We start from the raw sequence: 57671 nt of genomic DNA on the forward strand, positions 1-57671 counted from the left end.
GACAGCCGCCCTGTAATTTTAATCCGTCAGACATCGCGCAACATCTCCTCCACCCATTCGGGCACCAGCGTCCCGGCCTTGCCCATCCGGCTTTCGTGAAAATGAAAACTGCCCTCCGACGGGTCCAGATTCATCTCCAGCGTCTGCGCGCCATAGTGGCGGGCGGTCTGGACAAAACCAGCCGCCGGATAGACCGCGCCCGATGTGCCGATCGACAGGAACAAATCACATTGGGTCAGCGCCAGATCGATACGGTCCATCTGATAGGGCATTTCCCCGAACCAGACGATATCGGGACGCAATTGGCCGGACTGACCACATAGCGGACAGGCCGGGCCAGCGGCCATCACCCCGTCAAACGGAGAACGACCATCACAGGCGCGACACCATCCGCTGTTCAGCTCGCCATGCATATGCAGCAGGTTTTTCGAGCCCGCCCGGTCGTGCAGATCGTCGACATTTTGCGTCACCAGCAGCAGGTCGCCCGGCCATTGCGCGTCCAGCTTCGCCAGCGCCTTATGCGCCGCATTGGGGTGAACGGTCTTCAGCTTCGCGCGGCGCTCGTCATAGAAATTCTGCACCAGATCAGGATCACGGGCAAAGGCTTCTGGCGTCGCGACATCCTCCACCCGATGCCCTTCCCACAGGCCATCCGGTCCGCGAAAAGTGGCAACCCCGCTCTCGGCGCTGATACCCGCGCCGGTCAGGATGACAATATTCTGTATGTCGCCTTGCATCTCGCCGTTGAACATCCTGCTTTGCACCCCATCCAAAAACCGTTAGGACTGGGCCTGTCGAAGTCCGGATGTTCTAGTCGGAGCAGCGTCCTTCGACAAGCTCAGGACGAACGGGATTATATCGCATGACAGCCATCGGAATTATCGGCAGCAAAGGCCGCATGGGACAGGCGCTGGTCGCGGCCATCAAGGAAGCGGGCCATGCCCACGCCGGTGGCGCGGATCAGGGCGATGATATCGCGGCGCTGATTGCAGCCAGCGATGTGCTGGTCGACTTCTCCTCCCCCGCCGCGCTGCAGGCGACGCTGGATGCCTGTGTCGCAGCGAACAAACCCCTCGTCATCGGCACCACCGGACTGGAAGACGCGCATCATGCCGCCATCGATCAGGCCGCCACCAAAATCCCGGTTCTGCAAACCGGCAACACCTCGCTCGGCGTCAATATGCTGGCGGCGCTGGTCGAGCAGGCGGCAAGCAAGCTGGGCGATGACTGGGATATCGAGATTGTCGAAATGCATCATCGCCATAAAGTCGATGCCCCAAGCGGCACCGCAAAACTACTCGGCGAAGCAGCGGCGCAAGGACGCAGCATCGACCTCGCGAGCAACAGCGAAAGCGGCCGCGACGGCATCACCGGTGCCCGCGCAAAGGGCGCGATCGGCTTTGCCGCCCTGCGCGGCGGCTCAGTCGCCGGCGATCACACGGTCATCCTGGCGAGTGACGAGGAACGGATCGAATTAACCCACCGCGCGGAAAACCGGATGATCTTCGCGCGCGGCGCGGTGAAGGCGGCGGGTTGGCTGGTCGGTCAGAGCGCCGGAAGATACGGGATGGATGGAGTTTTGGGGTAGGTGCCTTAGGGGCATATCGCTGGTCATTTCCGGACTTCTTCATGTATAATACAGACTTTCCTACACACAACCGAATAGATTATGCCTCTGGTATGTTGGCATTACCGTGCGTTGCAAGCCAACGCGCAACCAGTGTCACTCCGACATATGCACCACATATTGGGTTCATCTATACCTATCTACGCAATATAATGTGGGGCCTTGGTCATGCAATTAAACTATCGCTTGAATTAAGTTATCAAACATGCGAATCATAAATTTGAGTTAGGAGCTGAGCAAAAATTCAATGACAGAACTGCCCCAAGTTCGCCCGAACTTTGCTAATCCACCGTTGATCGAACAGGCAATTGTCGTCGCCTTTGATCCGATAGATGGATTTGACATTAATCATTACGGGCTTTTTTCCGAACAAATTGCGCCCGCGTTTTCTAGTAACGGCAGTACTCCAAGAATGGAAAACCCCGTTGAACATTTTGACGAAATGATGGCGACGGCACCGACGCTCAAAATCAATGCCTTTGAATTACCACGCGCATTATACGGTAATGAAACTGGAGAAACCATCCAAATACAGGACAATCGGTTTGGATTTAACTGGTCGAAAATAACGGAAGAGCCATATCCAAGGTTTGAAACAACTTATAATAGATTCAAAGAATTATATCGCATTTTTGAGGAATTCTGTTCTAAGAATGGATTGAAAGTACCAAATATCAAGCAATGTGAATTAACCAATTTGAACATCATTGCAGTTTCTGAATTTGGACAAGACTTTAGTGATATGGGAAATGCTTTTGCCATTGATCCTTTAACACTGAATGACCAGCTATTAATTCCTGAGACGTATGTTAGAACGCGTCAACACCGGATTATAGACGCTACTGCCGATCCAATCGGTCGACTGCATACGGTTATTCAACCCGTGATAAAAAATGAAGATCATTCCAAGGCATTTAGGTTTGAATTAACCGCTCGTAGCGCTCCCGATTTAAGCGGGTTAAGCGAAGCGAAAGCCTTTTTTGATATAGCTAGAAGCGCAATTAACGCGGCCTTTATAGGTACAACAACCGACGCCATGAGATTAAAATGGGGAGAGAAAAAATGACAAATGCTGCAAGAATTGACGAAGGATACGCATTCCCGACATCTAATGCAATTTCCCAAGCTTATCTCGATACAGATAAAAAAATCCGGAGCGTGTCTTCAACCTCTGGGCGTAGTTTTGGGAAATCCGAGCCAGTCGATGTCGGGTTAAAATCCGGAATAAAGATTGCCTGGACCATGGGTGGAGGAGAATTCCCAGAACCTGTTCAAAAAATTATTGATACACTTAGAAGCTACGAAACGTTGTCTGAAAACTGGGATAGTCACGGGTCGAAAATTCATGATGCGCGATCCCAACTCTCTACGATGGAGCTAGTTATGGCCGGATACGCTAGGTGCCAGCTTCCTGCATTAATTCCACTGCCAGACGGCGGTGTGGGATTGCGGTGGGACGCAAACCAAGTTGAGTTGGAAGTTGATGTACTGCCTGATGGTCAATGTATAGCGCTATTCAGTGATGATCAAATTGATGAGGTGGTGGATATCTCACAACCATGCAGTGTGCGAGAAGTCACCCGGTTGGTTGAACGGTTTTGCAAAAAAAATTGAGACACTTCCCCGATGGTCAGCCTCCCCGGTCATTTATCCGATGATATTACCATCGGAGGTGGCCGGTGGCTTCTAAGAAGAGTCTACCCGGACTGGGTTCATGGGGAAAAACCTGATAGTTCTAACTTCAGGCATCCAGATGACCAGCAGTCAGGCTGGTCATCTACTCTTTTCGAAACCGAAGCAGATATCGAGGATATCTTGCGGGATCACGAGAATTTCGGAGTAATTCGCATTCAAGCCCAAGCTCTTCGTAACGAGAACCTCGCCATCGTTCGCGTCCCGTTGGACGGGAATTCTAATCATTGCGAAGTCTATGGAGAATTGGGACCAAGCAAGAAAAGGGTTCACAAAAGACTTAAGGCTCACGCACTTTGGGTCAGATATCCAGATACCGTGCCGACAAATCTTCGCAATCCCATCATGCCGATTGAGTAGGTTTCGAGCCATCTGGTTACTGCTTCATCGAACCTAATTTTCCGGTGCCGGCTGACCGCACGGATTACCATGGCAGCGGCAATACTTTTCCCCTCACCCTATATTGTCAGCGTTATTAGACTATGAGGCCACAGCAACCCACCAGCGGGCACCCTCCGCCAACCGCGCCAAGCCGCCAGCTTTGACGCTTCGTGGCACGGCTGGGCATCCCTCCCATTGAGGGAGAAGGTTTGCATGACGGTGTGATTGGTGCGGAGAAAACTGCACCGGGATGGCAGATTTCCCACCGGCCAAATTTCCCTAAACACCGCTCGCCCGCATCCCCGCCATCCCGGGCGCGTCGCTTACAGCGCCGACATCGATGGGGGCATAGTCGTCCCGCTGCGGCTCTGCATAGTCCAGCCCTTGGTCATCATAGCCCCTATCCACACCGAAGCTCTGTTCGGTCCAGGCCTGCAATCTCTCCAGCCGGAGCCGGTCGATCTTGCGGGCCGGTTCGGCGGGCGGGGAGGCAGAAAGACGGGAGTGCATGGATTGTTGGGTCACGTGGCCCAGCGCCAGTCCCGCCGTCAGGGCCAGCGACAACCCGATCGTCAGCGATGCAAAAATCTCTTTCGGCGTTTTCGGTCGATTGCCCATGGACAAAATACGCACGGCCCGGCGATCGGTTCCGGTTCGGCTGCGGCCATGTAGCGCTGGCTATCGCTTTGCCATATTATCGGGCAACAGTCCGGATCGCACAGCCCGCTTGCCAAATTTCCGCGCAGTCCATAAGCCCGTCCGATGGATTTTGATGATCAGCTGCAGCGCTATTTCGGTACCGCCGATCTGTCCGCCATTCAGCCCGAAGCGCTGAAGGCCGGCGTGGAACATATGCGCGTCGACTTTGGGTTGGAGAAGGATCGCGGGCGGCGCTTTGCGCTATGGGCGGTGCTCTATATGCTCGGCACGCATCTCGATCTGGACAAGGCGTTTAAGGACGAGGCCGACCGCAATTCCGCACGGGATTTCATGGATTTGATGGACCGGATTCCGGGCGACTGATCCCCGCGCTAGTCGCGCGTGGACATTCCCGGACCGATGTGAAAGGGGTGGCACCCATAGAGAGATCAGCAAAAGACAAACAGGAGAACGGGCGTGACGATGACAAATCTATTTGATGTGCAGGGCAAAGTGGCCGTGGTGACCGGCGGGTCCAGCGGCATTGGCGCGATGATGGCGCAGGGCCTGATCGAAAATGGCGCGAAAGTCTATATCACCGCCCGCAAGGAAGAACGGCTGATGGCGAAAGCCGCGGAGCTTTCCGAACTGGGCGAATGTATTGCGATCCCGGCCGACCTGTCCCGGGTCGAAGGCATTGAAGCGCTGGTCGCGGCGGTCAGCGAACGCGAAGCAAAAATCGACATATTGATCAACAATGCCGGCGCCAACTGGAGCGCCCCGGTCGAGGATTTTCCCGAAGCGGGCTGGGACAAGGTGATGGACATCAACATCAAGTCGATCTTCTTCGCCACCCAGAAATTCCTGCCGCTGCTAAAGGCCTCCGGCAATGCCGACGATCCGGCGCGGGTCATCAATATCGCGTCGATCAACGGCATCCGCAATTCGGGCATGCCGACCTATGCCTATACCGCCAGCAAGTCCGGCGTGATCAATCTGACCGAACATCTGGCCACCGATCTTGCGTCCCATAATATCAACGTCAACGCGATCGCGCCCGGCTTCTTCCCGAGCAATATGACCAAGCAGATTGTCGAGAATGACGGCATGACCAAGATGGCAATCTCGCAGATCCCGCGCGACCGGATGGGCGCACCGGAAGATATCGCCGGCACCGCCCTATTCCTCTGCTCGCGCGCATCCGCCTGGATGATCGGGCAGGCGCTGGTGCTCGACGGCGGGATGATTTCGCGACCCTGATCCGGGACAAGGCAGCTGCGCGCTTATCGTTCAGTTTACCGCAAGAAACATATGATTATGCGTAAGGGAATCGGGGGATTGTGATAGCCGTCTGCAGGCGGAAGAGTGAAAAGGTCGAAATCATGTCCCTCAGGAATCTTGCCGCCACAGCCACGCTTTCCATGGGTCTGGCTTTTGGGTCTCCCGCCGCGGCCACCGAGCCCGACACGCCCGAACGCATCAATATATTGATCACCTATGGTGACGATGAATGTCCGGAAGCACAAGGCGATGAGATTGTCGTCTGCGCGCAACGCCCCGAGTCCGAACGCTATCGCATCCCCAAAGAATTGCGGGAAAGCGAGGAAGAGCAATCCGGCGAACAAAGCTGGTCATCGGTGGTCGCCTCGCATGAAGAAGCGGCGCGACCGGGGCGTCCGGGCAGCTGCTCGGTCAACGGGACATTCGGCTTTACCGGCTGTCAGGCAGCGATGATGCGACAATGGTTTGACGAACGCCGGACGAAGCAATGACCGCCTGAACTGGCTAGGGGATCTGGCCACTGGACGACGCACGCCCAAACCCATGTCCCGGAGATTGTATTTTCATCACTGAACGGCCATGACGGGTGCATGAAAAAAGACGATATTTTTGAATTTTATGCCCGCCTCGCCGACGACAATCCGTCGCCGGAGACCGAACTCAACTATGACAACACCTATCAGTTGGTGGTCGCGGTAGCCCTGTCGGCGCAATCAACCGATATTGGTGTCAACAAAGCGACGCGGCGACTGTTTGCAGAGGTTACAACGCCTCAGCAAATGGTCGATCTAGGCCTCGATGGCCTGAAAGAGCATATCAAGACCATCGGGCTTTTTAACACCAAGGCGAAAAATGTGATCGCGCTGTCGGAGATGTTGATTGGCGATTTTGGTGGCGAAGTTCCGGCCGACCGCGACGAGCTGGTCAAGCTGCCCGGGGTCGGGCGCAAGACCGCCAATGTGGTCATGAACTGTGCTTTTGGCGCGGAGACGTTCGCGGTCGACACGCATATTTTCCGGGTTGGCAACCGCACCGGCCTTGCGCCAGGAAAAACGGTGCTGGCGGTGGAGAAAAAGCTGGAGAAGCAGACCCCTGCCCCATTCCGCGTCCACGCCCATCACTGGCTGATCCTGCATGGCCGCTATATCTGCAAGGCACGCAAGCCGGAATGCTGGCGCTGCCCCGTGCCCGATCTCTGCCGCTTCAAGAAAAAGACGCCGGCACCGGCATAAGCGGGTCGCGGGGATTTTCGGCGCGCCGGCCATTCAGCTTCATGAAATGTGACCAGATGTAAATCCGGCAATGCTAGAAGATATCGACAGGAGAAAATCATGCGCTTTCAAACCACGATCATCATTGCATCCGCGCTTGCCGCGGGCAGCGTTGCCTTTGCCGGCGAACGGAAATCCAAAGATGACAAATATATCATCGAGACCGTTGGCGAAGCCCAAAGCTGCATCAACCGATCGCGCATCCGGTCCACCGATGTGATCGACGACCAGACCATCGATTTCAAAATGATCAATGGCGATATCTATCGCAACAATCTGCCCAATAAATGCGGAGGCCTCGGCTTTGAAGAAGCCTTCTCCTACAAAACGTCGACCAACCGGCTGTGCAATGTCGACATCATCCGTGTGCTCAGCCAAACCGGCGGCCAGATAGAAACCCGTGGCGCTTGCGGTCTGGGTGATTTTCAACAAATTACGAAGACCAAGAAGCCCAAAACCGAAAGTTAGGGCCGCCGCTCGCGATGATTGCCAGAGCGAGAATAATCTATTGGCAAAGCGGCAAATCCGCTGCTACATGCGCATCCGGCGGAACACCGCCCCGGCACCCGTAGCTCAGCTGGATAGAGCGCTGCCCTCCGAAGGCAGAGGTCATAGGTTCGAATCCTATCGGGTGCACCATTTCCAGGATTGGTTTGTGTCGCGCTATCCAGCCGCTCAGGGTGCCTTGACCTCCAGCAGCAATTTGCCGAAATTGCCGCCGGTGTAGAGGTCTTTGACCGTGGTGACGGCATTTTCGATGCCGGGGCGAATGTCTTCGCGTGTCTTGATCTTGCCTTCGGCAGCCCATTGGGCGATCTGCATGCTGGCTTTGCCAAAATCGCGCGCATAATCGCTGACGATGAAGCCCTGGACCTTGATACGGCGCATCAGAATCAGCGGCCATGATTTGGGACCGGGCTGATCCTCGCTGTCATTATAGGTCGAAATCATCCCGCACAGCGGCATGCGACTGAAATCATTCATCCGGCTCATCACGGCCTCCATAATATCGCCGCCGACATTTTCAAAATTGATGTCGATGCCGTCCGGGCACAGCGCGTCGAGCCGGCTGCCGACATCTTCATTCTTATAGTCGATGCAGGCATCAAAACCGAGTTCGTCGACCACATAGGCGCATTTATCCGGCCCGCCTGCAATCCCGATCACGCGACTGCCCTTGATCTTGCCAATCTGTCCGACGACAGAGCCCACCGCTCCGGCCGCCGCAGAGACCACGAGCGTTTCGCCGGGCTGCGGATCGCAAATATCCAGAAGCCCGAAATAGGCCGTCAATGCGGTCCCGCCGAGCGACCCGAATATTTTTGCCAGCGATATACCGGGGACATCGGGAATGGGCTGGATAGTGGCAGCATCGGCGACAAAATGCGTCGCCCATCCGCCCAAACCGCCCACAGTCATGCCGGGCGTGTATTTTGCGTGTTTTGACTCCAGAACCGTGCCGGCGATGCCCGCCCGCATGATATCACCTAGGGCCACGGGCGGCATGTATTGGTCCATGTCCGACATCCATATCCGGTTCGTCGGATCGAGCGACACATAGTTGACTTCCACCAGAACCTGACCATCCGATAGCGACGGAATCGGTTCGGTCACCAGCTCCAGATCGCCATCAGCAATGTCGCCATCGGGGCGGGAGCGCAGTCGCCAGGCTTGCATCATATCGGTCATTTCAATCTCCATTTGATGTCGTAAAACGGCTAGTGGCCCTCAAATCCCGAGGCCGCCGATCAGCATATATTTGATTTCAAGATAATCTTCGATTCCATATCGGGATCCTTCCCGGCCGATACCGCTCTCTTTAATGCCGCCGAAAGGCGCGACTTCGGTCGAGATAATCCCTTCGTTTATGCCGACTATTCCATATTCCAGCGCTTCCGCGACGCGCCAGCATCGCCCCAGATCATTGGTATAGAAATAAGCGGAAAGCCCGAATTCGGTATCATTGGCAAGGCGCACGGCCTCTTCCTCCGTCTGGAACCGGAACACCGCGGCCAGCGGCCCGAACGTCTCTTCACGCGCCACTTTCATCTCCGCGGTCGCTTCGGAAATCACCGTCGGCTGGAAGAACAACGCGCCTTTGTCCGAAGCATCACCGCCGGTAATGATAGTCGCGCCCTTGGCCTTGGCATCATCCAGATGGTCCTGAGCCTTGGCCACCGCGTCGGGATCGATCAAGGGGCCAATGTCGGTGCCGTCTGCTGCTCCATTGCCGATCGTCAACGCCGCCGTTGCCGCAGCCAGCTTCTCGACAAATTGATCGTAGATTCCGTCCTGTACCAGAAAGCGGTTGGTGCAAACGCATGTCTGTCCGGCATTCCGGAATTTGGCGGCGATCGCACCGGATATAGCGGCGTCGATATCCGCATCGTCAAACACCAGAAACGGGGCATTGCCGCCCAGTTCCAGCGAAACTTTTTTCACATTGTCTGCGCATTGCCGCATCAACAGCTTTCCGACCTCTGTCGAGCCGGTGAATGACAATTTGCGGACCACCGGGTTCGACGTCAATTCCCCGCCAATGGTCGCGGCATCACCCGTCACGCAGGATAATATCCCGGCCGGAATACCGGCTTCCTCCGCGAGCACACACAAAGCCAGCGCGGATAAAGGCGTATGCTCGGCAGGCTTGACCACGATGGCGCAGCCAGCCGCCAGAGCCGGGCCGATTTTGCGGGTGATCATCGCGGCCGGAAAATTCCACGGCGTGATCGCGGCGCACACGCCAATCGGCTGTTTCAAAACAACGATACGCTTGCCTACGGCATGGGTCGGAATGACATCGCCATAGACGCGCTTGCCCTCTTCCGCGAACCACTCGATGAAATTGGCGGCATAGACAATTTCGCCCCGGCTTTCGGTGAGCGGCTTGCCCTGCTCTGCCGTCATCAGCTGCGCCAGATCTTCCTGATGGTCCATCATCAGGGTGAAAAAGCGGCGCAATATTGCGGCCCGTTCCTTGGCGGTTTTCGCGGCCCAGCCCGGTTGCGCCTTTTCCGCCGCATCGATCGCTCTTCTGGTTTCGCTTGCTCCGGCATCCGGCACCTGGCCAATAGGATCGCCGGTCGCTGGATTGGTGACGGCGAAGCTTTCGCCAGTATCGGCATCCACCCATTGTCCATCAATATAGCATTGGCTTCGTAGAAGATCGGCGCGGGCAAGGGATAGGTGGGACATGGAATAAGCGGTCCTGATTGCTGAACATAAGGATGGGAAAATCTATATCGTCTCGGGGCGAGGGGCAGGAACATAACCGTTCTTCTGCCTTGCATGGGTCATGCGATCATCCCTCTGACGATTTCATTGAATAATTTGGCACTCCGTCAAAGCCTATGGGCTAGGCTTCGGTGCTTATATCGCAAACTGTCAATTTTATTGATTATCTGGGACGCAATAGGACAGGCCGCCTAACCCCTATTCAAAGGGCAGCGCGCGCCAGTTGATTGCAAGCGCTTCTCGGAACGACTTGAATCTGGTTTTCCCCAATTTCTCTTCCAGAATATTCTCGAGGTCACCCAGAATTTCGATCGTATCATGGTGCATGGGTTCCATTTCCTTTGTCAGGCAAATGATTTTCGCGCGCCGGTCATTCGGATCATCGGTCAGCACCACAATCCCGCGATCAACCATCTCCGACAAGGCCTGACTCATGGCCTGCCGGCTGATGCCCAGTTTCGACGCAATGGCGGATGGTCGCACCTCGCCGTCGGCGATATTCGCCAGGATCATCGACTGCCGGGGGCTCACGGCTTTCCAGCCCTTGACCCGGAGACGCTGCTGCAAGGCTTTGTCAAACCAGTAAAGCGCTTCAACAAGCTGAACTACTAAGACGTCGTTTTTCATGCTGGTTCCTAACCACAAATTCCAGCGTCGGGCAAATAGGTCTTTTGCGCTGAGCCACAATTCCGATCAGAGAACGGCATCATCACAATTGATAATAGTAAATAATCTTTACATTATTCATAAACTTCAACTGTAAGATTGCTCGGTTCATTGACCTACGAATTCATGTTGGAGAGATTTTTTGACAAGCCCATTTTTTGATCACCCCTATCTTTCAGGCCATCACGAACCGAACAGATTTGAAGCGGATGCGCCGGATTTGATCATCAAGGGCGAGCTGCCGGACGATCTGGAAGGGGTGTTTTATCGCAATGGTGCAGAGCCGCTATATCCCCCGCTAGAGGGTGACTATCACTGGTTCGACGGCGATGGCATGATCTATGGTTTTTTTATCGCCAACGGCAAGGTGGGGATGCGCAATCGCTGGGTCCGCACCGACAAGTTCAATCTGGAACTGGATGCTGGCAAAAGACTATTCGGGCTATTCGGCAATCCAATGACCAGCGACCCGGCCTCGGAAGGGACCCGATATAATACTGCGAACACCAATATCATTTTGCATGGCGGCAAATTGCTCGCGCTGATGGAAGGCGCGCCGGCCGTCGAAATGGACCCGAGAAGTCTGGAGACGATTGGCGAGGATAGCTATGGCGGCGCGATAACCACGACCTTCTCCGCCCACCCCAAAATCGATCACTTCAACGGCGAGATGGTGAACCTGGGCGCGATGATCAATGGCGCGATGGGCAAGCCGGAAATCCGCTATGATGTCATTTCAAAATCCGGCGAAATAACCAAGACGGAATTTTTCGACGTGCCGCATATGGCGCCGATGCATACTTTTCTGCTGAGCGAAAATTGGGTGGTCTTTCCGGTCACGCCAATTGATGTCAGCGTAGAGCGTGCGCAAGCCGGCGGCCCGATGACCGCATGGATGCCCAACCGCTCGGTCAAGCTTGGCATCATGCCCCGCAACGGCACGCCCGACCAGATGCGCTGGCTCGAAATGGAGCCGCGCCACATGTATCATGAACTCAATGTCTGGGAAGAAGGCGACACATTATTTGCCGATGTCGCCACAGCCAACGGCACTCCCTTGTTCCCGGATGAAGATGGCAATCGTTTGACCCATGAAGAGGCCGCACAAAGCCTGCGGCGCTGGGAAATCGATCTGTCGGGCAAAAGCGATAGCGTGAAGGAAACGGTATTGAATGATCGGGACATCCAATTTCCGCGCCCTGATGATCGTTTCATGACCCGCAAAACCAGCCAGTCTTTTGCCAATATCAATCTCAATTCAAAAGATGGCCGGGTTGATGGCATGGATGCCGTTCTGCGTTTCGATACCGCGACCGGGAAAGAAGATATCTATCATTTCGGCAACGGAACCGCCGCTGGCGAACTGATTTTTGCGCCCAGAAAAGGAGCAGCAGACGAGGCCGATGGTTACGCGATGACGCTGATCCATCCCGCCAATAGCCCGACCAGCGAGCTGGTTGTTTTTGCCGCTAATGATATTGCTGGCGGACCGATTGCCCGGGTCATCATACCGTTCCGGATTTCAAGTGGTTTCCACTGTAATTATTACTCTGCCGACAGCGATCTATATACGTCCGCTTTTGATTGATCGGGCGACAGGAGGGAGGCCAAATTCAAAAAGCGATATGCCCTCCCAACCTCGGCTCTTTAAGCGCCCATAAAAATCCATCTGACGGCATCAGAAAAGCTCAACGTGTGCCGCCACCAGAAATCCATCTATCATATTGATTTATAAATTTATTTTATGACCTGTGGGAGATGATTTTTGGCTCCCAAAACCGAGCCCTGATTATAGGGCTGCAGAAAGTAGTAAATGTAACTGACATTAACACAATTGATAATAGTAAATAAACTTTACATTCATAAGATATCCGTTGGTTAGATAACAAAGAAAAACTTCGGGAGAGGCTGTCGGATGAAGAATTTTTACAATGCGAAGACGTGCGCGATGAAATCGGGATTGATGTGCGCTTCGGCACTCGCGGGTCTCGCTTTTGCAGCCCCTTCCTTCGCCCAACAAGTCGGTGCTGGCGACGATGTGCAAACGGAGACAGCCGACCCCAATATTATCATTGTGAGCGCGCGCAAACGCGAAGAGTCGCTGCAAGAAGTCCCGCTTGCGGTCACCGCGATTGGCAAAGATGCAATTGAAAATTCTTTTGCTCAAACGGTTGCCGATCTGGAACGCTTTGCGCCCAATGTTGATCTTGCAGACAATTCTTACGGCGCAAAGCAGCTCAACGCCACGATCCGCGGCGTCGGATTTGCTGATGTTGAAAAAAGCTTTGAACCCGCAATCGGTTTCTCGATCGATGGCGTCTTTCTCGGCACCAGTGGCGGTGCCGCTGTCGATGTTTTTGATCTGGAATCGGTTGAGATTTTGCGCGGCCCTCAGGGCACGCTTTACGGTCGAAACACTGTCGGCGGCGTCATCAACTTGCGCCGGACGAGACCCACCGAAGATCTGGGTGCTCGCGCAACGGTTCGCCTGGGCAATAATGGCAGACAAGAATATCTGGCCGTTGCCAACACCGGCCGTATCGGCGACTTCGCGCTGAAAGGTTATTTCTTCAAAACATTGTCGGACACCTATTCGAGAAACCTCGTAACCGGCGAAAAAGACCGGCAAAAAGACAGTATTTCCTTTGGTGGCGCGCTCTCATTTGAACCAAGCGAAGATTTTAGCGCTCTGCTTTCGGTCGACATTTTTGACGATAATTCCGGTCAGAGCCCGGCCTATAACCTTTCAACACCGGGCGCCCTATTCTGCGATCTGACGCTGATCCCCGCTGCCTTTGGCGGCCCGGTTGCCGACAGCTCTGCGGGTGCAGGTTGTATTGACCAATCCTATACGCTTGCCGAAAATTCGAACTTCACAACCCATATCCAAGCCATCCCGGTCGTCAACGAAACCGATGGTTTTTCCATTACCGGCAATATTGATTGGGACGTCAGCGACACGCTGACCTTAAGTTCCGTCACCGGGTATCGGGAATCAGAAGAATTGCTGCGCACGGACAATTTGGGCGCGCCTTTGGTAACGCTCTCAGCAGCACCGGTGCAGGTCCCGCTATTCTTCGCAACCCGGGCGGTCGAGCAGGAACAGTTTAGTCAGGAATTGCGACTGGGCGGTACGATTGGTTCCTCTTTCGATTTCGTGACCGGCCTATATTATCTGAACAGCACCTATAATCTTGTCGGTGGCCCTGGTCCCTTTGGCCAAGGATTTGGTACGGTGTTTATTTTCGGTGGACAGGCGGGCGATTTTACGGCTGGGCAAAAAACAGAAGCTTATGCCGCCTTTGCAGACGGCTCCTATGAAATCACCGACAAGCTGACGGTGTCGGCCGGTGTCCGGTACAGCTATGAAGAAAAGGACTTTGATTTAGCCTTTTTTGCTGGCGCTGCCGCTGGTCAGGCGACCTCGCTCAATGCTGATTTCGACGCGCTGACGGGCAGAGTGATCCTGCAATATCAACTCACCGATGACATCATGGCCTTTGGCGGCTGGTCGCGAGGCTTCCGCAGCGGCGGGTTTAACGGTCGTGCTGCCAGCATTGCGGTCGCCGGTCCATACGACCCTGAAACGGTCGATAGTTTCGAGGGCGGTCTACGGATGGAACTTCTCGACCGGCGGCTGCGGTTTAACCCCACAGCATTTTATGCCAATTATCGGAACAAGCAGGAAGAAGTCTCCCAGCCTTCACCGGGCGGCATCCCTGAAACGGTCGTGCAAAATGCCGGTACCGCCAAAATATGGGGCCTCGAACTTGAAACCCAGGCGGTCGTCACGGATGAATTGAACCTGAGAGGGTCGGTCGGCTATCTCAATGCCAAATACGGCGAATTCCTCATTCCAGATCTCGCCAATCCGGGAGGCCCGGACCTCGATGTCGCGAGTGAGCGGCAGCTGCGGAGAGCACCGGACTGGACATTTGCTTTGGGCGCGACTTACACCGCACCATTGACGGATAATATCAACTTTATAGCGACGACCGATTTCAGCTTCATGGATTCCTCTGCGGCCAATCTCGTTCGCGACACCAGCGGGCTGAACCGTGATATTATCGATTCTGTCGCCAGTCTTGATTATACAATCGGGTTGAAAAGCGACAATCCAAGTGGCGTGAACTGGAGTTTGACCGCCTATATGATCGACGCGACGGATGGACGGAACGGGCGCCTTGCGAGCACCCTGGATGTCGGCGTGTTCTACTTTGCAACCGGCGCTCCAACGACACGCTATGGTCTGGAATTCGGCATCGAATTCTGATCGACCATCATAGTCTAGGCATCGCCAACCAGCGATGAGCAAAGGATGAGCGAATGACGACCTCCGAAACGACTGAAAATGCCAAACCATTCTGGCTTAGCGGGAATTTTGCACCCGTTTTTTCAGAAACCACCGCGCATGAATTGTCGGTCACGGGAACCATCCCGGCGGAGTTGAAAGGGCGCTATTTCCGCAATGGGGCCAATCCCCCCTCGGGGAAAAGCGAAGACTGGTTCCTGGCATGTGGCATGATCCATGGTGTCGAATTCGATCGGGGCAATGCCACATGGTACCGCAATCGCTATGTCCAGACCCCTTTGCTCGACGAGGAAACGCCGAGCCAAGAGTCGCGGATGAAGTTGGAAAATTCGATCGCCAACACGCATATCGTTGGCCATGCCGGAAAAATACTGGCGCTCGCGGAACTCAGCCTGCCAATCGAGCTTTCGAAAGAGCTTGATACGGTCGGCCCCTATACGTTCGACGACAAGCTAAAAGCCAATATGACGGCGCATCCGAAAATATGCCCGGTCACCGGTGAGATGTTGTTCTTTGGCTATAGCTTCATGCCACCGTTCCTGACCTACCATCGTGCGTCCGCCTCCGGAGAGCTGATCCAGACGGAGATTATTGATGTGAAGGGCGGCACCATGGCCCATGATTTCAATGTCACGGAAAACTATGTGATATTCATGGATCTACCGATCGTCTTCGACATGAAGCTGCGAATGGAAGGCGGCCTCGGCATCCGGTTTGACGAGGAATATGGCGCGCGTCTCGGCATCATGCCGCGCAATGGCAGCAGCAAGGACGTGATCTGGTTCGAAATCGACCCCTGCTACATCTATCACACAATGAACGCTTATGAAGACGGTGACGAGGTGGTGCTCGATGGCTGTCGCCTGGTCGGATATATGACCAAAGATATGGTCAAACCGCCGCTGCCCAAACTATATCAATGGCGTATGAATCTGAAAACCGGGGCAGTGCGGGAACGACAGATAGACAATTTGGGCGTCGACTTTCCAAGAGTACCGGACAGTAAGGTCGGTCAACCCTACCGCTATGGATATGCCGCCGAATTCGGCAAGGATGACCCAACGGTCGTCGCCTTTCACAAATATGATATGCCGACCGGAAGCAAAAGCTCACATCATTTGAAAGATGGACGCACGGGAAGCGAAGCGGTTTTTGTGCCTGCCGCCAATGGCGCGTCGGAAGATGACGGCTATTTGATGAGCTTTGTCCATGACCCGGCCACGGACAAAAGCGATCTGATCATCCTGGACGCGAAAAATATGGAAAATGAACCGGTTGCGATCGTCCATTTGCCAGCGCGCGTCCCCGCAGGCTTCCACGGCAGCTGGATCGCCGACCTAGATTAGCGCAACTATTTGATATTTCCGCTGGCCCCTTGGGCATGTGATCATCCGAAAAGCACTCACCAAGCCGCAAAGCTGGTAATGGCGTTCGCGGTATCCTTGACCAAGGCCTGACGGTCCAGATCTGGTTCGTCAAACGCTAGCTCAATCATCGCATAGCCGATATCGATGGCCAGCCGGGTTTGACGATAGATCACATCGTAAACCAGTTCGGGAAATAGCGTGACCACATCATCAGCCAGCAAGCTCGCCATCTTGTCATGCGATTCCAGCCTGACCTTGTCCAGCGCCGGCACCGCCCGCAGCGACCGCATCACCCACGGCCCCCCGGTAAATGCCTCTGTCACCTTTATCGTGCGAAATATCAGATATTCGATCTGCTCGGTTGAAAAGTTCGGAGGCGCGGCTTGCCTTTCCCCTGCAACCATATCGACAATGATCTGGTTTTGCTCGTCCATCAATCTGCGCGTCAAAGCCTCTAGAATATCATATTTACTCGAGAAATAGCGGTAGAAAGCAAGCGGCGTCAGCTCCGCATGTTTGACAATCGCATTGGTAGAGATTTTTTCAATACCATCCCGCGCCAGCAATAGGCCGGTGGAACGCATCAGCTTTTCATAGGTCAGTTTGGAACGGCCCTGCTGGGGTGCGTTCGTCGTGGCTGTTTCTATATCCATGACAAACCTCTCAGGCACTGGCGGGGAAGACAGGCCAGCGATCAACAATCGCTCCGTTGTCATAAACCGCAATATCGCCAAATTGCAGGAACACCGCCTCGCTCTGGGTCGGGCGCAGGAAGACAAAGTCATCCGGTGCAACGGCAATCTCGCTGCCACCATTGAGCATTTCCTGATTGCTCGAACGCCCGAAGGTGCTGTTATAGCTCAGGCCCGGCGGGTCCACCGGATGGGCGAGCCAATGGCCGCCATAGATAAAAATTGTTTTCTCGAGATTGCCGTCGAGCATCTTGCGTGCGCCGTCGGCAAATTCCAGTCCCGGCATGCGGGTCTGGTCCAGCGCCTTGATCACCGGCGTCGCGATAAACGAAGCGGGCTGGAAGGCGGAAAGCAGTTCGGTGTCGAAATCCATCGGCTTGACCAGCGCGGAACCCACCGAAATTTCATTGGCAATATCGGTGTTTTTATACAGTCGATAGGTCGGACTGCCGGCGGCATTACGGGTGACTGCCTGCATGGTCGGTTCATCGAAAATGCCATGGGCCGATTGAAGCGCAGCACCATAGATATCCCAAGCACCATTTTTGGCGCGGTCGCGCCAGCCAAGCGCAGTGGGCAGCGCGGACAGATGTGGCTCATAGCCCATGAAGCCTGCAAAGCTCAGCCGGTTGGATTTGCGCAGCTGATCGAGCATTCCGGTCAAAGCATCGCCTGGCTCCATACCGCCGCGATGCAGTCCCACATCCAGTTCGATATTCACCGCCATATCAACGCCAGCGGCATCGGCAATCGCAGCATATTCCTGCAAACGCTGCGGTGTATCGACCAGCCACTGAATATTGCGCGCCGCATCAACCTGTTCGACCGGCATCTGTTCAAAATAATTTTTGGCGGCCTGCGCAGGCAATGGCTTGCCGATCAATTGATTTGCCTCCGGCATCGCTTGGGACAGCGCCAGCAACATCGGCAGGTTGAACGTCATCAGCCGGTCGGTGCCGCTGCGGGCCCGCACATGGCCAATGAGATCAAGCGAGGGCAGCGATTTGGCGACAATCCGGTAGCCCATGCCGTCGGGCAGATCCTGCATCAATTGATCGATATTGGCGTTGAGCCGATTGCGATCCACGACCAAGGTCGGGGTAGCGATACCGGCTGCTTTCAACGCCTTCTGCATATCCAGGAAATATTCGCCACGCGGCCCGCTCTTATCTGATGATCTGCTCAATGCTATCGCTCCTCCCGCTACGACCGCTCCGCCTATCAGCATCGTTCGTCGTGATAATTTAGCCATCATGTTTCGCCCCAGATTTTGGCCATATAGCGGCTGACAAATTTGCCCGTCGGATCTAGCTGCTTGCGCAGCGCGTTAAACGCGTCAAACTGAGGGTAGAGTTCGGACAGTTGCTCCGCCTCTAAGCTATGGAATTTCCCCCAATGCGGCCTTCCGCCGTTGCGCAGGAACAGAGGTTCAAATTCACTGAAAAAAAAGTCAAATTCTTCGCTGGCCTCGGCATGTATGGCTATCGACATTCTATGGCCGTCGTTGAACGGGCTCAGCCAGGCATCATCCGGTGCCGTCACACGCGCTTCTATCGGGAAATAGGCTGATTTTCTCGCCTCCATCATCGCGATGACTTCGCGCAGCGTATCAATGCCCTTGTCCAGCGCCATATGATATTCCATCTCGTTAAATTTGGTTGGTCGGCTGGTCGCGAGCAGCTTCCACGCTTCGTCGGTGGTATCTTCGACCGGACCCTCGGCGATCTCTCCGGCCGCTACCTTTTCGCGCAGCCAAGGCCACCAACCAAAGACATCCCGCAAATCACGGAGACCTGCGACAAAATCTTCATCGCCGCTGGGTTCCTGCCCCTTTACCGGACCGTCGTGAAGATCATGGGCAAAGGCAGCGGCAAAACCGGTTCCGGGGAAATAGAGTATTTCAAAATTGCGGTGTTTTTTGGATAGCGCGTGATAACGATCCAGCAGGCTGTCTATTTTTTCCAGCCAGACCTGCCGCCGCAGAGCAAAGGCTTTGTCGAGTTTCAGATCATAGCGGGTAATGACCCCCAAAGACCCGAGCGACACTTTGCCCGCCTGAAACAGTTCCGGATTTTTGTCCGCGCTCACATCCAGAATCTCGCCGGACGCGGTCACAAGCTCAAAGCCCCGCACATAGTCATGAATGGCCGTCAGATTACGCCCGGTGCCATGGGTGCCGGTGGAAAAGCCGCCGGCCAGCGTCTGGACATCAATGTCAGGCAGATTGGGAAAGGCCAGACCTTGCTCGCTCAACAAGCGCGCGGCTTGCTGCAATCTGGTGCCCGCGCCCAGACGTGCGGTCTGTGCTTCTGTATCATGGCTGGTCAGTCCGGCCAGCGCGCCAACATCGATGATCGTGCCGTCTGCGGGAACCAGTGCGGTAAAACTATGGCTACTCCCGACCGGCCGGATTGGCGCTGGCGACGTTTTAATCAAGTCGGCGACCAGATCACTGCTCGTCGGAGCGGCTATCTGTTGCGGCGTTGCCTTTTGATAGCCCGTCCAATTCATCCAGGCCCGCCTCCCCGGCGGAACCTCCGGTAGATCAGGAGAAAAGCCTTCCCGTGTGAAATCCTGCGAGGACCACCAAATCTGGCGGCCCGCCGGTATAGCGACCGCAACGGCGGCGCCTCCCAGCAACAATGCTCTGCGGGAAATGGCCATTAGTCACTTCTCCCCGCCATAAAGTCTATCAACGCCGTGAATTCCGCATCACTGCAATCATTGCACAGCCCCATGGGCGGCATCGCGTTGAGCCCATCTTTGGTGGACAGCAGCAGATCATCCATAGATTTTTCCGCATAACGGACTTGCCAAGCGGCTTCATGTTTTGTGAGCGGGGCCATGGCGTCGACCATCGAATGACAGGTTCGGCAGGAACGATCATATTTCGCGGCAATTGCCGCATCGGCGGGCATGCTGTCCTGCGCGATTTTTATATCAGCGGTAGATGGCGTGATATCCTGCGCGAACGATTGCGATGACCCTCCGGCCTCTTCCGTATCCTGCTGACCACATGCCGCCGTCATCAGAACCAGCCCACATATTAATATGTTACGCAAGATCACGCCCCCCAATCCATCACAATAGTAATAACTACTGTTACACATTGGAGAATGATCCGCAATGGCCAACCTTGGGTGTCGGAGCATGGCTGGGCACCCGAAGCCAATCTGCCCGAAACTAATCGGAGCGCCCGCGACAAGTTTTCAAACGCCCACGCCCCTTGACTTCCCTGCTCCACCCGTTAATGGCTCCCCTACAAATTGCGGTTCGGTCAAACGAATCACAATTTCCGTCCGAGACAGCGGGTGAGAGCAATTTGGCTCTCTTAATTTCCAGCCTAGACGGGGATCAGTTTTTTCGTGTGGAGACACACGGGCACGCAGCCAGCGTTCCAGAACGCGGCAGAGCGACCAAAACCCCCCCTTCGGATTATATGGTGCGGCACATTGCCAAACCTTTCGCTCGTCATGCTGAACCCGTTTCAGGATGACGGTAACTAGAATTGGATATGGGCTTCGGCGCATATCCACGTGAAGGAGCAAAATATGGATCGTGGTCAAAAGACCGAAGCGATTGCCGCTCTGAACGCAGCTTTCAAAGAGGCTGGGGTCGTCGTGGTAACACGCAACCTGGGTCTGACTGTGGCTCAATCTACCGAGCTGCGGACGAAGATGCGGAACGAAGGCGCAAGCTTTAAAGTCTCTAAAAACCGCCTTGCCAAGCTGGCTCTGGAAGGAACCGACTATACCCCGATAGCAGATATGCTGTCTGGTCCGGTCGCGCTCGCAACATCGGATGATCCGGTGGCGGCTGCAAAAGTGGCAGTCGCATTTGCAAAAACCAACGATCGTTTGGAAATCGTTGGCGGCGCAATGGGTGACACCCTTCTTGACGAAGCAGGCGTAAAATCTCTGGCCTCCATGCCATCTCTTGATGAACTGCGCGGAACGATTGTTGGATTGCTTGTTGCACCACAAACGAAAATCGCTCGGGTTGTTAAAGAACCTGCTGGAGCCCTTGCCCGTGTAGTTGGCGCTTATGCCGCTTCGGGTGAATGAATTTAACTTTTAGAATATTTAGAAAATTGGAGCGTATTTAAAATGGCTGATATTGCAAAACTAGTTGAAGAACTTTCGAAACTCACCGTCATGGAAGCGGCTGAACTGTCCAAAGCACTGGAAGAAGAGTGGGGCGTTTCCGCTGCTGCTGCTGTTGCTGTTGCTGGACCTGCTGCTGCAGGCGGCGAAGCGGCTGCTGAAGAGAAAGACGAATTTGACGTCATTCTGACCGGCGACGGCGGCAAGAAAATCCAGGTGATTAAAGAAGTCCGTGCGATCACGGCTCTGGGCCTCACCGATGCCAAAGCTCTTGTTGAAGGCGCACCGAAGCCAATCAAAGAAGGCGTCAACAAAGCAGAAGCAGAAGAAATCAAAGGCAAAATCGAAGCTGCTGGCGGTACCGTCGAGCTCAAATAAGCTTTTCGACTTTGAATTTTTAAAGGGCGGTTTCCGGTTTGGAAGCCGCCCTTTTTCTATGCTGTCTTCCAGGCCCCGCAATCGGGTGACTTTTCCGACCGGAATGATTGACAGGGTGCCGCCGCTGCGCAACTAAGACGTTTCTTATTTCCGGGAGACAATATGAGCGACAATCAAGACCTGATCGATCTCGTCCGGACCATCCCCGACTATCCCAAGCCCGGCATCCAGTTCCGCGATGTGTCCACCCTGCTGCTCGACGGCCCCGCTTTTCGTCAGACCATCGACCGGATGATCGCGCTGGTCGATCCCGGCAGTTTCGACCTGATCGCTGGTATAGAGGCCCGCGGTTTCATCGTTTCAGCAGCCATGTCCTATGCACTGGAAAAGGGCAAAGTCATGCTACGCAAGCCCGGAAAACTACCGGGAGAAGCCGTCAGTATCGACTATGCGCTGGAATATGGCACCGACCGGATCGAAATGCATGTCGACGCCATTCAACCGGGGCAGCGTGTGCTATTGGTCGATGATCTGATCGCCACGGGCGGAACGGCCATGGCCGGCGTGGAATTGTTGCGGGGTCAGGGCGCGATTGTCGATTCTGCTCTGTTCATCGTTGACCTGCCCGATTTGGGCGGCGCGCGGAAACTATCCGCAGCCGGCGTGAACCCGATGGCACTAATGGCCTTTGCCGGTGACTGAACATATCACAATCATCACCGGTGTGCAGGACGAAGCGGACGCGTTCCTGCGCGATCACCCGGTAATGCGGATAGACAGTCCGTTGGGCGAAGTGCGCCAGCTCGACCACGGGGGAAAGACGGTCAGCATTTTATGCTCCGGCATCGGCAAGGTACATGCCGGTGCGGCTGCTCTTTATATGCACAGTCACTTCAACCCCGATCTCTTTCTCGTGATCGGAACTGCCGGTCATATCAGCGGCAAACAGGGCGATTGTTTCTATCTCAGCGAGACCTTGCAAGCTGACTATGGCACATTGGAAAGATCCGGCGCGCATGATGGCTTTACCCATTATAATGCCGGGGCGTGGCCCATTGGTCCTGCCGACTGGAAGCCCTTTGAGGCCCATCCAATGCCAGCAGCACTTGCCCTGCCCCAAGCACGGATTGCGACGGCGGACTGTTTTGTGAAATGCCCCGATCGCTCTGCCTATCTACGCGACACACTCCAATCTGATCTCGTTGATATGGAAACAGCAGCGGTGGCTCAAATCGCTGCGCTACTCGATATCCCTTGGGTGGGGATCAAGGCCGTGACCGATGGCGCCAACAGCGACAGTTCCGGCGATTTTCACGCCAATCTGGAAAGAGCGGCCAACCGCGCCGCTCATGAAGCAGCGCGGTTTATCGAATTGCTTTAACTCGCCACCCAATTGCCGTGGAATCCTGGCGGGATACGGTGAGGCAGGTGGATCACCGCCTGCGGCTCGCCAAGGAAATCATCCGCGTTCAAAATCTGTAGCTCGGTGGTTTCATTGCTCATATCGATCACCAGACCGATCAACCATCCCTCATCTTCACCGGCATCATCGCTGCGAGGAACGAAGACAAATTCTCCCGGATGGCGGTCTTCGCCAAAATTCCGCACCGCAGTTTCGCCGGTTGTGAGATCATGTTTGAACAATTCCGTCCCTGCCATATCGAGTTCGTCCGGGCGCCCTGCCAATGCAATGCTATAGATATAGCGATAATCCTGCGTGGTCTTCCGCTCGTCATAGCGCGGAAATTCCTGAGCCCGATCGCTCAGCGTTTTGCGCGCGACCTTTTGCGTGACCGGGTCGACCGTCCACCGTTCAAGCCTTGACCATGCCCCGCCCGGTCCGAAGGTCGTCCGCGCATAGGTGCTTTCATGCACGACAACATCGACGATCACCTTGCCGTCTTTGGTCTCGAAGGCATTGGCGGGGTGATAGACATAGCAGGGATCAACCGCGCACCAGATCGTGTCTCTACCCGAACCATCGCGGGGGCATAGGCCAACCCGGGCGGGATGATCGGGGTTCCAGTCATAAGGAAAAGTGAAGCCGGCCAGCATGCGCTTCATCGAAAAAGTTGCCGGCAGGTCAAAGACCAGCACATAATTGTCGGTGATCTGGCAATCGTGGATCGATGGACCATCTTTCACCGCAATCGGTTCTTGCCGCTTCACCAGTCCATCGGTGCCAAGCACCGTGTGCCAGACCTTGTCGGCGACCGGCGCGTCATAAACGATCGCATGGGTTTCGCCGGTCTTGGGGTCGATATGAGGATGAGCAGAAAATCCGTGCTCCAATGTGCCGTCAAATGGATTATGTGCAATCGTATCCAGTTCGTCGGTCAACTCCACCGGAAATCCGCCTGCCTCGACAATAGCGAAGGTCCGGCCGTTGATACCAACAACATTGGTGTTGGCATTATCCGTCCGCGGCCTGCGGGTCCCAGGCTTGCGTTCCTCACCCAAGGCATCGCTGACGGCATTGGAACGCACCCAGCGGTTGCGATACCATAGAGCCTTGCCATCGACGATGCGGACACCGTGGGTCATGCCATCGCCGACAAACCAGTGATAGCTGGCCTCGTCCGGCGTGGTCACCGGATTGGGACCAATGCGCAAATAGCGGCCATCAAGTGTTTTCGGAATTTCGCCATCCACCTTCATATCGGCAAGCGTGATCTCTTCGGTCATCGGCTTATGAATGCCGGTCAGATAAGGATGCCCGCCTTCGGGTGCCTTCATCCGTTTACGGTTGAGGCCAGCCACGCCAGTCAGAACCGGTGTAACGGCTGCGCGAATGGTTTTTTCAATTACGGAAGCCATAGAAAATTCCTTCTAGTTAAACCTGATGTCGGCGATTGTGGCGATTGCCATTGCCAGCAATATGAGGCCGCCAAGATGGGGGCGACGGAGCGCAGCAAGATTGCCGATTCCGGACAGCGCGAAAATAATGGCTGCAGTGATCGGCAACAGATCATCGCCGGATTGCAAGCGGTTGAACAATACGGCGATGCCAAGTCCCGCCCAAGCCAGTGACGGGATGTGAAAGACCACCCGGATGATATCGCGCATCGTCCGCACGGCAAGCATTCCGCCCATGCGCTCGCGATAGAGTGGGCCGAGAATGATCCGTTCGCTAATCACCGAATGCGCGATCGCGACGATCAATCCAAGTCCGGCGACAATGAACGCGTAAATCAACATTGATGATGTCTCCTTCTATCTTGGCAAATCGAATCGGTATGTTTATGGTGTTAACATGACGATCAATGATAACAGTGTCAACATAAGTCTTCTAAATGGTGAAACATGCCTCCATCTCTTCCAATGAACGCGTCCTATCATCACGGCGACCTGCGCTCTGCGACCCTGCAACTGGGCATGGAGCGGCTGGAGAGTCAGGAGCAACCGGAACTCGGCTTGCGCGCCCTGGCCCGTGACCTTGGCGTTTCGGCAACAGCGCTATATCGTCATTTCCCCAATAAGGATGCGCTGCTCGATGCGCTTGCGCTAGAGGGGCTCAACCGCCTCGGCAGAAACCAGGCAGAAGCAGGAGCAGCAGCAGGCGGCGGCCGGGCCGGCTTTGCCGAGGTCGGGGCGACCTATGTTGATTGGGCGGTCGAACACCCTGCCCTGCTTCGCCTGATCTACACGCGGGTCGGCAAGGTCGATGTTGATATCGATGATCCGTCCGCCATGGGCGAAGCCTTCCATCAACTGCGCAAAGGCATCGCGGCGGCGATGCCCGAAGGCCTGACTCCAGAGGACCGTACTGTTGCAACGCTGCGGGCATGGTCTCTGGTTCACGGTCTCGCGATGTTGATTCTCGATGGCCAAGTCGACTATGATCCAGCGATGGTCAGGAATATCGTTCGGACCAGCGTCGTCACACCGGCCAAGGCCCCTTGACCCAAATCCAACATTTCCCTATATCCCGCGCTCACCACAGATTTCGAGACAGGGCGTGCAGTCGCGCGGTACGCCAAAAGAAATGAAATTTGCACGGTTTTCAGGACGCTAAAAAGCTGCAGTTTCCCACCTTGGGGGACGTGCGGCTTTTCTTGTCTTGAAGCGCCTCCACATTTTGATTTTCCGCCGGTTTTCCGGCGATGGCGAGAAGGCAAAACTATATGGCTACCCAAGCAGCTTCGGTCAAAACGACAGCTCCGAAACCGACCCGCAAGAAACGCATTCGCAAAATCTTCGGCGATATTCACGAAGTCATTGAGATGCCGAATCTCATCGAAGTTCAGCGCGAATCATATGAACAGTTTCTGCGTTCTGATGCCTCGATCGGATATGTATCCGGCCTCGAAAAAACGCTGCGCAGCGTTTTCCCGATCCGCGATTTTGCTGGCACTGCCGAAATGGACTTCGTCAACTATCAGCTCGAAGATCCCAAATATAATGTAGAAGAATGTCGTCAGCGCGGCATCACCTATGCAGCACCGATGAAAGTCACGCTGCGCCTGATCGTCTTTGAAGTCGATCCAGAAACCGAAGCGCGCTCCGTTCTCGATATTAAAGAACAAGACGTTTATATGGGCGACATGCCTTTGATGACCAAGAACGGCACGTTCGTCATCAACGGTACAGAGCGTGTTATCGTCAGCCAGATGCACCGTTCGCCCGGTGTCCTGTTTGACCATGACCGCGGCAAGACCCACTCGTCTGGCAAATTCCTGTTCGCTGCCCGCGTCATTCCTTACCGTGGCAGCTGGCTCGACTTTGAATTTGACGCAAAAGACATCGTCAACGTCCGTATTGACCGTAAGCGTAAGCTTCCCGTGACCGCATTGCTGCGTTCGCTGGGTGATGCGATCCTTGAAGTCAAAGAGAAGAAGCCTGATTTCAAAGCGGGTGAAATGGTCCGTGTCGGCGGCATGAAGCAGCCTGCTGAAATTCTCGAAATCGACGGCAATTTGATCACCATCCGCGAACCAATGGGCGCGATTGAATTTAACGGTGGCAAGATTGAAGATGAAGGCCGCACCAAGAGCGCCGAAATCGTCAAGATCGTCAAACAGGGCTATTCGGAAGAAGATATCCTGAACCTGTTCTACGACCGCATCGTTTACAAGCGTGCGAAAGATGGCTGGACCATTCCTTTCGTGACCGAACAATGGCGCGGACTGAAGCCGACCTTTGACATTGTCGACGCCAAAAGCGGCGAAATCGTCTTTGAAGCCGGTGCCAAGATCACACCGCGCGCAGCGAAAAAAGCTGAATCCGATGGCATGAAGGATATTGTCATCCCGACCGAGGAAATCTTCGGCCGCTACAGTGCTTTTGACCTGATCAACGAAAAAACCGGCGAGATTTATATCGAAGCTGGTGACGAAGTGACCGCAGAAAATCTCGAGAAGATTGACAATGCTGGCATCGACGCACTCGAATTGCTGGACATTGACCATGTCACGACCGGCCCTTGGATCCGCAACACGTTGAAAGTCGACAAGGCGGAAGACCGTGACGGTGCGCTTTCCGACATTTATCGTGTCATGCGTCCTGGCGAGCCACCAACGCGCGAAACCGCAGAAGCTCTGTTCGAAGGCCTGTTCTTCGATCCAGAACGCTATGACCTCAGCGCCGTGGGCCGTGTAAAACTCAACATGCGCCTCGATCTGGATGCGCCGGCTGATTATACAATCCTCCGCAAAGAAGACATTCTGGAAGTTGTGAAAACCCTCGTCGATCTGAAAGACGGCAAGGGCGAAGTCGATGATATCGATAACCTCGGCAACCGCCGTGTTCGTTCTGTTGGCGAACTTCTGGAAAACCAATATCGCGTCGGCCTGCTTCGTATGGAGCGTGCCGTCAAAGAACGCATGAGCAGCGTAGACGTATCCACCGTGATGCCGAACGATCTGATCAATGCGAAACCTGCGGTTGCAACGGTTCGTGAATTCTTCGGCTCTTCGCAGCTGTCCCAGTTCATGGATCAGACCAACCCGCTTTCGGAAGTCACCCATAAACGCCGTGTCTCAGCCTTGGGCCCCGGTGGTTTGACCCGTGAACGCGCTGGTTTTGAAGTCCGCGACGTTCACCCGACCCACTATGGTCGTATCTGTCCGATTGAAACGCCGGAAGGTCCGAACATTGGTCTGATCAACTCGCTGGCATCATTCAGCCGCGTCAACCAATATGGCTTTATCGAAACACCATATCGGAAAGTCGTCGACAATAAGGTCACCAACGACGTTGTCTATCTCTCCGCGATGGAAGAGCAGAAGCACACGGTCGCACAGGCCAATGCAGATTTGAATGCGGATGGCAGCTTTGTTGAGGAAATCGTTTCCTCCCGTCAGGCTGGCGAATTCCTCATGGCACCACGCGACATCATCACTTTGATGGACGTTAGCCCGAAACAGCTGGTTTCGGTGGCTGCCTCGCTTATCCCATTCCTGGAAAACGATGACGCTAACCGCGCATTGATGGGATCAAACATGCAACGTCAGGCCGTGCCTTTGGTGAAAGCCGAGGCGCCGTTTGTCGGTACCGGCATGGAAGAGACTGTGGCCCGTGACTCCGGTGCTGCGATTGCCGCGAAACGCGCTGGTATTGTCGATCAGGTGGATGCCACCCGTATCGTCATTCGCGCATCGGGTGCCGTGGAAGCTGGTCGATCCGGTGTGGACATCTACACGCTGCAGAAATTCCAGCGTTCCAACCAAAACACCTGCATCAACCAACGTCCGTTGGTGAAAGTGGGCGAAATTGTTCAGCAAGGCGATACCATTGCTGACGGTCCATCTACCGACATGGGTGAATTGGCGCTCGGCAAGAACAGCCTTGTCGCCTTCATGCCTTGGAATGGCTACAATTATGAGGATAGTATCCTCATCTCCGAACGGATCGTGAAAGACGACGTCTTCACCTCGATCCATATCGAAGAATTTGAAGTCATGGCCCGCGACACCAAGCTCGGCCCCGAAGACATTACCCGTGACATTCCAAATGTCGGTGAAGATGCCCTGCGCAATCTCGACGAAGCGGGCATCGTCTATATCGGTGCAGAAATTGAACCGGGCGATATTCTGGTCGGCAAGATCACACCGAAGGGTGAATCGCCAATGACGCCGGAAGAAAAACTTCTCCGCGCAATCTTTGGTGAAAAAGCTTCGGATGTGCGGGACACCTCCTTGCGTCTGCCTCCTGGCGTTGCGGGTACCGTTGTTGAGGTTCGTGTGTTTAACCGCCACGGCATCGACAAAGACGAACGCGCCTTGGCCATTGAACGCGAAGAAATTGCGCGCTTTACCAAGGATCGCGATGACGAACGCGCTATCCTTAATCGCGCTACGTTCAACACGTTGAAAGATATGCTGATCGGTCAAACGGCAACTTCTGCACCGAAGCCAATGAAGAAAGGCGCTGCGATTACTGCAGAAAGCCTGTCCGAACTGGAACAGGTCGACTGGTGGAAGATTGCGGTCAAGGACGATCAGGTTCAATCAGACTTCGAAGCCACGCGTCAACAATATGACGAAGCAATCAAGCTGATCAACGAACGGTTCGAAGACCGTCGTGAGAAGCTGGAGCGCGGCGACGAATTGTCACCAGGCGTGTTGAAAATGGTCAAAGTCTTCGTCGCGGTGAAGCGCAAGCTGCAACCAGGCGACAAAATGGCTGGCCGTCACGGCAACAAAGGGGTTATCTCCCGCATCCTTCCACAGGAAGATATGCCGTTCCTCGAAGATGGTACCCCGGTTGACATCGTGCTCAACCCATTGGGTGTGCCGTCGCGAATGAACGTCGGACAGATTTTTGAAACCCATCTTGGCTGGGCCGCACGTGGTCTGGGCGAGCAGGTAACGAAAGCTCTGGAAGAATGGAAACTGGCTAACCCTGATCCGAAGGCGGCACCACCGCCCGACGCGGTCAAAGAACGGTTGAAGGTCATTTACGGCGAGCAATATCATGACGATATCGATAGCCGCGAGACCGGTGAGATTGTTGAAATGGTCGGCCATCTTCGTCACGGTGTTCCTATGGGAACGCCTGTCTTTGACGGTGCGCATGAAAGCGACGTTTCCGACATGCTTGAACTGGCAGGTCTAGATCGCAGCGGTCAGGTCAATCTCTTTGATGGCCGGACCGGCGACAAGTTCGACCGTAAGGTGACCGTGGGCTATATTTACATGCTCAAACTGCACCATCTGGTTGATGACAAGATCCACGCACGTTCCATTGGACCGTACAGCCTTGTCACGCAGCAGCCTCTTGGCGGTAAAGCGCAATTTGGCGGACAGCGTTTCGGGGAAATGGAAGTATGGGCACTGCAAGCTTACGGCGCGGCTTACACGCTGCAGGAAATGCTGACGGTCAAGTCGGATGACGTGATCGGCCGGACCAAGGTTTACGAAGCCATCGTCAAAGGCGACGATACATTCGAAGCCGGCGTTCCGGAAAGCTTTAACGTTCTGGTCAAAGAAATGCGGTCGCTCGGCCTCAACGTCCAACTCTCCAGCTTCGGTGACGAAGATGAAGAAGGCGATGATGACGACGGCATTGCGATAGCGGCGGAGTGAAGCGCTAGTTTCACTCCACCCTGCATTTGAAATTTGGGGCGAAAGCCCAAGAGGAATTAAGACATGAACCAAGTAACAAATTTTGCAAATCCGATCGCAAAGCCAGAAACATTTGACCAGATCCAAATTGGTCTTGCTTCGCCAGAGCGCATCCGCAGCTGGTCCTTTGGTGAAATCAAGAAACCAGAAACCATCAACTACCGGACCTTCAAGCCGGAGCGTGATGGCCTATTCTGCGCACGTATCTTTGGTCCGGTAAAAGATTACGAATGCCTATGCGGCAAATATAAGCGCATGAAGTACAAAGGCATCGTCTGCGAAAAATGCGGTGTTGAAGTCACGGTCACCAAAGTACGCCGGGAACGCATGGGTCATATCGACCTTGCCGCTCCGGTCGCGCATATCTGGTTCCTGAAATCCCTGCCATCGCGCATCGGTCTATTGCTCGACATGCAGCTCAAGCAGCTGGAACGCGTGCTCTATTTCGAAAGCTATGTGGTTATCGAACCCGGTTTGACGGCTCTGGAAAAATTCCAGCTGCTGACCGAAGACGAAATGCTCGAAGCACAGGATGAATATGGCGAAGATGCTTTCTCTGCCGGTATCGGTGCTGAAGCCGTCAAGATCATGCTGCAAGACCTCGATCTGGAGCAGGAACGCGACGATCTGATGGAAGATCTGCGGACGACCAAGTCGACGCTGAAACCCAAGAAGATCATCAAACGCCTCAAGGTTGTCGAAAGCTTCATCGATTCCGGTAACAAGCCAGAATGGATGATCCTGGAAATCATTCCAGTGATTCCACCCGAATTGCGCCCGCTGGTGCCTTTGGATGGCGGCCGCTTCGCGACCTCCGATCTCAACGACCTCTATCGTCGCGTGATCAACCGGAACAACCGTTTGAAACGCCTGATGGAACTCCGCGCGCCAGACATCATCGTCCGGAACGAGAAGCGTATGCTTCAGGAATCGGTTGATGCTTTGTTCGACAATGGTCGTCGTGGCCGGACCATCACCGGCGCAAACAAACGTCCGCTGAAATCCCTGTCCGACATGCTCAAGGGCAAACAGGGCCGTTTCCGTCAGAACCTTCTCGGTAAGCGCGTCGACTATTCCGGTCGTTCGGTTATCGTGACCGGTCCTGAGCTGAAATTGCATCAATGTGGTCTGCCGAAGAAAATGGCCTTGGAATTGTTCAAGCCGTTCATCTACGCGCGCCTCGATGCCAAGGGCCTCTCGATGACGCTCAAACAGGCCAAGAAATGGGTCGAAAAAGAGCGGAAAGAAGTTTGGGATATTCTGGAAGAAGTGATCCGCGAGCATCCCGTGATGCTGAACCGCGCACCAACGCTTCACCGTTTGGGCATCCAGGCTTTTGAACCGGTATTGATCGAAGGCAAAGCCATCCAGCTTCACCCGCTGGTCTGCTCCGCCTTTAACGCCGACTTTGACGGTGACCAAATGGCGGTTCACGTTCCTCTGAGCCTCGAGGCCCAGTTGGAAGCACGTGTCTTGATGATGTCGACCAACAACATCCTGTCGCCTGCCAATGGTAAGCCAATCATCGTTCCTTCGCAGGATATGGTTCTCGGTATCTATTATCTGACAATGGATCGTAAGGGTGAACCGGGCGAAGGCATGTTGCTGGCGGATATGGCCGAAGTGCATCAGGCGCTGGAAATTGGTGCGGTGACTTTGCACTCCAAAATCACCACCCGGGTTCCGCAGACCGATGAGGAAGGCAACCCCATTCTCAAGCGGTTCGAAACCACACCAGGTCGTTTGCTGATCGCAGAATGCCTGCCGAAATCACATCTGGTTCCATTCGATATCGTGAACCGCTTGCTGACCAAAAAAGAAGTCGGCGACGTGATTGACCAAGTCTATCGCCACACCGGCCAGAAAGACACGGTCCTGTTCGCCGATGCGATCATGGGTCTGGGCTTCCGCCACGCTTGCCGTGCCGGTATTTCCTTCGGCAAGGATGACATGATCATTCCTGATTCCAAAGATGCGACGGTTGAAGAAACCCGCGCTTTGGCCGCTGACTATGAGCAGCAATATCAAGATGGTCTGATCACCCAGCAGGAAAAATATAACAAAGTGATCGACGCATGGTCTCGCTGTGGTGACACGGTTGCGAACGCGATGATGGACGAGCTGGCCGCGACGCCAGAGGACGAACATGGTCGCGAGCGCGAGATTAACGCGATCTACATGATGAGCCACTCCGGGGCGCGTGGTTCACCAGCACAGATGAAGCAGTTGGGCGGCATGCGCGGCCTGATGGCTAAGCCTTCTGGCGAGATTATTGAAACACCGATTATCTCGAACTTTAAAGAAGGCCTGACGGTTCTGGAATATTTCAACTCGACTCACGGGGCGCGTAAAGGCCTTGCGGATACGGCGTTGAAAACGGCAAACTCGGGTTATCTGACTCGCCGTCTGGTTGACGTCTCGCAGGATTGCACGATTGTTGAAAATGACTGCGGCACCGAAAATGCACTGGAGATGAAAGCCATCGTCCAGGGCGGTTCGGTTATCGCATCGCTTGGCGAACGTATCTTGGGCCGGACCATGGCTGAAGATATTATCGACAGCAAAGATGATAGCGTTGTGATCAAGGCGGGCACGTTGCTCGACGAAGCAGCCATCCTTGTGATCGAAGAGCTCGGCATTCAGTCTGCGCGCATCCGCTCGCCTCTGGTTTGCGAATCCAAAATGGGCGTCTGTGGCACCTGCTACGGTCGTGACCTTGCTCGCGGTACACCGGTGAATATCGGTGAAGCAGTTGGCGTTATCGCGGCTCAGTCTATTGGTGAGCCGGGTACGCAGCTTACGATGCGGACCTTCCACATCGGCGGCGCGGCACAGCTCAACGAGCAGTCCAATCTGGAATCGGTTGCCGAAGGTAAGGTCGAATATCGCGACATGCCGGTCATCGAAGACAAGAACGGACGCTTCCTGTCCTTGGCGCGTAGCGGTATCATCGCTGTGATCGACGATGAAGGGCGTGAACGGTCTGCCGATAAGGTGCCTTATGGTACCAGCGTGCTGGTCAAAGATGGCGCGAAAGTCAGCTTGGGCGATCGTCTGGCAGAATGGGATCCATTCACCATGCCGATGATCACCGAGAAGCCTGGTGTCATCAAATATCAGGACGTCATCGAAGGCAAGACGATGACCGAGCAGACCGATGAAGCCACCGGTATCGCACAACGTGTGATCACGGAATATCGGGCTTCTGGCCGTGGCGCCAACAAAGAGGACCTTCGTCCTCGCCTCACCCTGATGGATGAGAATAGCGGTGAATCCGGTCGTTATATGCTCGCCAATGGCGCAACCCTGTCCGTCGATGACGGCGCAAAGGTTGCTGCTGGTGACGTGCTGGCACGTGTTTCTCGCGAAGCTGCGAAAACGCGTGACATTACGGGTGGTCTGCCACGTGTGGCCGAACTGTTCGAAGCGCGTATTCCGAAGGACAATTCGATCATCGCCAAAATCGACGGACGGATTGAATTTGTTCGCGATTATAAAGCGAAACGCAAGATCGCGATTGTTCCGGAAGAAGGCGAACCAGTCGAATATCTGGTGCCGAAGACGAAAGTCATCGACGTGCAGGAAGGCGATTTCGTTAAGAAAGGCGACAATCTGGTTTCCGGTTCTCCGGATCCGCATGACATTCTGGAAGTTCTGGGGATTGAGGCTTTGGCCGAATATCTCGTTTCGGAAATTCAGGAAGTCTATCGTCTGCAGGGCGTGAAAATCAACGATAAGCACATTGAGACGATTGTTCGTCAGATGTTGCAGAAAGTTGAGATCACCAATGGCGGTGATACGACGCTTCTACCCGGCGAGCAGGTCGATCTCGAAGAGATGATGGAATATAATGCGAAGCTGACCAAGAAGCAGGTTCCTGCGGAAGGTAAGCCAGTGCTTCTTGGTATCACCAAGGCCAGCCTGCAAACCCGTAGCTTCATCTCTGCGGCTTCTTTCCAAGAAACCACCCGGGTGCTTACCCAGGCGGCGGTCGAGGGCAAGAAGGATCAGCTGATCGGTCTCAAGGAAAACGTGATCGTTGGTCGCTTGATCCCTGCCGGTACGGGTGCGGGCATGAACCGTGCACGGATTGCTGCAACCAGCCGCGATGCAGCCTTGCGGGCGCAACAGCAGAAAATGCTCGATGCGATGCAGGCCGCTGCGGATCTGAAAGCTGAGGAAGTAGCGAAAGCCGCAACCCCTGCTGAAGCAGAACCAACGGCAGAGGAAGTCTTTGCTGCACCAGAAGCTGAAGTAGCGGTTGAAGAACCAGCTGTTGAAGAAGCGCCTGCAGCAGAAGCAGAAACCGACGAAAAAGAATAAGCTTCACGGCTTAATCATATTAAAAAGGCCCCGCTGGAGACGATCCAGCGGGGCCTTTTTTACGCGTGGACGCTGTAGCTAACTCACGGCAACATCCGCCAGCGCTTCGTTCAGCGCCGTTTCGCCCTTCATCATCTGCTGGTCGGCCGCAACTATCGTCACATCGGTAATACCGACAAAGCCCAATATGTGACGCAGATAGCCGGAAGCAAAGTCGATGTCGCTGCCCACTTCGGTTCCACCCGATGCAATAAGCACATAGGCCTTCTTTCCGGTCAGCAGGCCTTCGGGGCCGTTGGCGGTATATTGGAACGTCTTGCGCGCCCGGGCGATCATATCGATCCAAGCCTTTAAAGAGGCGGGGACGGAAAAATTATAGATGGGCGTACCGATCACTAAAGTGTCTGCGGCAATCAGTTCATCTACCAACCGATCGGACAAAGCCAGCTCTGCCTTTTGCGCGTCTGTCCGCTCGTTTTCATCGGTGAAATTCGCATGCACCCAATCTTCAGTCACAAAAGGAAGGGCTTCGGATATCTGCCCGACTTTCTATGTCAAAAAGCCTTGGATGCGGGCGATCTGATCGATGTCCTCCCGGGATGGCACATCGGCGACGTCGCCATCAATATTGTGATGCCCCCTTCCCGGCTGCGTCCGGCCCGGGTCGATGCTTTGGTCAACTATCTCAAGGATAATTTGCGCTAGCGAGAAGCCGCCGCGATTTCGCTGTCCTACATCAGCCAAATTCTGTATTTTCCTTTTTCACCAATGAAATGATGATCTGCGCCCATGACAATAGACTTCTTGCCAACCGATATTTCAGAAGCGCCAGACGGCGTGTTTGTCGCAAAATTCGGGGGTGGAGATATTTTTTCTCTTACACTGTAAACTTTGTAAAGTTCGTCAGGAAAAATAGGCCCGAATATTAATGCCCCTCGAAACCATATTCTTGTTCATCGCTGTCGACATGATGTTTTGTCTCTCCCCCGGGCCGGCGACCATGGTCACTGTCAGCCACGCGCTGCCACAGGGTGCTGCGGGCGGAATGCGTGGTGCTCTTGGACCAATCGTGGGGGTGAATGTCGGCAATTTCATTTGGTATGCCCTGACCGCCTTCGGTCTAGTCGCGCTCATACAGGCCGTTCCGGTCGCTTATTCCGTCCTTCGCTGGGTCGGCGTAGCCTATCTCGCTTGGATGGGCTTTCAGATGTTCATGCGCACCAGCCGCACGCTGGACCCGGAAGCGGCCAATAGCGCCAGTTTCAAAAAAGGCTTTCTCAGTGGCTTGGCCGTACATATGTCCAACCCCAAGGCCTTGCTATTCTATACCGCATTCATTCCGCCATTCATCGATCCGACCGGTAATTTGTGGCTGCAATTTTCGATACTCGCTGGGCTGACCGTGATTACAGAAACCACCGGCCTGAGCTTCTATGCCGCTCTTGCTTCAAAAGCGCGCAATTTGGGAGATGCCGATCAGGCGCAACCCTTGTTTCAGAAAGTTGCGGCAGCAGTATTAATCGGCGCGGCGCTGATATTGGCATGGTGGAACATCACGGACAATGCGATAGAAGGTGCATTCAACCTCTCGAAAGGAGCAATGGGCTAGATGAAAGCCATGACACGGATCTGGTTCAGTTTCTTGGCCTTGACCTTTACAGCCCCCCTGTTGGCTCAGGACGGAGCGGATGGCCAGTTTGATGCGGGCGCGGTTGAAGCGTTAAAAGGCCTGCAGCTGCTTGACCAGCGGCTGAACGCTATTGGCTATCGACTGGTCGATGCCAATGCACCCTATTGCGACCAGAAAGCCCCTAGGACCGGGTTTTTTCTCAATGATATCGCCCAATATGCCGATCAAGAAACCGCCCGCTATGCGCTCGGGTTCGATGATATGATCGGAATCACGGCGGTGGCGGCGGATAGCCCGGCGGACAGTGCGAAATTGATGCCAGGCGATACCATCCAGGCGATCAACAATATGTCCATTGATGAAATCTCCATGGATGATCCACAGCTTGCCAGCGAACCACCTGTCTATCGCAGGATTGCGGCTATCAACCGGATGATGGAACAGGCACTGGCCAAGCGCGGCGCCCAGTTGACCGTCTCGCGTCGTGGCGTCAGTCGAACGGTTCTGATTGAACCGGTTATAACATGTCCGGGGAAATTCCAAATCCGGGTCAGTGCCGACCGAAGCGCAACCGCAGATGGAGAGATGGTCAGCATCACCTCCCGTCTCGCTGAATATTTTCTCGATGACGATGAATTTGCCGCCGTTGCCGCACATGAACTGGCCCACAATCTGCTCAAGCACAACGACCGCCTCAACGCACAAAAGGTCAATCGCGGATTTTTCGGGCAATTTGGCAAGAGCGCCAGCCGGATCAAGACCGCCGAGATTGAGGCAGACCGCCTATCGGTGTGGCTGATGGCCAACGCAGGCTATGATCCAGATGCCGCAATTCGTTTCTGGACCCGCTATGGCAAGGAACATGGCAAGGGCATTTTTTCCGCCTCGACCCACTATCGCTGGAAGAAGCGGGTAAAGCTATTCGAAGAAGAAATCGCAATAATGGCGACTATCGAACGGGTTGACGGCAAGCTACCGCCACCCTTGCTGACAAGCCAAGATTAATCGTCGCTATATTGCTCTTTGCAGGCATCGCGCTCTTGCTTGTTATCTGCGCGATCCAAACAGGCCTCCCGTTGCGCCTTGCGCTCTTCCAGCACACGGCGGCCGAGGTCTTCTTCCTTTTCGGATTGCGTCTGGGTGGCGGCATCAACAGCCGATTCCACCACGGTCCCAGCCGCCTTGAATGGTGCCGAGATGATCTTGCTCGCGACGCAGCCCGACAGAAGCAAAGGAACTAGAGCGGCGGATAATAGAGAAAATGCACGCATGAAATACTCCTCAGATACCTTATATAATAGCAATGATGATATCCGGATGAACACCGGAACCCGTCATCATTGCGCCAATAGCGTCTCTGCCATTGCTCGAATGTCACTGCCGATTTCGGGATGGGCCAAAGCCATGGCCAGATTGGCTTCGACATAGCCCTGCTTCGATCCGCAATCATAACGCTTCCCGTCAAAGGTCATGCCATGAAACGGCTGCTTGCCGATCATCTGCGCCATCGCATCGGTCAGCTGGATTTCGCCACCCGCTCCGGCTGCCTGGGTTTCCAAAATACGCATCACTTCGGACTGCAATATATAACGACCCGGCAGGATCAGGTTCGACGGCGCGGTACCAGCCGCCGGTTTCTCGACCAACCCTTTAACCTCCGTAATCGGCCCGTCTTGCTTGCCGGGATCAATCACACCGTAAGAAGGCGTATCCTCAATCGGAATTTCCAGCGCGCAAACGATATTGCCACCAAGCTTATCATAGGCCCCCACCATCTGCTTCATGCAACCAGGCGCGCCGACCATGAATTCATCAGGCAGAAAAATCGCGAAGGGCTCATCACCAATGATATCGCGCGCGCACCAGATGGCATGGCCAAGACCGAGGGGCTCTTGCTGTCGCACGAACACGCAATCACCGGGCCTGAGACGGGTTCCGTCAAGCACGGACCCATCCTTCGAACGGTCCGCCATCGTTCGCTCCAGCTCATAAGCCATATCGAAATGGTCTTCGATCATGCCCTTGCCACGGCCGTTGACAAAGATCATCTGCTCAATTCCGGCCTCCAATGCTTCATCCACGGCATATTGGAGGAGTGGACGGTCAACGATGGGGAACAGTTCTTTCGGCATCACCTTGGTAGCCGGCAAGAAGCGGGTTCCCATGCCCGCAACGGGAAAGACTGCTTTTCTGATCGGTTTCATGGGATGCTCCTACTCCTTCAGATTACCGGCAAAACTGGTGCGCAATTTCTGCAATTTCGGTGGAATAGTTGCGACGCAATAAGGATTGCCGCGCCCTTCATCCGCCCAATATTGCTGATGATAGTCCTCTGCGACATACCAGGGCGCAGGGCCTTCTATCGTGGTCACAATTGGTTCAGCGCGGCCCTCTGCGGCCCGTCCTATGCCCGCTTCTGCTTCAGACCGCTGTACATCATCCAATGGGAATATCGCCGACCGATATTGGGTACCAACGTCATTGCCCTGACGATTGAGCTGGGTCGGATCATGGGTTGCGAAAAAGATATCAAGCAGGACCGAATAGCTTATCACCGCGTCATCAAACCCGATCTTGATTGCTTCGGCGTGACCGGTCGTGCCGGAACAAACCTCTCGATAGCTGGGGTCCGGATTCTTGCCACCAATATATCCGCTTTCCACAGAATATACCCCGGCAATGTCATTAAAGACCGCTTCGGTGCACCAAAAACAACCACCAGCGAAAATGGCTTCCTGCTTTGCCATAAAAACTTCCTTTATGTGGTGGCTACATCGCCTCCGCTATTTATGTTCGAACTCTCTTCATCGCGCCTCGCGACCAAGAGGTACATCGCGGGTGTTACCACGCGGGACAAAAGAGTTGAACTTATCAATCCACCAATGATGATCGCGGCCAATGGCGCATAGAGCGCACCGCCCCATAGCGCGAGGGGAGTCAAACCGCCAATTGCGGTTATCGACGTCAACAGTACGGGCAGAAAGCGGACTTCTCCGGCCTTCTCTATCGCTTCCCGCAACCCCATGCCCTGATCCCGAAGTTGCGCGGTAAAATCGACCAGCAATATCGAATTTTTAATCTCAATGCCGATCAGCGCAATGAAGCCAATAACCGCCATGACACTGAGCGAATTGCCCGTGATCAACAGGGCAAGAATACCGCCGAAAATCCCTAGAGGAACGACACCCGCCACCACAATTGTTTCACGAAACCGCCGGAACTCGGCGACCAGGATCGCAAAAATCAGCATCAGCGCAGTGATAATCAAAGGCCCAAAATTCCCGAAGGTTTCACCAATTTTTTCAGCCTCGCCGCCGACGGACCATTCATAGCCTTCAGGAAAATCGATTTGCTCCAGCTCCTCTACGGCACGATTGTTTACCGTCGATGGAATTTCCCCAAAGTCGACCTGGGCCGTAACCAGCACCGTTCTTTGCAATTGATGGCGCTGAATCTGCGGAGTTACGTTGGTAAGCTTGGGGTCGGTTATCTGGGACAAGGGCACCGGATCGCCCGTGCGCGATGCGACATAGACTTTCTCCAACACCGATATCGGAAGGCTCTCTTCAAATGGGAAGCGGACCGTGACAGGATAATTATCACCTTCCCGATCCCTGAAAGATGCCGCCCATTCGCCACTGATCGCCAACCGGATGGCGCGACGCGGTTCGCCGGATGGAATATTCAGCAGCGCTGCTTTCTTTTCATTCAGCCCGATGTCCAAATCAACTTTGTCCGTCTCCACCGGATTAACAATATCGCGAGCACCAGAGGTGTTGCGCAACACATCAGCTACTTTACCCGACAATTGTTTCAACTTGTCCAGCTCTGGTCCCGCGACCCGAATAACAATCGGGGCATCCACATGAGTCCCGTTGTGGAAAAGCTCAATCTTCACACGCGCACCGGCAATCTGATCCATTTGCGCGCGCAACCGCTCAATCATCTTCGGACCTTCGCTCGTGTCCCATTTATCCAGTACTGCCAGCACTTCCCCATAGTTGATGCGCTCCGCCCTGGGTCCGATATTGTAGAACACCTGGGGGTTACCATTGCCTATATTCTCAGCTCGCACCTTTATGCTGGGTTCAGTTTCGAGGATTTTTGTGACTTCGGCGACGATCCGATCAGTACGGTCAAGGCTGCTACCTTGTTCCGCTTCAACCACAACGCGGAAATAAGGCGCGTCGGCAAAGGGAAAGAGCGAAAAGCCGAGTACCGGGATGAGCGCAAAAGTCGAAAAGCATAATGCCATGGCCAGCACAACCGTCTTGACGGGCGCGCCCAAGGCTATGTGCAAAAAGGGCCGATAGAAACGGTCGATTTTGTCGTTTACCCAGCGCAGCGCTCGATTGCCTTCCGGATCTTCATCCCGTCGCAAAATTCGGCTGGCGAGAAACGGAATAAGCGATAGTGAAATAACCAGTGAAGCCACCACGGTCGCGATAATGACGATGAAGAAGGACTTGGTATAGGCGCCTGCCCCGCCGGGCAGAAACAACAGCGGCACAAAGGCAAGAACCAGAACCGCCGTAGAGCCAATAACGGCTTTGCGGATTTCCAAACTTGCATCGATCGCAGCCTGCGTGCGCGTCTTGCCCATTCGCAAATGCCGCGCGATATTTTCTGTCACCACAATGCTGTCATCCACCAGCAACCCAAGGGACACGATGAACCCGGCGATTGAGAGTTGGCTGAGATTATAGCCCATGGTGTAAAGCACCAGAAGACCCGACGCGAGCGATAGCGGGATGGAAATCATGACAATTGCCGAAGATCGCAGTCCAAGCGGTAGAAGCGTAAAAATGACCAAGACGAAGGCGATCGTAAAATCGCGGGTCAATTCATTCAATCGCCTCTTCACGTCGCGACTCTGGTCGAACTGCATGACCAATTTGATATCCGGCGGCAGGATTGATCTTTGTCGCTCCAATTCGGTATCAAGCTGGTCTTTAAGGCGTGTCACATCGACACCGTCTTTCTGTGTCACCGTAAGGAACACCGCCCGCTGGCCATTGTGACGGGTCCGGTAAATCTGTTCCTCCGCGCCCCAGCTGACACCCGCAACATCACCGACAGTCAAAAGGGACCCATCAGATGCCCGAAGCGGCAGTCCGCGAATTGCATCGAGATTCCGAAATGCCCCGCCGGCTTCCACGTTTAAACGGCGCTCACCACTTTGCACCGCACCACCGGGCAGATCTGCGCCCCCCTGACGAACAGCATCGGCAATCGCACTGGCGGGAACGCGAAGTTCGGATAGCCGGTCAGGATTGACTTCCACACTGACTTCCGGTTGCGGCAACCCAAAGGTCCGTGATTCCCGAACCCCGGGGTTGCGCATGAAAACGTCCATCATATCATCCGCATATTTTTCCATCCGCCGCCAAGATGCGGTTTCACTAACCAAGGCCACCTGCATGACGGCAGCCTCTGTGGTGCGAATCTTGCGATATTCTAGCTTTTGCAGATTATTAGGCAGCTGATCACGGATCGCGGATACTTCGCGCACGACATCATCAAAATAGCCGTCAACATCACCCGACCATTCGCTGAATTCAACGGTGATGATGGTGCCACCATCGGTACTCGTCGATTTCACTTCCACGATGTCGTCTAAACCCTGAACGGCCTCTTCGATCGGCTTTGCAACCGTCTCTTCCATTTCTTGCGCATCAGCGCCCGGTTGAATCGCAATGATATTAACGGCTGGAATAGGAAAATGCGTGTCTACCGCCTTGGAGATATTGAAGAGCGCGCTGATGCCCAACACAACCAACAAGCCAAACAGGACCGAACTGAGCTGCCAACGAGATATGACGAACCGGGCAAGCATATCAGGCCGCGAGACCCTCCTGGTTCAAAGCAGCCATCACTTTGCGGCCCCGATAGGTTTTATCAAGTCGCCATCCTGCAATTTCTCAACGCCACGGGACACAATGATTTCACCTTCTGCTAGGCCTGCCTGAATCTCGATATTCTTGTCGGTTAACTTGCCAAGCTGCACGTTGCGCTGTTTCACCCGATTTTCGTCATCCACCACAAACACCAGGCCTTCACCGGTCCGGACGCCGAAGATGGCATTGGTAGGAATCGCGAAGGCAGAAGATGCCTCGCGAGACACTTCAACTTCAACCATACCCAGCTGACCGGAACGAAGACGATCATCGGCCGATAGCAGGAAGTTCACTTCGAACGTCCCCGTCCGTTCATCTGCCCGGCCGTCTTTTTCACTGACAACCGCATCAAGCGGGTCTTTGGAAACAGCCGATAGCAAAACTTTTGCAGGCATGCCCGTGCTGATCCGGGCAGCATCAGAATCGGTCATAGGAACACGCAGGACAAAGCCTTTGTCAATTTCTCCCAACACCATAGCAGGAGTGCCAGCCGCCACGATTTGACCCGCATCAATATTGCGCGTCAGGATGATCCCATTGCTCGGCGCGCGGATATAGGAGGTGCGGCTAGCAAACTCTGTAGATTCGGTCCGAGCTCTAGCCGCATGCGTCGCGGCTTCCGATTGCTCAAGCCGCGCTTTTGTTACCCAGCCATCTTTGAATAATTTCTGGATACGGGCATATTCTGCCTCGGCGCGATCACGCTCCGCACGCGCTGCGCTTAGGTCTGCCGCAACCATGCTATTGTCTAAAGCTGCTAGAACCGCACCGCGCTTGACCCGATCCCCTTCTTCATAGCGAACCGACGCAACCTTACCGCTGGTGGTAAAACCCAAGGAAGTTTCGCGGCGCAAACGGATGGTGCCCGCTGCCTTGATAATTTCACTCTCGCTGGCAGGCTGGACGGTTGTCACGCCGGCCGGAATCGGGTCAGCGGACTTGGGCTTCTCGTCAGCTTCGCTGACGCTGCATCCGGTCACGAAGACCAGACTCACCAAAATTGAGACTATAGTTCTGCCATGCGCCATATTGCGAAATTCCGTCCCCTATGAACTCTTCTTAGGTTGGTCTGCCAAGTTGACCAATCGAAAATTACAAAATGGAACTAAAAAAGGCCGGATTATTAAACCCGGCCTCTTAGATGTTGTATTAAAGAGTCAGTATCGACTCTCTGCAGCGCTGCTACTTCTGCTCAGAGCCACCCACGACCTTGTAGACGATCCCTGCCAAAATCGCTCCGCCAATTGGGGCGACCCAGAATATCCAGAGCTGTGACAATGCTATGCCGCCTTCAATCAAGGCTGGACCTGTGCTTCTAGCTGGATTGACCGAAGTATTGGTCACAGGAATGCTGATAAGATGGATCAGCGTCAGACCCAAACCGATCGCCAAAGGTGCGAAACCAGCAGGAGCCCGACTATCCGTAGCGCCCAATATGATCATCAGGAAAAAGAAGGTCAGCAATATTTCAATCGCAATACCGGAGCCCATAGAAAAGCCGCCCGGTGAATGCTCTCCAACGCCGTTGGAAGCAAGCCCATTTGCTGCAAGACTATAATCTGCATTGCCAGATGCAATCAAATATAGGGAAGCGGAGGCAAGCACTGCGCCTAGAACCTGCGCGGTCACGTACATCGGAATTTCATTGGCAGGAAAACGCCCACCTATCCAAAGACCGACGGTGACTGCTGGGTTAAGATGACATCCGCTGATATGCCCAATAGCATAAGCCATTGTGACGACGGTAAGACCGAAAGCCAAGGATACGCCCAAAAGACCAATGCCTACTTCCGGAAACGCCGCGGCGATGACCGCACTACCGCACCCTCCGAAGACAAGCCAAAATGTCCCAAAAAATTCGGCCAAAGATTTTTGCATCATTGTCATAACATTCCTCCCACACTGTTAAATTGGCAGCGTTCTCCTTGCGCTGACCAGGGGAGTGTATGGCAAATTGCCGGTTTCTCCAAGGTTACGGCTTGTAATACTATGTAAATGATATGTTATTTGGGCGCAGCCGCGCGGCGCAGACGGTCGTTCAAGGCAATCCCAACACCGGTTTCAGCAATAGGGGCCACGGCAATTTTAGGCTTCTTACTCGCATCCGCATCGTGAAGCGCCGCGAACAAAAGGCTGGCAGCTTCTGCGAAATCCGCCTGGCTCGACAAATTTTGTTCCCCCACCACCGGTCCAAAGCCGATATGATATTCATCGGGATGAGCGGTTTGTGCGTTGAGGCGCAGCGGCTTCGCAGGCGCATAATGAGAGGGCAATTGTCCCGGCGCCTCAATGGCATTGCTATCATTCGTAGCCGCTGGTTTTCCGGCAATCTCCACAAGCTGCTCAGGCGTTACCGGGCCGGGTCTCAAAATCCGATACGCCCCGCCATCGACGGCGATAATCGTCGACTCAAGCCCTTTTTCACAGGGACCGCCATCCAATATCAGCGGCGCGCCTTCACCCAAGCTGCGCATCACATGATCGGCCGTGGTCGGACTGATGCCGCCACTACGGTTTGCCGAAGGAGCGGCAAGAAACAGTGCGGATTCTTGCAGCAATTCACGCATCACTGGATGGGCGGGACAGCGCAGCGCAATCGTATCCAGACCGGCGGTAACCGCAGCAGCAACGGGGCAATCTTCAGTTTTCGGCACTACGATCGTCAATGGACCCGGCCAAAAGGTCTCGGCGAACTGAAGGGCTAAATGGCTAAACCGCCCCAGTTTTCTAGCCGCATCCATATCCGGAACATGGACGATCAGCGGATTGAAGTCAGGACGGCCTTTAGTCCGGTATATCTGTGCCACGGCAGCGGCATTGGCCGAATCAGCGGCCAGTCCGTAGACGGTTTCCGTCGGCACTGCGACCAATCCACCTTGGCGCAATCGCGCCACAGCTTCGGCGATAGTGGCTGTGCCGTAGCGGCGTGCTTCGTCGCCAATATGATCATTTGAGCCCGACATGACCCTGCGCTATAGCCCAGCGGAAATTCAGGCAACAACGGATAATGAATTCATGAGTTTTACAGCCCCCAGTCGCGAACAGAATTTTGTTCTCAAACATATCGCGGATATCGGTGCGCTAGCCGACCATGATCGTTTTTCCGGCGCGAGCGAGGATATGGTCGAAGCCATTGTCGAAGGCATTGGCCAATTTGCGGCAGGCGAATTTGCCCCAATCAACCGAACCGGCGACACGGTAGGCGCGCAATGGAATGACGGCAACGTGACCATGCCTGAGGGATTCAAACAGGCCTATGCCCAATTTGTCGAAGGTGGCTGGGCTTCAATTGACGGAACGGAAGATTTTGGCGGCCAAGGCCTGCCCTATTCATTGTCAGCCCTGATTCTTGAGACCTGCGGCGCCGCCAATTTTGCCTTCACCCTGTGCCCAATGCTCAGCTTTGGTGCGATTGAGGCAATTCATGTCCACGGATCCGATGAACAGAAAGAAAAATATCTGCCCAATCTGATTTCCGGTGCATGGACAGGCACGATGAACCTGACAGAACCGCAGGCAGGATCGGATGTCGGCGCGTTGCGTTCGACCGCAGAACCGATTGTCGATGGAGAGCATGCTGGCAAATATCGGATCAAAGGCCAGAAAATCTTCATTACATTCGGTGAACATGATCTGACCGACAATATTATCCATCTCGTGCTCGCGCGGACGCCAGGAGCACCGGAAGGGACCCGTGGCATATCCCTGTTCATTGTGCCAAAATATCATCTGGATGCAGACGGCAATGCCGGTGCGCCCAATGACGTAAGCTGTGTTTCCATCGAACATAAGATCGGGATCCACGCCTCTCCGACTTGTGTCATGGCTTATGGGGAACAGAATGATTGTATTGGCGAGATGATCGGCGGTGAATTTGGTGGCATGAAAGCGATGTTCACAATGATGAACAACGCCCGCATCAACGTTGGCTCGCAAGGCGTCCAGATTGCCGAACGGGCGACCCAGCAAGCCAGCATCTTCGCCGCGGAGCGAATCCAATCCGCCCGCGCCGGCAGCGGCGATAAAACACCGGTCGCGATCATTGAACATCCGGACGTGCGGCGGATGCTGCTGCGGAGCAAGGCTCTAACGCAAGCAGCCCGCGCTTTACTCTACTATGCGACATCCAGCGTCGACCGCGCGACTTTGGGTATCGAAGGGGCCAAGTCCCGTGCCGAAATCCTGACCCCGCTGATCAAAGGCTATGGCACCGACATCGGCAATGAAGTCGCCTCTCTGGGCGTCCAGGTCCATGGCGGCATGGGTTTTATCGAAGAAACCGGCGCAGGCCAGCATTTCCGCGACGCCCGGATTGCACCGATTTATGAAGGAACCAACGGCATTCAAGCCGCCGATCTGGTCGGCCGCAAACTGGGCCTCGACGGCGGCGAAGCAATGAGCACTCTGATTTCCGAAATTCGTGCGGAGGCTGAAGACGAAGAGAGCCTGCTGGAACTGGCAACGGCCTGCGAATATATCCAGCAGTGGATGGCGAGCGGTGATGCATCGATCGATGATCGACTAGCTGGCAGCTACGCGTTCATGACGATGCTGGCGACCGCAACCTGCGGGATGTTGATGAAAAAGCAGCACCGGATCGCTACTGCCGAACTAGCGGGAGGCGATGACCCCTTCCTCAAAGCAAAGCTGGTCACGACCCGCTATTATCTCGATCATCTTGTTCCAGAAGCGCTTGGCCTCAAAGCCGCAGCAACAGGCGGCGCGGATATTTTGTACAGTCTCAGCAGCGCGGAACTGGCTGGCTGATCATGGCAAGCGAGGGCCAAAGGGACGTGCTGGAACGCATAGCTGATGCGCTCGAACGTCTGGCCCCTCCGGTCACCGACGTGGTTGATCTGGCGACCGGGGATGCCTTTTTTTGTGATGGACATGGCACCAAGGCCATTGCGCCATTCAGACCGATAGACATTGACCTCCTGACGGGCATTGATCCACAAAAGGCGCGCTTGCTGGACAATACAAGCCGCCACGCCAGCGGCCATGCCGCTCATGATGCTCTGCTTTGGGGATCTCGCGGCATGGGTAAATCTGCTCTCGCCAAGTCGGCCGTCCGATCACTGCAGGCGCAGGGGCAGGACATTGCGCTGATCGAGGCACCATCGGACCAGCTTGAAAAGCTGCCCGCACTATTTGATATGCTTGCCGCTGTTCGTCGGCAATTCATCCTTTTCATCGATGACATCGGATTTGCGGAAGGCAGCAGCGAACCGCGTCTCCTGCGTTCTATGCTGGAGGGTGGCGCAAACCAGCGGCCAGCCAATATCCGCCTTTATGTCACCTCGAACCGTCGGCACATCGTATCACGCCAGATGAGTGAACAGGATGATCCGATCAACCCCCGCGATGCAGTCGATGATCAACTGGCACTGTCTGATCGCTTCGGTTTGCGGTTGGGCTTTCATGCTGCGTCACAGGATGCCTACCTAGCGATCATCACCAAATATGCCGAGAAGCACGGCCTGAGCTTTGATCGCGAGGATGCTCTGCTATGGGCGAAGCAACGCGGCAGCCGATCGGGTCGGGTCGCGTGGCAATATATTGTCGAGCTGGCCGGACGCGCCGGGATTATTCTGGCCTGACTTATTCGTCTTCCGTCGCTGGTTTGGCCGCATCTTTGCGGGACACCCGCCAGATGATCCCGCCAACATCATCGCTGACCAGCAACGCACCGGTCTGGTCAAAAGCAACCATCGTCGGCCGACCCCGTGCCATATCCTCTTCGTCGACAAAGCCGCTCAGGATTGTTGTCGGTTTGCCTTCCGGTTCGCCGCGCTGGTTAAAATTGACATAGACAACGTCATAGCCGGACAAGGGTTGCCGGTTCCACGAACCATGTCGCGCAATCACAGCACCAGTGGCGAAGGGCTCGCCGAGCGCCTGACCATGAGAAAAGGCAAGACCGAGCGGTGCAACATGCGCGCCTAGCCCATAGTCCGGTCGCCGTTCATATTGCCGGTGATCAAGGTTTTTAGGATCAATGCGCGGGTCTACATGCCCACCCCAGAAATGCCACGGCCAACCATAATGCGCGCCCCAGCGAACCTCAGTGAGATAGTCGGGTACCATGTCGCTGCCGAGCATATCGCGCTCATTAACAACCGTGTAGAATTTATCGGTGCCCGGAAGATAGGCCATGCCCACCGGATTGCGCATACCGTCAGCATAAATATCCTTCTTGTTGGTCGCCAGTTCGACCTGCAAAATGGCGGCGCGCTGTCTTTCAATATCCATCCCATTTTCGCCGATATTGCTGTTCGATCCGACCGAGATGTAGAGATATTTGCCGTCCTGGCTGGCGAGCAAATCGCGGGTCCAGTGGTTGTTGGGAGCGCGGGCGTTGAGATTGGCAACCTTGCGCCCTTCATCGGTAATTTTCGTGTCGCCCTCAGCATAGGGATATGCATAGACCGTATCGGTATTCGCGACATAAAGCGTGTCATCAATCAACGCCATTCCGAACGGTGAGTTGAGATTTTCGAGGAACGTGAATTTCTCATCGACTTGGCCATCCTGATCGCTATCGCGCAACAGGCTGATCCGATTAGCCGATTCGGTTCCCGCACCGGCCTTGCTCATCAGGTTGCGCATGATCCAACCCTCAATGCCTTTGTTGGTGCGCGGCGGGCTGTTGGTTTCCGCCACCAGAATATCTCCATTGGGCAGACGGAACATGGTGCGTGGATGGTCCAGCCCTTCGGCGAAACGTTCGACCACGAAGCCATCAGCCGCGACTGGCGCTTGCCCGTCACTCCAAGGTTCGGCTTCGGCAATATTGATGGTCGGGAATCTCTCCGACCGCACATGTGTCAAATCTGGCTCTACCCCGGTGGTAGCCTCGAGCGGCAGGCGTGCCGTATCTCCGCGGCTAAAATAGTAAAATGCTCCCGCACCAAGGACGACGAGCAGAATCGCGACATTTCGTATATGTTTCAGCATGGAGCGATAATAGGTGGCGTCAAACGTCCTGACAAGCGCGGTCTGACAAGCTTATCGGTCTTTCAGCCAAATCGCTAGCGCCGCCACTATGCCCAGTGCCAGCCCGGACAGCAGGCCAACGGATGGCTGCCCCAGATAGCCACCCACCAATACGCCCAAAATCGCGCCCAGCGCTATGAAGACGCCGCCGCCCTGTCGGTTATCCGATTCATCACTGGAAGGATTGGAAGCATGTTTTGGGTTTTCAGATGTCATGACCGCCCCCTAACCGACGATAGGTCTGATGACCAGAGCTTGCGATCCAACATATAGATAACACGTTGTTAACCTTAGTTTTTGAGCATATTTCTACCGGTGGAATGTAGGAGTCATAGCCGAGATGGGAGGCAGGGTCGCCTTCCTACAAAGGAGCCTTTGATGCAACTACCCGTATTTATAGACTCCACCCACTATAGTGATGCTGAAATGCTCATTTCCAGCTATGGTGAAGAAGCTGGGCTAGAAGCCGCCAATCGGGCGGACAAGAGCCGTTCGCTGGGCAATCATCTCCATTATTGCAAATGGCGGCAAGTCGAGCGGCTTTGCGTTTTGCTATCTATCGATCAGTCGATCGGCACGGTCCATTAGATTATCGGTCCGGATTGCAGACAATATTGGCGGCCCCGTCGGTCCGCACGGTGCAATTCGGTTTTCCAACAATCACAATCCTGCCAGCGCCATTGTTGGTGATATCGGCTTCCCGTGTCACCCTTAGCTGGCTGCTCACCGGACCACGGTGGACAAGTTTAAGCTTTTCGACCGTGAGATCCGGGCTTTCAAACATGCCCGCTCCTTGCAGTTCTATTCGGGCATCGCCAACATTCCCGGCCATGATCACCTGTCCGCCTCCCGTCATCGCGACATCAAGCCGGTCTGCTGCGATCGCACCAATTCTCAAGGTACCATAGCCGGCCATGCGTACGCGCGGAGACCTACCAGATAATCGATCGAGCGTCACCGTACCGGATCCCAGATGCGATATATTGTTGATCGCATAGGCGCTGAGATAGAGAGTGACCGGCGCATCCGCATCATAGCCATTACCGCTGAGCGATTTCGGGCGCACGGACACGATCAACTGCTTTGCATTTTTCTGCAGGGACACGCGATCCAGAAGCTCTCGTGTCTCCCCTTCAGCCCTAGCCGACGGGCCTTTGCCCGACGTCAGCACAACATTCACGCCATTGCCAATCCGGATGTCATCAAAGCCAAATAGAGAAAATTTGCGTTCCGCCGCATGGGCCGCTGACGATAGCAACAGCGCGAGCATAAGCACGATAGAAGGAAATTTCATGACGGACGGGCCTCACCAAATTCCATCCAACCGAGCCAGCGCGGCGTCTTCGGCGCATAATGGCCGCTATTTTCTACCAACATATAACCATTGGCTTCGATCAACTTCGACACTGGCCGATGCAAATGGCATCCGCCAGCAATATGCTTCCAAAGCGGTTCAATCCGCTTTTGCCATTTCTCCGGCCCCTTATCCGGCGCCCGGCCATGTTCGAGAAACAGAATCTTGCCGCCGGGTTTCAGCACCCGCCGCATTTCGGAAAGCACTTGCGCCCCATCCTGGACCGAGCAGAGTGTGAACGTCGTCAGCACTGTATCAAAACTGGCATCCGCGAAGGGCATGGCTTCGCCAATACCGTCGCATATGTCCATATCGAAACCGCGTTCGCTGGCTTCCTGGCGGGTATAGTCGAGCAATTCTGCAGACGGATCGAGGCCGGTCAATTTGTTGACCTTCGCACGATCATAAAACTGCAGATTAATCCCGCCGCCGCAGCCGAGTTCCAGCACGTCACCGTCGGCTTTCGGCACGATCTGGCTGCGATCCTTCATCACCGCAGGCTGTGAACAGGCGCAGCGGATCAGCTTTGGAACCGCATATTTTTCCCATAGATTTAGCATCGCTGGCGAATCTGCCACAGCACGGACAGATCGCCAAGCTATTTCAATCGGTTCTGCCTGTTGGTTACGCGATCAGCCGCAGGTGATGTCGCCGGAACCCGTTGACCGTGACTTGCATTCCGCATCGCCGTGAATCCGGACGTCACCCGAACCCATGACTTTGGCATTGACCGATCCGTCTGAGGACAACTCGACATCGCCGCTGCCGGCTATCGATATGCTCGCGCTATCTGCGTTCAGATCCTTGCCACTGACATCGCCAGAACCAGCAACCGAAATGTCGGTCGATTTCGCTCTACCGGTCAGCACCAGACTACCGGAACCGGCAATTTTGGAACTTAACGACAAGGTTTCGACCTTCGCCACACGGATGTCGCCTGACCCGGCAATGCTCAACTTCGTTGAATCCGTGGTCATAGCGTCAATTTTCATATCACCTGAACCAGCCAGCTTGGCGCTCTTCAAAGACGGCGCGCCGACATATATAGTCGCGTTGCCCCTCACGCCCCTATTGTCTTCTCGGCCAATTCTAATCTGATCACCGGAAATTTTGTAACGCAGCAGTTCAACCACTTCATCATCCCCCTCAGCCCGGATCGAGAAGTCATCTTGGGTCGTGAAGACAATATTGTCGGGACCGGCAAGCGCCACACCTTCGAACGCGCCTGGATTGCTGGCGCTGGTTCCAATCGGACTGCCATCGGAAAAGCTGCTTCTACCCGCGTTGCTCGTCACTTCACCAACGGCATTGGCGATCGATCCTTCACAAGCCGCGAGGGCCAAAAGCGGTGCCAATAACAATAATCTTTTCATCCGTGCCTCCATTGCTGTATTAATTGAATAATACACTTATGTCAGATAGAGATCAAATGAAAAATTCGTCCCGAGCCGACACAAAAAAGGGGCTGCCACATTAACGTGACAACCCCTTTTTGATTTCGACGAACGACCGAAGTCTATCGATTAATCTTCCTTCACCTCATAATATTGCGGTGCCGCAATATTGAGGATCTCGAGAATTTTTTCCAAAGCCGTTGGCTCATCGGTTTCTTCCATGGCCGCTAGTTCACGGGCCAGACGGCTGGAGGCCGCTTCGAAAATCTGCCGTTCGGAATAGCTTTGTTCCGGCTGGTCATCGGCACGGAAAAGATCGCGCGTCACTTCGGCAATCGATACGAGATCGCCCGAGTTGATCTTCGCTTCATATTCCTGTGCGCGGCGCGACCACATGGAACGTTTCACCTTGGGCTTCGCTTTCAGCGTTTCCATGGCTTCCCGGAGCGTCTTGTCGGAAGACAATTTGCGCATGCCGACACCTTCGGCTTTATTAGTCGGAACCCGCAGGGTCATCCGCTCTTTTTCGAAACGCAAAACATATAGTTCGAGCTGCATGCCCGCAATTTCTTCATTCTGTAGCTCGATAACACGGCCAACACCGTGTTTCGGATATACAACATAATCGCCCACATCAAAGGACAGCACATTCGCAGCCATAAAAAGCCTTTCTTGATTCAATGGAAAAGAACGCTGGTCACGCTCCAATTTCGTAATTACGAAATAACCCTTTCGTACATATATTTAACGACCGAACACCACCCACTCCCTCGGGTGTTCAGCCGAATACAGGTTATGTTTAACAGATTCGTCATAAAAAAGCAATTTATCGTTGCAATGCACAACTGATAATGGCCGGACATGCCCGCGATAGGCATTCCGCTAACCGGCAGCTATCCGGATTTCATCCTTCCAGAGAGTGACAATATCGGCAGGCTTAGTCTGGCCCGCCCTATCGTCAAACCCGATATTAGTCGCCCTGGCCGGGTTTTTCCGAGAAGAAGGCTTCAAACTTGCCTTCCATGCCTTTAAATTCATCGGCATCAGCAGGCGGCTCACGACAAACGGTGACATTTGGCCATTCTTCAGAAAATTTGGTGTTTACCTCAAGCCATTTTTCCAGACCGTCCTCGGTGTCAGGAAGAATCGCCTCCGCTGGGCATTCTGGTTCACAGACACCGCAATCAATACATTCGCTGGGGTTGATAACCAGCATATTGTCGCCTTCGTAAAAGCAATCCACCGGGCAGACTTCTACGCAGTCCATATATTTGCATTTGATGCAATCTTCGGTAACAACATAAGTCATCTGGTCGTGAACTCCCCTATACCAGTACGCCATTCGAGGTCAGCAATTCGGTCCTAGCTATTGTGCAATTTCTGACACGTCAACAGTTGGTTTGACGGCTAATTCAATTGCCAGTCTGCAATATTTCATAACAAGAATGCGCAACCGACGCGCTGCCTCGGCGTTCGGGCAACGATATTATCCGCACCACATGCACGGTGCGGCCCTGCGGAACCGTCAATATATCGCCTTTCCGGACCTTCACATGCCCCCGCTCTATGCGGCGTCCGTTCATCCGGATATGGCCCTTTTCCGCAATTTTTCGGGCCATCACGCGGTTGTGGGCAAATCTGAGAAACCAGAGCAGCTTGTCGATCCGCAGCGTCTGATCCGCTACGGAGATGCGATCTCGTGCTCTGCCGCTCAAGCCTGCATCCTATTTTTTCATGCTGTCCCGAAGCGCAGCCAGCTCGGCAAAGGCGCCGCCCGCGGTGGCGAGAACCGGCTCTGGCTTTCGCTTTCCGGTCGTGTTTTTAGGCCTTTTATCGCCTTTTCTGCCGGGTTTAGCCGGATTTCGGTTCTTTTTATGCGCCATGCCCTTCCAACGCCAATATTGCACGGCGACGGGAGATGCTTCCGGTTCTGATGATTGATCCGCTGGCGCTTCGCCCGTTTCTGCGGTCGCGGTCGGCGCTACATCTGATGCGACAAGCTCTTGCGGAGCGGCCTTCGCTTCATCGGCTCCAGCCGATGGCGCCGCCGTATCTTTGGAAACAGATTCGTCAACCGGGGCAGGCTTATCATCGGTTTTGACAAAGCCCGTCAGGTCAAGCAGCGCCTCGTGACAATCTTTCGACAGGCCCAATGAGGTTGCCAGAGCAGGATCAACAGCGAACACCGCATCTTGCTGGCGGGCTTCATGCGCTTGTTTGATCAGCCGTTCCACCATGTCGACCCGGACATATTCATCCGCAATCTTGCGAAAACCAAGTCGCGAAGCATGGTCGGCGGAAGCAAATGTCCCTTGTTTGAGATGCACGGCATTGTCGGGCGCCTGATCGATCATCGGCTGAGCATCAAAGGCAGCGAACAAAGCGGTCCGCCAAAGCACCGCGCCCGGTTTCATCAATGCGTGGTGGAAAATATCAAGCGCGCCAAATACCAAACCCGCACGGCGGGCATGGCCACGCATATCATTGTCGAGCGCCCGGACTGCCTGATCAATTTCACGCCGCGACAATATACCACCCGCATCGACAATCTGCGCGAAGAGCGCGCGCACGGCTGCCGGTGTTTCCGGCTCATTGGCCAGAGCGTCAATTTTCATCAGACCTTGCAAATGTTTGGCTTTCATCGCGTCGACCCAGGCCTTGACCCGGTCCATTATCTTTTGGCTGTCGTCGGCGGCCATATCCTTGATCGACCGGTCAAATTTAATCTCGGGTTGCAGCAGGCTCTTGCCCTTGACCAAAACCGCTAGCCGTTCATCGCCCCACAGCACTGCTGGTTGACCAGCAGCGTCGGGCACCAAGGTGAGAACACTGTCCGGTGCCTTGGCAAGAGCGTCTGCGTTTTCCGTCATAATTCGTCCCAAATATCTTTCTGCTGCGGCAAGCAGCATCTTGCGGTCTTCTCTCCGGCTATCGGATGGCACGACAAATTGGAAGCCCTTGAGTGTTCCTATTTCGAGCCCTTCGACCATCACGGTGCCGTCATCGGCATCGACCGTGACATCTTGCAGAAGCACATCGTCCAACAGACCGCGCATCAAAACCCGCGTGCGTTTATCAACAAAACGCTGGGTCAACTGATTGTGCATTGCATCGCTCAAGCGCGATTCCAGGGCGCGGGTGCGATCGATCATCGCCTCGGGTTGTTCCACCCAGTGCGATTTCTGCGCGATATAGCTCCAGCTGCGGGCCGCCGCAATGCGCGCGCCCAAAGTGGCAATATCGCCCTGGACATTTTCCAGTCGGGAAATTTCCTGAGCCATACGATGATGCGGTATTCTACCCGATCCTGCGGCAAGATGCGGCCAAAGGGATGCAATGAAGCGCGCTTGATGATCGGCACCCACTTTGCGAAAGTCGGGAATAGAGGCGGCCTCCCAAAGCAAACGGACCTTGTCCGGCGAAACGACATGACCGGATACTACTGGATCTTGCGACAATTTTCTCAATACCGCCAGATCGACCGCTTCCGGCGCGGCCCGCAATCGTCGACCCTGCGGCTTTGCTTCCAGCGAACGGATCAAACGGTCGACCGAGCCAAAGTCGGGTTCCGCGTTGCGCCAGTAAAGCCATTCCAATTGCGGAAATTGGTGCGATTCAAGATTTTCAATCTCTTCGGGTTGCAATTCATCCGACGAAGCCAGTCCGGACAGCACACCAAAGCTACCGTCCTTTTGGTGACGTCCGGCACGGCCGGCAATCTGCCCAATCTCTGCCAGCGTCAGTCGGCGCCGGCGCCGGCCGTCAAATTTCTTCAGCGCGGCAAAGGCGACGTGGGTCACATCAAGATTCAATCCCATGCCGATCGCATCGGTGGCAACGAGATAATCGACCTCGCCATCCTGATACATTTTCACCTGCGCATTGCGGGTCTGCGGCGATAGCGACCCCATGACAATCGCCGCACCACCATGTTGCCGCCGGAGCATTTCGGCAATCGCGTAAACATCCTCCAGCGAAAAGGCGACAATCGCAGACCGTCGCGGGAGGCGCGAAAGCTTGCGCGGTCCAGCGTAGCTCAAGGTTGAAAAGCGCGGACGGGTGACAATTTCCGCATCGGGGAGCAGCGCCTGTATCAGCGGCCGCAGACTTTCCGATCCCAGGATCATGGTTTCCTCGCGACCACGCGCGTAGAGCATCCGGTCGGTGAATATATGCCCGCGCTCCGGATCAATCCCGATCTGCGCCTCGTCAATCGCGACAAAGGCAAATTCACGGTTCATCGGCATGGCTTCGGCCGTGCACAGGAACCATTGCGCGTCCTTTGGGATGATCTTTTCTTCGCCGGTGACCAGCGCCACCCGGTTTGCGCCCTTCAACGCCACCACGCGATCATAAACTTCACGCGCCAGCAGACGCAGCGGAAATCCGATCATGCCGCTCGAATGCGCACACATGCGTTCGATGGCAAGGTGGGTTTTACCGGTGTTGGTCGGGCCGAGAACGGCGACAAGAGACGGCTGGTCAATCGAGGACATTGTGAACACAACAGCCGATCAAAGGCAGAGTTGCAAGAGCTTAAAAGGAAAACTGCCGATAGAGACCGGATAACCGCGAATTTGCACGTTTCGCCGCAGGGGAACGGCCTGCATGGCGGCTTAATTTGACATTAACTAAGTTCCTGCACAGAGGAAACGGATAAAAAGGATGTTAGACCGCATAATTACATCACCGAGGGGTGCGTTTGTTCAAGAGTATCGACGATATTGATATGCAAGGTCAGGGAGCCGCTACCGTCGCGGCCAATCCCGATCAAGCGTCGATCCCTGAAACCGCTTCGTTCCGGGGGAAACTGGCGGAATGGCGGGAATATCTTGCAGAAATCGATTGGGTACCCGATCTCGGGGTCGACATTGGCAGTCCGACCTGGTTCCGCGGTCTCATAACATTGGTGACCCTGTGCGGCGTTGCGATTAGCTGTCTTCCCGATTTTGGTCCGATAGCCGGGCATCGTGCTGATCCGTTGAGCGGATATCGGGCCGATCAGGCCCGTTCTCAGATGATTGGACCGCTGGCTTATGGGTCGGACACCGGCCTGCGGATGGCAGCAACCGACGCGGTTCGCCCGCTAGCGGAAAGCCCCGAACGGCCGTCCATCGAACTGGTCGCGACACTGGGCCGCGGCGATAGCCTGCGCCGGGTATTGCGACGTGCTGGCGTGGCCAGCAGTGAAGCCGCGCAGGTCAATAGTCTCGTGAGCAATGCCATCGCCCTTGGCGACCTTAAACCCGGCACAAAAATCGACGTCACCCTCGGCCGTCGTCCTGCCAAAAATCAGGCACGGCCGTTGGATCTATTGGCATTTCGCGCCCGTTTTGACCTGAACCTCGAAGTGCTGCGCGATGGCGATCAGTTAAAACTCAACCGCAAACCCATTCTGGTTGACGATACACCATTGCGGATCAAAGGCACGGTCGGGTCTAGCCTTTACCGGTCCGCTCGGGCGGCTGGTGCCCCTGCCGAAGCGGTCCGGAAATATCTGCAAGTCATTGGCAAGAAAATGTCTCTTTCCCGCGATATTCGCAGCACCGACGAATTTGATATCATCCTGTCCTATCGCCGCGCCGAAACCGGCGAAGTCGAGGTCGGCGATCTCATCTATGCCGGACTGAACCGCAGCGACAAGCCGAAAGCACAGATGCTGAAATGGAAAAGCGGCGGACGGAGCAACTGGTTTGAAGCATCGGGTGTCGGCCAATCTAATGGCGAACTGGCGCGGCCGACGAACGGACGGATCACATCCAATTACGGCATGCGCCGCCACCCGATTCTGCGCTACAAACGCATGCATGCCGGGATGGATTTCGGCGGTGGCTATGGCGCGCCGATTTACGCGGTTACCGACGGCACTG

At 54.7% G+C, this 57671-nt stretch carries 54 protein-coding genes and 1 tRNA gene (1 of these 55 running past the window's edge); 26 read left to right on the top strand and 29 right to left on the bottom strand.

Annotation, left to right across the window (positions count from 1 at the left end; translation table 11 throughout):
• Positions 1–26 precede the first annotated feature (26 nt).
• The gene (locus ABJG22_RS00215; RefSeq protein ID WP_348018768.1) at positions 27–737 is read right to left on the bottom strand and encodes an NAD-dependent deacylase; all 711 of its coding nucleotides are present in this window, start codon (positions 735–737) and stop codon (positions 27–29) included.
• 125 nt (positions 738–862) lie between these two features.
• Here ABJG22_RS00215 and dapB point away from each other — a divergent pair, with 125 nt between their 5' ends.
• The 4 genes from dapB to ABJG22_RS00235 all read left to right on the top strand — a co-directional run bounded on the left by dapB (position 863) and on the right by ABJG22_RS00235 (position 3679).
• On the top strand, positions 863–1588 hold the full coding sequence (dapB, locus tag ABJG22_RS00220) for a 4-hydroxy-tetrahydrodipicolinate reductase (RefSeq protein WP_348018223.1): 726 nt from the start codon (positions 863–865) through the stop codon (positions 1586–1588).
• A gap of 286 nt (positions 1589–1874) precedes the next feature.
• On the top strand, positions 1875–2693 hold the full coding sequence (locus ABJG22_RS00225) for a TIGR04255 family protein (protein WP_348018224.1): 819 nt from the start codon (positions 1875–1877) through the stop codon (positions 2691–2693).
• Complete coding sequence (locus tag ABJG22_RS00230) at positions 2690–3241, top strand: hypothetical protein (protein ID WP_348018225.1); 552 nt, start codon at positions 2690–2692, stop codon at positions 3239–3241. The genes ABJG22_RS00225 and ABJG22_RS00230 overlap by 4 nt, the downstream gene beginning before the upstream one ends.
• A 12-nt stretch (positions 3242–3253) precedes the next feature.
• Positions 3254–3679 carry a hypothetical protein gene (locus ABJG22_RS00235; RefSeq protein ID WP_348018226.1) on the top strand — a complete coding sequence of 142 codons (426 nt, stop codon included), beginning with the start codon at positions 3254–3256 and terminating at the stop codon, positions 3677–3679.
• Positions 3680–3979: 300 nt separating this feature from the next.
• Here the strand turns inward: ABJG22_RS00235 and ABJG22_RS00240 are convergent, their stop codons facing one another.
• Positions 3980–4333, bottom strand: a complete 354-nt coding sequence (locus ABJG22_RS00240; RefSeq protein WP_348018227.1) for a hypothetical protein — start codon at positions 4331–4333, stop codon at positions 3980–3982.
• A 129-nt stretch (positions 4334–4462) separates the two neighbouring features.
• Between ABJG22_RS00240 and ABJG22_RS00245 the strand changes: the two genes are divergently transcribed.
• From ABJG22_RS00245 to ABJG22_RS00270, 6 genes are all read left to right on the top strand, one after another.
• On the top strand, positions 4463–4723 hold the full coding sequence (locus tag ABJG22_RS00245) for a hypothetical protein (protein WP_348018228.1): 261 nt from the start codon (positions 4463–4465) through the stop codon (positions 4721–4723).
• A gap of 99 nt (positions 4724–4822) precedes the next feature.
• Positions 4823–5599, top strand: coding sequence for a glucose 1-dehydrogenase (locus ABJG22_RS00250; RefSeq protein ID WP_348018229.1), 777 nt, complete (start codon positions 4823–4825; stop codon positions 5597–5599).
• Positions 5600–5721: 122 nt separating this feature from the next.
• A complete protein-coding gene (locus ABJG22_RS00255; protein WP_348018230.1) occupies positions 5722–6111 on the top strand; it encodes a hypothetical protein in 390 nt (129 codons plus the stop codon).
• A gap of 99 nt (positions 6112–6210) precedes the next feature.
• Positions 6211–6852 carry an endonuclease III gene (gene nth, locus ABJG22_RS00260; RefSeq protein WP_348018231.1) on the top strand — a complete coding sequence of 214 codons (642 nt, stop codon included), beginning with the start codon at positions 6211–6213 and terminating at the stop codon, positions 6850–6852.
• A 99-nt stretch (positions 6853–6951) separates the two neighbouring features.
• Positions 6952–7359, top strand: coding sequence for a hypothetical protein (locus ABJG22_RS00265; RefSeq protein WP_348018232.1), 408 nt, complete (start codon positions 6952–6954; stop codon positions 7357–7359).
• 94 nt (positions 7360–7453) lie between these two features.
• Positions 7454–7530 (top strand) — tRNA-Arg (locus tag ABJG22_RS00270).
• Positions 7531–7566: 36 nt separating this feature from the next.
• Here ABJG22_RS00270 and ABJG22_RS00275 read toward each other — a convergent pair.
• The 3 genes from ABJG22_RS00275 to ABJG22_RS00285 all read right to left on the bottom strand — a co-directional run bounded on the left by ABJG22_RS00275 (position 7567) and on the right by ABJG22_RS00285 (position 10752).
• Positions 7567–8580 (bottom strand): NADP-dependent oxidoreductase, encoded by a 1014-nt coding sequence (locus ABJG22_RS00275; RefSeq protein ID WP_348018233.1) that lies wholly within the window; start codon positions 8578–8580, stop codon positions 7567–7569.
• Positions 8581–8619: 39 nt separating this feature from the next.
• On the bottom strand, positions 8620–10086 hold the full coding sequence (locus ABJG22_RS00280) for an NAD-dependent succinate-semialdehyde dehydrogenase (protein WP_348018234.1): 1467 nt from the start codon (positions 10084–10086) through the stop codon (positions 8620–8622).
• A 237-nt stretch (positions 10087–10323) separates the two neighbouring features.
• Positions 10324–10752: a helix-turn-helix domain-containing protein gene (locus tag ABJG22_RS00285; protein WP_348018235.1), complete on the bottom strand. Its 429-nt coding sequence runs from the start codon at positions 10750–10752 to the stop codon at positions 10324–10326.
• A gap of 181 nt (positions 10753–10933) precedes the next feature.
• On the opposite strand from ABJG22_RS00285, the gene ABJG22_RS00290 reads away from it, so the two are divergent.
• From ABJG22_RS00290 to ABJG22_RS00300, 3 genes are all read left to right on the top strand, one after another.
• A complete protein-coding gene (locus tag ABJG22_RS00290) occupies positions 10934–12379 on the top strand; it encodes a carotenoid oxygenase family protein (protein ID WP_348018236.1) in 1446 nt (481 codons plus the stop codon).
• Positions 12380–12706: 327 nt separating this feature from the next.
• Entirely contained in the window at positions 12707–15064 is a 2358-nt protein-coding gene (locus ABJG22_RS00295; RefSeq protein ID WP_348018237.1) for a TonB-dependent receptor, read from the top strand.
• 53 nt (positions 15065–15117) lie between these two features.
• Positions 15118–16449 (top strand): carotenoid oxygenase family protein, encoded by a 1332-nt coding sequence (locus ABJG22_RS00300; RefSeq protein ID WP_348018238.1) that lies wholly within the window; start codon positions 15118–15120, stop codon positions 16447–16449.
• Positions 16450–16505: 56 nt separating this feature from the next.
• Here the strand turns inward: ABJG22_RS00300 and ABJG22_RS00305 are convergent, their stop codons facing one another.
• The 4 genes from ABJG22_RS00305 to ABJG22_RS00320 form a co-directional block, all read right to left on the bottom strand.
• Positions 16506–17123: a TetR/AcrR family transcriptional regulator gene (locus ABJG22_RS00305; RefSeq protein ID WP_348018239.1), complete on the bottom strand. Its 618-nt coding sequence runs from the start codon at positions 17121–17123 to the stop codon at positions 16506–16508.
• A 10-nt stretch (positions 17124–17133) separates the two neighbouring features.
• Complete coding sequence (locus ABJG22_RS00310) at positions 17134–18348, bottom strand: alanine racemase (RefSeq protein ID WP_348018240.1); 1215 nt, start codon at positions 18346–18348, stop codon at positions 17134–17136.
• A gap of 65 nt (positions 18349–18413) precedes the next feature.
• Positions 18414–19826, bottom strand: coding sequence for a D-arabinono-1,4-lactone oxidase (locus tag ABJG22_RS00315; RefSeq protein WP_348018241.1), 1413 nt, complete (start codon positions 19824–19826; stop codon positions 18414–18416).
• Positions 19826–20224 (bottom strand): c-type cytochrome, encoded by a 399-nt coding sequence (locus tag ABJG22_RS00320; RefSeq protein ID WP_348018242.1) that lies wholly within the window; start codon positions 20222–20224, stop codon positions 19826–19828. Before ABJG22_RS00320 ends, ABJG22_RS00315 begins: the two co-directional genes overlap by 1 nt.
• Positions 20225–20713: 489 nt before the next feature.
• Here ABJG22_RS00320 and rplJ point away from each other — a divergent pair, with 489 nt between their 5' ends.
• The 4 genes from rplJ to ABJG22_RS00340 all read left to right on the top strand — a co-directional run bounded on the left by rplJ (position 20714) and on the right by ABJG22_RS00340 (position 23024).
• Positions 20714–21226 (top strand): 50S ribosomal protein L10, encoded by a 513-nt coding sequence (gene rplJ / locus ABJG22_RS00325; protein WP_348018243.1) that lies wholly within the window; start codon positions 20714–20716, stop codon positions 21224–21226.
• A 42-nt stretch (positions 21227–21268) separates the two neighbouring features.
• Positions 21269–21643 carry a 50S ribosomal protein L7/L12 gene (gene rplL / locus ABJG22_RS00330; RefSeq protein WP_348018244.1) on the top strand — a complete coding sequence of 125 codons (375 nt, stop codon included), beginning with the start codon at positions 21269–21271 and terminating at the stop codon, positions 21641–21643.
• 162 nt (positions 21644–21805) lie between these two features.
• Positions 21806–22345 (top strand): adenine phosphoribosyltransferase, encoded by a 540-nt coding sequence (locus ABJG22_RS00335; protein ID WP_348018245.1) that lies wholly within the window; start codon positions 21806–21808, stop codon positions 22343–22345.
• Entirely contained in the window at positions 22338–23024 is a 687-nt protein-coding gene (locus ABJG22_RS00340; RefSeq protein ID WP_348018246.1) for a 5'-methylthioadenosine/S-adenosylhomocysteine nucleosidase, read from the top strand. The genes ABJG22_RS00335 and ABJG22_RS00340 overlap by 8 nt, the downstream gene beginning before the upstream one ends.
• Here the strand turns inward: ABJG22_RS00340 and ABJG22_RS00345 are convergent.
• Together ABJG22_RS00345 and ABJG22_RS00350 are read right to left on the bottom strand one after the other, a co-directional pair.
• Positions 23021–24460 carry a carotenoid oxygenase family protein gene (locus tag ABJG22_RS00345; RefSeq protein ID WP_348018247.1) on the bottom strand — a complete coding sequence of 480 codons (1440 nt, stop codon included), beginning with the start codon at positions 24458–24460 and terminating at the stop codon, positions 23021–23023. The genes ABJG22_RS00340 and ABJG22_RS00345 overlap by 4 nt on opposite strands.
• Before the next feature lie 12 nt (positions 24461–24472).
• The gene (locus ABJG22_RS00350; protein WP_348018248.1) at positions 24473–24841 is read right to left on the bottom strand and encodes a hypothetical protein; all 369 of its coding nucleotides are present in this window, start codon (positions 24839–24841) and stop codon (positions 24473–24475) included.
• 123 nt (positions 24842–24964) lie between these two features.
• Between ABJG22_RS00350 and ABJG22_RS00355 the strand changes: the two genes are divergently transcribed.
• The 3 genes from ABJG22_RS00355 to rpoC all read left to right on the top strand — a co-directional run bounded on the left by ABJG22_RS00355 (position 24965) and on the right by rpoC (position 34530).
• The gene (locus ABJG22_RS00355) at positions 24965–25546 is read left to right on the top strand and encodes a TetR/AcrR family transcriptional regulator (protein WP_348018249.1); all 582 of its coding nucleotides are present in this window, start codon (positions 24965–24967) and stop codon (positions 25544–25546) included.
• Between the two features lie 221 nt (positions 25547–25767).
• Entirely contained in the window at positions 25768–30168 is a 4401-nt protein-coding gene (gene rpoB, locus ABJG22_RS00360) for a DNA-directed RNA polymerase subunit beta (RefSeq protein WP_348018250.1), read from the top strand.
• A gap of 63 nt (positions 30169–30231) precedes the next feature.
• Positions 30232–34530 carry a DNA-directed RNA polymerase subunit beta' gene (gene rpoC / locus ABJG22_RS00365; RefSeq protein WP_348018251.1) on the top strand — a complete coding sequence of 1433 codons (4299 nt, stop codon included), beginning with the start codon at positions 30232–30234 and terminating at the stop codon, positions 34528–34530.
• A gap of 78 nt (positions 34531–34608) precedes the next feature.
• Here rpoC and ABJG22_RS00370 read toward each other — a convergent pair whose 3' ends face one another.
• A complete protein-coding gene (locus ABJG22_RS00370) occupies positions 34609–35046 on the bottom strand; it encodes an NAD(P)H-dependent oxidoreductase (protein ID WP_348018252.1) in 438 nt (145 codons plus the stop codon).
• Between the two features lie 33 nt (positions 35047–35079).
• A complete protein-coding gene (locus ABJG22_RS00375) occupies positions 35080–35274 on the bottom strand; it encodes a hypothetical protein (RefSeq protein ID WP_348018253.1) in 195 nt (64 codons plus the stop codon).
• A 184-nt stretch (positions 35275–35458) separates the two neighbouring features.
• Here ABJG22_RS00375 and ABJG22_RS00380 point away from each other — a divergent pair, with 184 nt between their 5' ends.
• Entirely contained in the window at positions 35459–36139 is a 681-nt protein-coding gene (locus tag ABJG22_RS00380; RefSeq protein ID WP_348018254.1) for a LysE family translocator, read from the top strand.
• A complete protein-coding gene (locus ABJG22_RS00385; RefSeq protein ID WP_348018255.1) occupies positions 36140–37165 on the top strand; it encodes a M48 family metalloprotease in 1026 nt (341 codons plus the stop codon).
• On the opposite strand, the gene ABJG22_RS00390 is transcribed toward ABJG22_RS00385, so the two are convergent.
• The 7 genes from ABJG22_RS00390 to ABJG22_RS00420 form a co-directional block, all read right to left on the bottom strand.
• Positions 37162–37431 carry a DUF6726 family protein gene (locus ABJG22_RS00390; protein ID WP_348018256.1) on the bottom strand — a complete coding sequence of 90 codons (270 nt, stop codon included), beginning with the start codon at positions 37429–37431 and terminating at the stop codon, positions 37162–37164. The two genes, ABJG22_RS00385 and ABJG22_RS00390, sit on opposite strands and share 4 nt — an antisense overlap.
• Before the next feature lie 66 nt (positions 37432–37497).
• Positions 37498–38364, bottom strand: coding sequence for a UTP--glucose-1-phosphate uridylyltransferase (locus ABJG22_RS00395; RefSeq protein ID WP_348018257.1), 867 nt, complete (start codon positions 38362–38364; stop codon positions 37498–37500).
• 9 nt (positions 38365–38373) lie between these two features.
• On the bottom strand, positions 38374–38907 hold the full coding sequence (gene msrA / locus ABJG22_RS00400; RefSeq protein WP_348018258.1) for a peptide-methionine (S)-S-oxide reductase MsrA: 534 nt from the start codon (positions 38905–38907) through the stop codon (positions 38374–38376).
• Between the two features lie 11 nt (positions 38908–38918).
• Positions 38919–41996, bottom strand: a complete 3078-nt coding sequence (locus ABJG22_RS00405) for an efflux RND transporter permease subunit (RefSeq protein WP_348018259.1) — start codon at positions 41994–41996, stop codon at positions 38919–38921.
• 36 nt (positions 41997–42032) lie between these two features.
• Positions 42033–43085 carry an efflux RND transporter periplasmic adaptor subunit gene (locus ABJG22_RS00410; protein WP_348018260.1) on the bottom strand — a complete coding sequence of 351 codons (1053 nt, stop codon included), beginning with the start codon at positions 43083–43085 and terminating at the stop codon, positions 42033–42035.
• A 154-nt stretch (positions 43086–43239) separates the two neighbouring features.
• Positions 43240–43944: an aquaporin Z gene (gene aqpZ / locus ABJG22_RS00415; RefSeq protein WP_348018261.1), complete on the bottom strand. Its 705-nt coding sequence runs from the start codon at positions 43942–43944 to the stop codon at positions 43240–43242.
• Between the two features lie 116 nt (positions 43945–44060).
• Positions 44061–45020: an L-threonylcarbamoyladenylate synthase gene (locus ABJG22_RS00420; RefSeq protein ID WP_348018262.1), complete on the bottom strand. Its 960-nt coding sequence runs from the start codon at positions 45018–45020 to the stop codon at positions 44061–44063.
• Between the two features lie 52 nt (positions 45021–45072).
• Between ABJG22_RS00420 and ABJG22_RS00425 the strand changes: the two genes are divergently transcribed.
• Complete coding sequence (locus ABJG22_RS00425; RefSeq protein WP_348018263.1) at positions 45073–46824, top strand: acyl-CoA dehydrogenase; 1752 nt, start codon at positions 45073–45075, stop codon at positions 46822–46824.
• 2 nt (positions 46825–46826) lie between these two features.
• Positions 46827–47657 (top strand): ATP-binding protein, encoded by an 831-nt coding sequence (locus ABJG22_RS00430; protein ID WP_348018264.1) that lies wholly within the window; start codon positions 46827–46829, stop codon positions 47655–47657.
• A 1-nt stretch (position 47658) separates the two neighbouring features.
• Here ABJG22_RS00430 and ABJG22_RS00435 read toward each other — a convergent pair whose 3' ends face one another.
• Complete coding sequence (locus ABJG22_RS00435) at positions 47659–49014, bottom strand: sorbosone dehydrogenase family protein (RefSeq protein WP_348018265.1); 1356 nt, start codon at positions 49012–49014, stop codon at positions 47659–47661.
• Between the two features lie 51 nt (positions 49015–49065).
• On the bottom strand, positions 49066–49269 hold the full coding sequence (locus ABJG22_RS00440) for a hypothetical protein (protein WP_348018266.1): 204 nt from the start codon (positions 49267–49269) through the stop codon (positions 49066–49068).
• A gap of 162 nt (positions 49270–49431) precedes the next feature.
• Between ABJG22_RS00440 and ABJG22_RS00445 the strand changes: the two genes are divergently transcribed.
• Entirely contained in the window at positions 49432–49641 is a 210-nt protein-coding gene (locus tag ABJG22_RS00445; RefSeq protein WP_348018267.1) for a hypothetical protein, read from the top strand.
• Position 49642: 1 nt separating this feature from the next.
• Here the strand turns inward: ABJG22_RS00445 and ABJG22_RS00450 are convergent, their stop codons facing one another.
• The 7 genes from ABJG22_RS00450 to ABJG22_RS00480 form a co-directional block, all read right to left on the bottom strand.
• On the bottom strand, positions 49643–50347 hold the full coding sequence (locus ABJG22_RS00450) for a DUF2807 domain-containing protein (protein WP_348018268.1): 705 nt from the start codon (positions 50345–50347) through the stop codon (positions 49643–49645).
• A complete protein-coding gene (locus tag ABJG22_RS00455) occupies positions 50344–50985 on the bottom strand; it encodes a class I SAM-dependent methyltransferase (protein ID WP_348018269.1) in 642 nt (213 codons plus the stop codon). The genes ABJG22_RS00450 and ABJG22_RS00455 overlap by 4 nt, the downstream gene beginning before the upstream one ends.
• 54 nt (positions 50986–51039) lie before the next feature.
• On the bottom strand, positions 51040–51780 hold the full coding sequence (locus ABJG22_RS00460; protein ID WP_348018270.1) for a head GIN domain-containing protein: 741 nt from the start codon (positions 51778–51780) through the stop codon (positions 51040–51042).
• Between the two features lie 150 nt (positions 51781–51930).
• Positions 51931–52461, bottom strand: a complete 531-nt coding sequence (locus ABJG22_RS00465) for a CarD family transcriptional regulator (protein ID WP_348018271.1) — start codon at positions 52459–52461, stop codon at positions 51931–51933.
• A 310-nt stretch (positions 52462–52771) separates the two neighbouring features.
• The gene (fdxA, locus tag ABJG22_RS00470) at positions 52772–53110 is read right to left on the bottom strand and encodes a ferredoxin FdxA (protein WP_348018769.1); all 339 of its coding nucleotides are present in this window, start codon (positions 53108–53110) and stop codon (positions 52772–52774) included.
• Positions 53111–53213: 103 nt separating this feature from the next.
• Positions 53214–53516: a S4 domain-containing protein gene (locus ABJG22_RS00475; RefSeq protein ID WP_348018272.1), complete on the bottom strand. Its 303-nt coding sequence runs from the start codon at positions 53514–53516 to the stop codon at positions 53214–53216.
• Between the two features lie 9 nt (positions 53517–53525).
• Positions 53526–56297, bottom strand: a complete 2772-nt coding sequence (locus ABJG22_RS00480) for a helicase-related protein (RefSeq protein WP_348018273.1) — start codon at positions 56295–56297, stop codon at positions 53526–53528.
• Positions 56298–56503: 206 nt separating this feature from the next.
• Here ABJG22_RS00480 and ABJG22_RS00485 point away from each other — a divergent pair, with 206 nt between their 5' ends.
• Positions 56504–57671, top strand: the 5' portion of a protein-coding gene (locus tag ABJG22_RS00485; RefSeq protein ID WP_348018274.1) for a M23 family metallopeptidase. Its footprint extends 401 nt past the window's final position; only the first 1168 of its 1569 coding nucleotides appear in the window; its start codon is at positions 56504–56506; its stop codon lies off the right edge, out of view.

The organism is Parasphingorhabdus sp. (assembly GCF_039939955.1).
In the GTDB taxonomy this organism is placed as follows: domain Bacteria; phylum Pseudomonadota; class Alphaproteobacteria; order Sphingomonadales; family Sphingomonadaceae; genus Parasphingorhabdus.

Coding starts and splice junctions, on each gene's coding strand:
- ABJG22_RS00435 (WP_348018265.1), bottom strand. CDS start 49,014: ATGCTGAAACATATACGAAATGTCGCGATTCTGCTCGTCGTCCTTGGT.
- aqpZ (WP_348018261.1), bottom strand. CDS start 43,944: ATGACAATGATGCAAAAATCTTTGGCCGAATTTTTTGGGACATTTTGG.
- ABJG22_RS00405 (WP_348018259.1), bottom strand. CDS start 41,996: ATGCTTGCCCGGTTCGTCATATCTCGTTGGCAGCTCAGTTCGGTCCTG.
- ABJG22_RS00355 (WP_348018249.1), top strand. CDS start 24,965: ATGAACGCGTCCTATCATCACGGCGACCTGCGCTCTGCGACCCTGCAA.
- ABJG22_RS00225 (WP_348018224.1), top strand. CDS start 1,875: ATGACAGAACTGCCCCAAGTTCGCCCGAACTTTGCTAATCCACCGTTG.
- nth (WP_348018231.1), top strand. CDS start 6,211: ATGAAAAAAGACGATATTTTTGAATTTTATGCCCGCCTCGCCGACGAC.
- ABJG22_RS00350 (WP_348018248.1), bottom strand. CDS start 24,841: ATGTTGATTTACGCGTTCATTGTCGCCGGACTTGGATTGATCGTCGCG.
- ABJG22_RS00445 (WP_348018267.1), top strand. CDS start 49,432: ATGCAACTACCCGTATTTATAGACTCCACCCACTATAGTGATGCTGAA.
- rpoC (WP_348018251.1), top strand. CDS start 30,232: ATGAACCAAGTAACAAATTTTGCAAATCCGATCGCAAAGCCAGAAACA.
- ABJG22_RS00305 (WP_348018239.1), bottom strand. CDS start 17,123: ATGGATATAGAAACAGCCACGACGAACGCACCCCAGCAGGGCCGTTCC.
- ABJG22_RS00235 (WP_348018226.1), top strand. CDS start 3,254: ATGGTCAGCCTCCCCGGTCATTTATCCGATGATATTACCATCGGAGGT.
- ABJG22_RS00395 (WP_348018257.1), bottom strand. CDS start 38,364: ATGAAACCGATCAGAAAAGCAGTCTTTCCCGTTGCGGGCATGGGAACC.
- ABJG22_RS00430 (WP_348018264.1), top strand. CDS start 46,827: ATGGCAAGCGAGGGCCAAAGGGACGTGCTGGAACGCATAGCTGATGCG.
- rplJ (WP_348018243.1), top strand. CDS start 20,714: ATGGATCGTGGTCAAAAGACCGAAGCGATTGCCGCTCTGAACGCAGCT.
- dapB (WP_348018223.1), top strand. CDS start 863: ATGACAGCCATCGGAATTATCGGCAGCAAAGGCCGCATGGGACAGGCG.
- ABJG22_RS00380 (WP_348018254.1), top strand. CDS start 35,459: ATGCCCCTCGAAACCATATTCTTGTTCATCGCTGTCGACATGATGTTT.
- ABJG22_RS00285 (WP_348018235.1), bottom strand. CDS start 10,752: ATGAAAAACGACGTCTTAGTAGTTCAGCTTGTTGAAGCGCTTTACTGG.
- ABJG22_RS00245 (WP_348018228.1), top strand. CDS start 4,463: ATGGATTTTGATGATCAGCTGCAGCGCTATTTCGGTACCGCCGATCTG.
- ABJG22_RS00420 (WP_348018262.1), bottom strand. CDS start 45,020: ATGTCGGGCTCAAATGATCATATTGGCGACGAAGCACGCCGCTACGGC.
- ABJG22_RS00295 (WP_348018237.1), top strand. CDS start 12,707: ATGAAGAATTTTTACAATGCGAAGACGTGCGCGATGAAATCGGGATTG.
- ABJG22_RS00265 (WP_348018232.1), top strand. CDS start 6,952: ATGCGCTTTCAAACCACGATCATCATTGCATCCGCGCTTGCCGCGGGC.
- ABJG22_RS00335 (WP_348018245.1), top strand. CDS start 21,806: ATGAGCGACAATCAAGACCTGATCGATCTCGTCCGGACCATCCCCGAC.
- ABJG22_RS00465 (WP_348018271.1), bottom strand. CDS start 52,461: ATGGCTGCGAATGTGCTGTCCTTTGATGTGGGCGATTATGTTGTATAT.
- msrA (WP_348018258.1), bottom strand. CDS start 38,907: ATGGCAAAGCAGGAAGCCATTTTCGCTGGTGGTTGTTTTTGGTGCACC.
- ABJG22_RS00315 (WP_348018241.1), bottom strand. CDS start 19,826: ATGGCCATTTCCCGCAGAGCATTGTTGCTGGGAGGCGCCGCCGTTGCG.
- ABJG22_RS00450 (WP_348018268.1), bottom strand. CDS start 50,347: ATGAAATTTCCTTCTATCGTGCTTATGCTCGCGCTGTTGCTATCGTCA.
- ABJG22_RS00215 (WP_348018768.1), bottom strand. CDS start 737: ATGCAAGGCGACATACAGAATATTGTCATCCTGACCGGCGCGGGTATC.
- rpoB (WP_348018250.1), top strand. CDS start 25,768: ATGGCTACCCAAGCAGCTTCGGTCAAAACGACAGCTCCGAAACCGACC.
- ABJG22_RS00275 (WP_348018233.1), bottom strand. CDS start 8,580: ATGACCGATATGATGCAAGCCTGGCGACTGCGCTCCCGCCCCGATGGC.
- ABJG22_RS00300 (WP_348018238.1), top strand. CDS start 15,118: ATGACGACCTCCGAAACGACTGAAAATGCCAAACCATTCTGGCTTAGC.
- ABJG22_RS00480 (WP_348018273.1), bottom strand. CDS start 56,297: ATGTCCTCGATTGACCAGCCGTCTCTTGTCGCCGTTCTCGGCCCGACC.
- ABJG22_RS00460 (WP_348018270.1), bottom strand. CDS start 51,780: ATGAAAAGATTATTGTTATTGGCACCGCTTTTGGCCCTCGCGGCTTGT.
- ABJG22_RS00390 (WP_348018256.1), bottom strand. CDS start 37,431: ATGCGTGCATTTTCTCTATTATCCGCCGCTCTAGTTCCTTTGCTTCTG.
- ABJG22_RS00345 (WP_348018247.1), bottom strand. CDS start 24,460: ATGGCTTCCGTAATTGAAAAAACCATTCGCGCAGCCGTTACACCGGTT.
- ABJG22_RS00280 (WP_348018234.1), bottom strand. CDS start 10,086: ATGTCCCACCTATCCCTTGCCCGCGCCGATCTTCTACGAAGCCAATGC.
- ABJG22_RS00250 (WP_348018229.1), top strand. CDS start 4,823: ATGACAAATCTATTTGATGTGCAGGGCAAAGTGGCCGTGGTGACCGGC.
- rplL (WP_348018244.1), top strand. CDS start 21,269: ATGGCTGATATTGCAAAACTAGTTGAAGAACTTTCGAAACTCACCGTC.
- ABJG22_RS00410 (WP_348018260.1), bottom strand. CDS start 43,085: ATGGCGCATGGCAGAACTATAGTCTCAATTTTGGTGAGTCTGGTCTTC.
- ABJG22_RS00385 (WP_348018255.1), top strand. CDS start 36,140: ATGAAAGCCATGACACGGATCTGGTTCAGTTTCTTGGCCTTGACCTTT.
- ABJG22_RS00230 (WP_348018225.1), top strand. CDS start 2,690: ATGACAAATGCTGCAAGAATTGACGAAGGATACGCATTCCCGACATCT.
- ABJG22_RS00440 (WP_348018266.1), bottom strand. CDS start 49,269: ATGACATCTGAAAACCCAAAACATGCTTCCAATCCTTCCAGTGATGAA.
- ABJG22_RS00255 (WP_348018230.1), top strand. CDS start 5,722: ATGTCCCTCAGGAATCTTGCCGCCACAGCCACGCTTTCCATGGGTCTG.
- fdxA (WP_348018769.1), bottom strand. CDS start 53,110: ATGACTTATGTTGTTACCGAAGATTGCATCAAATGCAAATATATGGAC.
- ABJG22_RS00425 (WP_348018263.1), top strand. CDS start 45,073: ATGAGTTTTACAGCCCCCAGTCGCGAACAGAATTTTGTTCTCAAACAT.